The 56,233-nt window shown below is 71.1% G+C and carries 53 protein-coding genes, 5 tRNA genes and 1 other RNA gene (1 of these 59 running past the window's edge); 29 read left to right on the top strand and 30 right to left on the bottom strand.

The window, feature by feature from the left end:
• Positions 1-141 precede the first annotated feature (141 nt).
• Together IF78_RS0123960 and IF78_RS0123955 are read left to right on the top strand one after the other, a co-directional pair.
• The gene (locus IF78_RS0123960; RefSeq protein WP_031484402.1) at positions 142-1,230 is read left to right on the top strand and encodes a Leu/Phe/Val dehydrogenase; all 1,089 of its coding nucleotides are present in this window, start codon (positions 142-144) and stop codon (positions 1,228-1,230) included.
• Positions 1,231-1,545: 315 nt separating this feature from the next.
• Entirely contained in the window at positions 1,546-1,794 is a 249-nt protein-coding gene (locus IF78_RS0123955; protein ID WP_031484400.1) for a DUF3073 domain-containing protein, read from the top strand.
• An 85-nt stretch (positions 1,795-1,879) separates the two neighbouring features.
• Here the strand turns inward: IF78_RS0123955 and purM are convergent, their stop codons facing one another.
• The 9 genes from purM to purS all read right to left on the bottom strand — a co-directional run bounded on the left by purM (position 1,880) and on the right by purS (position 12,083).
• Positions 1,880-2,956 carry a phosphoribosylformylglycinamidine cyclo-ligase gene (gene purM, locus IF78_RS0123950; protein WP_031484398.1) on the bottom strand — a complete coding sequence of 359 codons (1,077 nt, stop codon included), beginning with the start codon at positions 2,954-2,956 and terminating at the stop codon, positions 1,880-1,882.
• A gap of 31 nt (positions 2,957-2,987) precedes the next feature.
• Positions 2,988-4,517 carry an amidophosphoribosyltransferase gene (gene purF, locus IF78_RS0123945; protein ID WP_031484397.1) on the bottom strand — a complete coding sequence of 510 codons (1,530 nt, stop codon included), beginning with the start codon at positions 4,515-4,517 and terminating at the stop codon, positions 2,988-2,990.
• 61 nt (positions 4,518-4,578) lie between these two features.
• A complete protein-coding gene (locus IF78_RS0123940) occupies positions 4,579-5,352 on the bottom strand; it encodes an META domain-containing protein (RefSeq protein WP_031484395.1) in 774 nt (257 codons plus the stop codon).
• A gap of 71 nt (positions 5,353-5,423) precedes the next feature.
• A complete protein-coding gene (locus tag IF78_RS0123935; RefSeq protein ID WP_031484393.1) occupies positions 5,424-6,221 on the bottom strand; it encodes a maleylpyruvate isomerase family mycothiol-dependent enzyme in 798 nt (265 codons plus the stop codon).
• A 71-nt stretch (positions 6,222-6,292) separates the two neighbouring features.
• Positions 6,293-8,314 (bottom strand): caspase, EACC1-associated type, encoded by a 2,022-nt coding sequence (locus IF78_RS0123930; RefSeq protein WP_234439875.1) that lies wholly within the window; start codon positions 8,312-8,314, stop codon positions 6,293-6,295.
• Positions 8,311-8,709, bottom strand: a complete 399-nt coding sequence (locus IF78_RS0123925) for an effector-associated constant component EACC1 (RefSeq protein WP_234439874.1) — start codon at positions 8,707-8,709, stop codon at positions 8,311-8,313. Before IF78_RS0123925 ends, IF78_RS0123930 begins: the two co-directional genes overlap by 4 nt.
• Positions 8,710-8,863: 154 nt before the next feature.
• Complete coding sequence (purL, locus tag IF78_RS0123920) at positions 8,864-11,122, bottom strand: phosphoribosylformylglycinamidine synthase subunit PurL (protein WP_031484388.1); 2,259 nt, start codon at positions 11,120-11,122, stop codon at positions 8,864-8,866.
• Positions 11,119-11,823, bottom strand: a complete 705-nt coding sequence (gene purQ, locus IF78_RS0123915) for a phosphoribosylformylglycinamidine synthase subunit PurQ (RefSeq protein WP_031484386.1) — start codon at positions 11,821-11,823, stop codon at positions 11,119-11,121. The genes purL and purQ overlap by 4 nt, the downstream gene beginning before the upstream one ends.
• On the bottom strand, positions 11,820-12,083 hold the full coding sequence (gene purS, locus IF78_RS0123910; protein WP_031484384.1) for a phosphoribosylformylglycinamidine synthase subunit PurS: 264 nt from the start codon (positions 12,081-12,083) through the stop codon (positions 11,820-11,822). Before purS ends, purQ begins: the two co-directional genes overlap by 4 nt.
• Positions 12,084-12,363: 280 nt before the next feature.
• Between purS and IF78_RS0123905 the strand changes: the two genes are divergently transcribed.
• The 8 genes from IF78_RS0123905 (at position 12,364) to IF78_RS0123870 (ending at position 16,869) form a co-directional block, all read left to right on the top strand.
• Positions 12,364-12,681, top strand: a complete 318-nt coding sequence (locus IF78_RS0123905) for a histone-like nucleoid-structuring protein Lsr2 (protein WP_031484382.1) — start codon at positions 12,364-12,366, stop codon at positions 12,679-12,681.
• Between the two features lie 132 nt (positions 12,682-12,813).
• Positions 12,814-12,885, top strand: a tRNA-Gly gene (locus IF78_RS0123900).
• Between the two features lie 80 nt (positions 12,886-12,965).
• Positions 12,966-13,038: transfer RNA gene (locus IF78_RS0123895), tRNA-Gly, on the top strand.
• 127 nt (positions 13,039-13,165) lie between these two features.
• Entirely contained in the window at positions 13,166-14,125 is a 960-nt protein-coding gene (locus IF78_RS0123890) for an ABC transporter ATP-binding protein (RefSeq protein WP_031484379.1), read from the top strand.
• Positions 14,122-14,898 carry an ABC transporter permease gene (locus IF78_RS0123885; protein WP_031484376.1) on the top strand — a complete coding sequence of 259 codons (777 nt, stop codon included), beginning with the start codon at positions 14,122-14,124 and terminating at the stop codon, positions 14,896-14,898. The genes IF78_RS0123890 and IF78_RS0123885 overlap by 4 nt, the downstream gene beginning before the upstream one ends.
• A 16-nt stretch (positions 14,899-14,914) precedes the next feature.
• The gene (locus IF78_RS0123880) at positions 14,915-16,147 is read left to right on the top strand and encodes a sensor histidine kinase (RefSeq protein WP_031484375.1); all 1,233 of its coding nucleotides are present in this window, start codon (positions 14,915-14,917) and stop codon (positions 16,145-16,147) included.
• Entirely contained in the window at positions 16,144-16,770 is a 627-nt protein-coding gene (locus IF78_RS0123875; RefSeq protein WP_031484373.1) for a response regulator transcription factor, read from the top strand. Before IF78_RS0123880 ends, IF78_RS0123875 begins: the two co-directional genes overlap by 4 nt.
• Before the next feature lie 23 nt (positions 16,771-16,793).
• Positions 16,794-16,869, top strand: a tRNA-Gly gene (locus IF78_RS0123870).
• Positions 16,870-16,943: 74 nt separating this feature from the next.
• Here the strand turns inward: IF78_RS0123870 and IF78_RS0123865 are convergent.
• The 6 genes from IF78_RS0123865 to ffs form a co-directional block, all read right to left on the bottom strand.
• Positions 16,944-17,843, bottom strand: a complete 900-nt coding sequence (locus IF78_RS0123865) for a phosphoribosylaminoimidazolesuccinocarboxamide synthase (RefSeq protein WP_031484372.1) — start codon at positions 17,841-17,843, stop codon at positions 16,944-16,946.
• Between the two features lie 85 nt (positions 17,844-17,928).
• The gene (locus IF78_RS0123860) at positions 17,929-19,422 is read right to left on the bottom strand and encodes a N,N-dimethylformamidase beta subunit family domain-containing protein (RefSeq protein ID WP_031484370.1); all 1,494 of its coding nucleotides are present in this window, start codon (positions 19,420-19,422) and stop codon (positions 17,929-17,931) included.
• A gap of 236 nt (positions 19,423-19,658) precedes the next feature.
• Positions 19,659-21,572 (bottom strand): M48 family metalloprotease, encoded by a 1,914-nt coding sequence (locus IF78_RS0123855; protein ID WP_031484368.1) that lies wholly within the window; start codon positions 21,570-21,572, stop codon positions 19,659-19,661.
• Positions 21,573-21,981: 409 nt separating this feature from the next.
• The gene (gene purD, locus IF78_RS0123850; RefSeq protein ID WP_031484366.1) at positions 21,982-23,235 is read right to left on the bottom strand and encodes a phosphoribosylamine--glycine ligase; all 1,254 of its coding nucleotides are present in this window, start codon (positions 23,233-23,235) and stop codon (positions 21,982-21,984) included.
• Between the two features lie 249 nt (positions 23,236-23,484).
• Positions 23,485-25,953, bottom strand: coding sequence for a DNA polymerase III subunit gamma and tau (locus IF78_RS0123845; RefSeq protein WP_031484364.1), 2,469 nt, complete (start codon positions 25,951-25,953; stop codon positions 23,485-23,487).
• 225 nt (positions 25,954-26,178) lie between these two features.
• Positions 26,179-26,275: signal recognition particle sRNA small type (gene ffs / locus IF78_RS45425), an RNA gene on the bottom strand.
• A 73-nt stretch (positions 26,276-26,348) separates the two neighbouring features.
• On the opposite strand from ffs, the gene IF78_RS0123840 reads away from it, so the two are divergent.
• Positions 26,349-26,433, top strand: a tRNA-Ser gene (locus IF78_RS0123840).
• Between the two features lie 191 nt (positions 26,434-26,624).
• Here the strand turns inward: IF78_RS0123840 and gap are convergent.
• The 3 genes from gap to IF78_RS0123825 all read right to left on the bottom strand — a co-directional run bounded on the left by gap (position 26,625) and on the right by IF78_RS0123825 (position 29,166).
• Positions 26,625-27,623: a type I glyceraldehyde-3-phosphate dehydrogenase gene (gene gap / locus IF78_RS0123835; RefSeq protein WP_031484362.1), complete on the bottom strand. Its 999-nt coding sequence runs from the start codon at positions 27,621-27,623 to the stop codon at positions 26,625-26,627.
• A gap of 121 nt (positions 27,624-27,744) precedes the next feature.
• Entirely contained in the window at positions 27,745-28,701 is a 957-nt protein-coding gene (locus IF78_RS0123830) for a GlxA family transcriptional regulator (protein ID WP_031484360.1), read from the bottom strand.
• A gap of 84 nt (positions 28,702-28,785) precedes the next feature.
• Positions 28,786-29,166, bottom strand: coding sequence for an antibiotic biosynthesis monooxygenase family protein (locus IF78_RS0123825; protein WP_031484359.1), 381 nt, complete (start codon positions 29,164-29,166; stop codon positions 28,786-28,788).
• A gap of 299 nt (positions 29,167-29,465) precedes the next feature.
• Here IF78_RS0123825 and IF78_RS0123820 point away from each other — a divergent pair, with 299 nt between their 5' ends.
• The 4 genes from IF78_RS0123820 to IF78_RS0123805 all read left to right on the top strand — a co-directional run bounded on the left by IF78_RS0123820 (position 29,466) and on the right by IF78_RS0123805 (position 33,039).
• On the top strand, positions 29,466-30,260 hold the full coding sequence (locus IF78_RS0123820) for a polysaccharide deacetylase family protein (protein WP_031484357.1): 795 nt from the start codon (positions 29,466-29,468) through the stop codon (positions 30,258-30,260).
• A gap of 312 nt (positions 30,261-30,572) precedes the next feature.
• The gene (locus IF78_RS0123815) at positions 30,573-32,192 is read left to right on the top strand and encodes an alpha/beta hydrolase (RefSeq protein ID WP_078662556.1); all 1,620 of its coding nucleotides are present in this window, start codon (positions 30,573-30,575) and stop codon (positions 32,190-32,192) included.
• 12 nt (positions 32,193-32,204) lie between these two features.
• On the top strand, positions 32,205-32,423 hold the full coding sequence (locus IF78_RS0123810; RefSeq protein WP_234439873.1) for a hypothetical protein: 219 nt from the start codon (positions 32,205-32,207) through the stop codon (positions 32,421-32,423).
• A 13-nt stretch (positions 32,424-32,436) separates the two neighbouring features.
• The gene (locus IF78_RS0123805; RefSeq protein WP_031484350.1) at positions 32,437-33,039 is read left to right on the top strand and encodes a hypothetical protein; all 603 of its coding nucleotides are present in this window, start codon (positions 32,437-32,439) and stop codon (positions 33,037-33,039) included.
• 24 nt (positions 33,040-33,063) lie between these two features.
• On the opposite strand, the gene IF78_RS0123800 is transcribed toward IF78_RS0123805, so the two are convergent.
• From IF78_RS0123800 to IF78_RS0123755, 10 genes are all read right to left on the bottom strand, one after another.
• Positions 33,064-35,070 carry a beta-galactosidase gene (locus tag IF78_RS0123800; RefSeq protein ID WP_031484349.1) on the bottom strand — a complete coding sequence of 669 codons (2,007 nt, stop codon included), beginning with the start codon at positions 35,068-35,070 and terminating at the stop codon, positions 33,064-33,066.
• Positions 35,067-36,395 (bottom strand): glycoside hydrolase family 36 protein, encoded by a 1,329-nt coding sequence (locus tag IF78_RS0123795; RefSeq protein ID WP_031484347.1) that lies wholly within the window; start codon positions 36,393-36,395, stop codon positions 35,067-35,069. Before IF78_RS0123795 ends, IF78_RS0123800 begins: the two co-directional genes overlap by 4 nt.
• 28 nt (positions 36,396-36,423) lie before the next feature.
• A complete protein-coding gene (locus IF78_RS0123790) occupies positions 36,424-37,293 on the bottom strand; it encodes a carbohydrate ABC transporter permease (protein ID WP_031484345.1) in 870 nt (289 codons plus the stop codon).
• Between the two features lie 62 nt (positions 37,294-37,355).
• A complete protein-coding gene (locus IF78_RS0123785; protein ID WP_031484344.1) occupies positions 37,356-38,333 on the bottom strand; it encodes a carbohydrate ABC transporter permease in 978 nt (325 codons plus the stop codon).
• A 19-nt stretch (positions 38,334-38,352) separates the two neighbouring features.
• Positions 38,353-39,666 (bottom strand): ABC transporter substrate-binding protein, encoded by a 1,314-nt coding sequence (locus IF78_RS0123780; protein ID WP_031484342.1) that lies wholly within the window; start codon positions 39,664-39,666, stop codon positions 38,353-38,355.
• 290 nt (positions 39,667-39,956) lie between these two features.
• The gene (locus IF78_RS0123775) at positions 39,957-41,720 is read right to left on the bottom strand and encodes a copper resistance CopC/CopD family protein (protein ID WP_031484340.1); all 1,764 of its coding nucleotides are present in this window, start codon (positions 41,718-41,720) and stop codon (positions 39,957-39,959) included.
• A 434-nt stretch (positions 41,721-42,154) separates the two neighbouring features.
• On the bottom strand, positions 42,155-42,922 hold the full coding sequence (locus tag IF78_RS0123770; RefSeq protein ID WP_107050001.1) for an SDR family NAD(P)-dependent oxidoreductase: 768 nt from the start codon (positions 42,920-42,922) through the stop codon (positions 42,155-42,157).
• A complete protein-coding gene (locus tag IF78_RS0123765; RefSeq protein ID WP_031484336.1) occupies positions 42,919-43,392 on the bottom strand; it encodes a cupin domain-containing protein in 474 nt (157 codons plus the stop codon). The genes IF78_RS0123770 and IF78_RS0123765 overlap by 4 nt, the downstream gene beginning before the upstream one ends.
• A complete protein-coding gene (locus IF78_RS0123760) occupies positions 43,389-44,012 on the bottom strand; it encodes a GNAT family N-acetyltransferase (RefSeq protein WP_031484335.1) in 624 nt (207 codons plus the stop codon). Before IF78_RS0123760 ends, IF78_RS0123765 begins: the two co-directional genes overlap by 4 nt.
• Positions 44,005-46,179 (bottom strand): penicillin acylase family protein, encoded by a 2,175-nt coding sequence (locus IF78_RS0123755; RefSeq protein WP_031484333.1) that lies wholly within the window; start codon positions 46,177-46,179, stop codon positions 44,005-44,007. The genes IF78_RS0123760 and IF78_RS0123755 overlap by 8 nt, the downstream gene beginning before the upstream one ends.
• Positions 46,180-46,257: 78 nt before the next feature.
• Between IF78_RS0123755 and IF78_RS0123750 the strand changes: the two genes are divergently transcribed.
• From IF78_RS0123750 to IF78_RS50465, 5 genes are all read left to right on the top strand, one after another.
• A complete protein-coding gene (locus IF78_RS0123750) occupies positions 46,258-46,977 on the top strand; it encodes a siderophore-interacting protein (protein WP_031484331.1) in 720 nt (239 codons plus the stop codon).
• A 77-nt stretch (positions 46,978-47,054) separates the two neighbouring features.
• Positions 47,055-47,639 (top strand): HhH-GPD-type base excision DNA repair protein, encoded by a 585-nt coding sequence (locus tag IF78_RS0123745; protein WP_031484328.1) that lies wholly within the window; start codon positions 47,055-47,057, stop codon positions 47,637-47,639.
• Between the two features lie 444 nt (positions 47,640-48,083).
• On the top strand, positions 48,084-48,755 hold the full coding sequence (locus IF78_RS0123740; protein ID WP_031484326.1) for an HdeD family acid-resistance protein: 672 nt from the start codon (positions 48,084-48,086) through the stop codon (positions 48,753-48,755).
• 86 nt (positions 48,756-48,841) lie between these two features.
• Positions 48,842-49,186, top strand: coding sequence for a hypothetical protein (locus tag IF78_RS0123735; protein ID WP_031484323.1), 345 nt, complete (start codon positions 48,842-48,844; stop codon positions 49,184-49,186).
• 54 nt (positions 49,187-49,240) lie between these two features.
• Positions 49,241-49,366, top strand: a complete 126-nt coding sequence (locus IF78_RS50465) for a hypothetical protein (RefSeq protein WP_267882967.1) — start codon at positions 49,241-49,243, stop codon at positions 49,364-49,366.
• A gap of 120 nt (positions 49,367-49,486) precedes the next feature.
• On the opposite strand, the gene IF78_RS0123725 is transcribed toward IF78_RS50465, so the two are convergent.
• On the bottom strand, positions 49,487-51,118 hold the full coding sequence (locus tag IF78_RS0123725) for a helicase HerA-like domain-containing protein (RefSeq protein ID WP_031484321.1): 1,632 nt from the start codon (positions 51,116-51,118) through the stop codon (positions 49,487-49,489).
• Positions 51,119-51,634: 516 nt separating this feature from the next.
• Here IF78_RS0123725 and IF78_RS0123720 point away from each other — a divergent pair.
• Both IF78_RS0123720 and IF78_RS0123715 read left to right on the top strand, forming a co-directional pair.
• Positions 51,635-51,931: a type II toxin-antitoxin system VapB family antitoxin gene (locus IF78_RS0123720; protein ID WP_003999914.1), complete on the top strand. Its 297-nt coding sequence runs from the start codon at positions 51,635-51,637 to the stop codon at positions 51,929-51,931.
• Between the two features lie 180 nt (positions 51,932-52,111).
• Positions 52,112-52,729: a LytR C-terminal domain-containing protein gene (locus tag IF78_RS0123715; RefSeq protein WP_031484317.1), complete on the top strand. Its 618-nt coding sequence runs from the start codon at positions 52,112-52,114 to the stop codon at positions 52,727-52,729.
• A 123-nt stretch (positions 52,730-52,852) separates the two neighbouring features.
• Here the strand turns inward: IF78_RS0123715 and upp are convergent, their stop codons facing one another.
• A complete protein-coding gene (gene upp / locus IF78_RS0123710) occupies positions 52,853-53,488 on the bottom strand; it encodes a uracil phosphoribosyltransferase (RefSeq protein WP_031484316.1) in 636 nt (211 codons plus the stop codon).
• Between the two features lie 138 nt (positions 53,489-53,626).
• On the opposite strand from upp, the gene IF78_RS0123705 reads away from it, so the two are divergent.
• The 7 genes from IF78_RS0123705 to IF78_RS0123675 form a co-directional block, all read left to right on the top strand.
• Complete coding sequence (locus IF78_RS0123705; RefSeq protein WP_031484314.1) at positions 53,627-53,821, top strand: hypothetical protein; 195 nt, start codon at positions 53,627-53,629, stop codon at positions 53,819-53,821.
• 314 nt (positions 53,822-54,135) lie between these two features.
• Positions 54,136-54,669, top strand: a complete 534-nt coding sequence (locus IF78_RS0123700) for a tRNA adenosine deaminase-associated protein (RefSeq protein WP_031484311.1) — start codon at positions 54,136-54,138, stop codon at positions 54,667-54,669.
• 83 nt (positions 54,670-54,752) lie between these two features.
• Positions 54,753-55,184, top strand: a complete 432-nt coding sequence (tadA, locus tag IF78_RS0123695) for a tRNA adenosine(34) deaminase TadA (protein ID WP_031484310.1) — start codon at positions 54,753-54,755, stop codon at positions 55,182-55,184.
• A 72-nt stretch (positions 55,185-55,256) separates the two neighbouring features.
• Positions 55,257-55,341 (top strand) — tRNA-Ser (locus IF78_RS0123690).
• A gap of 161 nt (positions 55,342-55,502) precedes the next feature.
• Positions 55,503-55,682, top strand: a complete 180-nt coding sequence (locus IF78_RS0123685; RefSeq protein WP_031484308.1) for a hypothetical protein — start codon at positions 55,503-55,505, stop codon at positions 55,680-55,682.
• Positions 55,679-55,972 carry a Dabb family protein gene (locus IF78_RS0123680; protein WP_031484306.1) on the top strand — a complete coding sequence of 98 codons (294 nt, stop codon included), beginning with the start codon at positions 55,679-55,681 and terminating at the stop codon, positions 55,970-55,972. The genes IF78_RS0123685 and IF78_RS0123680 overlap by 4 nt, the downstream gene beginning before the upstream one ends.
• A 177-nt stretch (positions 55,973-56,149) precedes the next feature.
• On the top strand, positions 56,150-56,233 hold the 5' portion of the coding sequence (locus tag IF78_RS0123675; protein ID WP_199921421.1) for an RNA polymerase sigma factor SigF. The gene runs 801 nt beyond the window's last position; only the first 84 of its 885 coding nucleotides appear in the window; the start codon lies at positions 56,150-56,152; the stop codon falls past the right edge of the window.

Genomic DNA, 56,233 nt, shown 5'->3' with positions numbered 1-56,233 from the left:
GCACGGCCTTACTCCGGGAGTAGGTGATCCTGAGCTCTGCGGGTCGGCGGGCCGCTCACGGGTCTAATCTCATGCTCACAGCCCCCGCCACCCGTACGGGAGCTCGCTCCAATCGCCGCAACGTACTCAGGAGTCACCACAGTGACCGACGTAACACACGGCGTCCTGCACACCCTGTTCCACTCGGATCAGGGGGGTCATGAGCAAGTAGTGCTCTGCCAGGACCGCGCCAGCGGCCTCAAGGCCGTCATCGCCATCCACTCCACCGCTCTGGGCCCGGCCCTCGGCGGTACGCGCTTCTACCCGTACGCGACCGAGGAAGAGGCCGTCGCCGACGCCCTGAACCTCGCGCGCGGGATGTCGTACAAGAACGCCATGGCCGGTCTCGACCACGGCGGCGGCAAGGCCGTGATCATCGGCGACCCGGACCGGATCAAGAGCGAGGAGCTGCTGCTCGCGTACGGCCGGTTCGTGGCCTCGCTCGGTGGCCGGTACGTCACCGCCTGCGACGTCGGTACGTACGTCGCCGACATGGACGTCGTGGCCCGCGAGTGCCGCTGGACGACCGGCCGCTCCCCGGAGAACGGCGGCGCGGGCGACTCCTCCGTGCTCACCGCCTTCGGCGTCTACCAGGGCATGCGCGCCTCCGCCCAGCACCTGTGGGGCGATCCGTCGCTGCGCGGCCGCAAGGTCGGCATCGCGGGCGTCGGCAAGGTCGGCCACCACCTGGCGGAGCACCTGCGCGCGGAGGGTGCCGAGGTCGTCATCACGGACGTGCGCGAGGAGGCCGTCGGCCGGATCCTCGCCGCCCACCCGACGGGCGTCACGGCCGTCGCCGACACCGCGACCCTGATCCGCGTCGAGGGCCTCGACATCTACGCCCCCTGCGCGCTCGGCGGCGCCCTGAACGACGACACCGTGCCGGTGCTGACCGCCAAGGTGGTGTGCGGCGCGGCCAACAACCAGCTCGCCCACCCGGGCGTCGAGAAGGACATCGCCGACCGCGGGATCCTCTACGCGCCCGACTACGTGGTGAACGCCGGCGGTGTCATCCAGGTCGCCGACGAGCTGCACGGGTTCGACTTCGAGCGGTGCAAGGCGAAGGCCGCGAAGATCTACGACACCACGCTGGCCATATTCGCACGTGCGAAGGCAGATGGGATTCCGCCGGCCGCCGCGGCCGACCGGATCGCCGAGCAGCGGATGGCGGAGGCGCGCAGGGCGATCTGAGCCGGGGAACCGAGCCGGCCGCAACCCATAACACGGGTTTGGCCGGTACCCGCCGGTGGGCAGTTGGAGAGAACTCTCACTTCTACCGGCGGGTCGACCGCCGGTAAGTGGTTAAAATCGCCGTTGACCAGCGAGGACAGGGCACCTCGAAGGTCCTGGGCACACGCCTGTGCTGCGGGCGACGTACCGTATGGGCGCGGGCTCAGGTACCGTGGAAGCCCTACGGACCGGCCTCTCCATCGAGAGTCCGTTCCGGAACATGAACGCGTGTCAGACTCTGGGGCCGTCGAGCCCCGTCGTTGAGGGGGTCGAGCCATGGGGCGCGGCCGGGCCAAGGCCAAGCAGACGAAGGTCGCCCGCCAGCTGAAGTACAACAGCGGTGGGACGGACCTGTCACGCCTGGCTGAAGAGCTGGGCGCATCGACATCGAACCAGTCGCCGAACGGCGATCGCTTCGAGGACGATGAGCAGGACGACGACCTGTACTCCAAGTACGCCGACCTCTATGAGGACGACGACGAGGATCAGGACGAGGACCCCTCGGAGCAGCGTCGCGGCGCTTGACTTTGCATTGAGCACTCACCCGGTCGGTGACCTCGGTCACCGGCCGGGTTCTGTGCTGCCCGCAGGTCTTCAGCCGGCGGCGCGTTTAATTTGAATACGTGCCGACGAGGGCGGCGCCCGTCTCCTGGTCGCCCCTGTCCGTGATCTCGCCCGCGACCCAGGCGTCCACGCCTCGGTCGGCCAGCGTCGCCAGCGCCGCGTCCGTGGACTCCTCCGGCACGATCGCGATCATGCCGACGCCCATGTTCAGGGTCTTCTCCAGCTCCAGGAGCTCGACAGAGCCGGTCTTCCCGACGAGGTCGAAGATCGGGGCCGGGGTCCAGGTGGAGCGGTCGACGATCGCATGGAGGTCGTCCGGGATCACGCGGGCCAGGTTCGCGGCCAGACCGCCACCCGTGACGTGGCTGAACGCGTGCACGTCCGTCGTCCGGGTGAGGGCCAGGCAGTCCAGCGAGTAGATCTTGGTCGGCTCCAGCAGCTCCTCGCCGAGGGTGCGGCCGAGGTCGTCGATCTGCGCGTCCAGGGCGAGACCGGCCTGGTTCAGCAGGACGTGCCGGACCAGCGAGTACCCGTTCGAGTGAAGGCCGGACGCCGCCATGGCGATCACCGTGTCACCCGTACGGATGCGATCGGCGCCCAGCAGCCGGTCGGCCTCCACGACGCCCGTTCCGGCGCCCGCCACGTCGAAGTCGTCCTCGCCGAGCAGACCCGGGTGCTCGGCCGTCTCGCCGCCCACCAGGGCGCAGCCGGCCAGCACACAGCCTTCCGCGATGCCCTTGACGATGGCGGCGACCCGCTCGGGGTGAACCTTGCCGACGCAGATGTAGTCGGTCATGAACAGCGGCTCGGCGCCGCACACCACGATGTCGTCCATGACCATGGCGACCAGGTCGTGGCCGATGGTGTCGTAGACGCCCATCTGGCGGGCGACGTCGACCTTGGTGCCGACGCCGTCGGTGGCGGAGGCGAGCAGCGGGCGCTCGTAGCGCTTGAGGGCGGAGGCGTCGAAGAGGCCGGCGAAACCGCCGAGGCCGCCGAGGACCTCGGGGCGCTGCGTCTTCTTGACCCACTCCTTCATCAGCTCGACCGCGCGGTCGCCCGCCTCGATGTCGACGCCTGCGGCCGCGTAGGAAGCGCCGCCGGGCACAACAGTCTCAGACATTGCCTGGGATCTTTCGGGTTGGTTACGGGGCTTACGGGCGACGGATCGCGTCGACGGCAGCCGGGGCGGCCGTACCGGCCGCGAGCTCGGTCTCCAGGAGCTGCTTGCCGAGCAGCTCGGGGTCCGGGAGCTCCATCGGGTACTCGCCGTCGAAGCAGGCGCGGCACAGGTTCGGCTTGGCGATGGTGGTCGCCTCGATCATGCCGTCGATGGAGATGTACGACAGGGAGTCGGCGCCGAGCGAGGTGCCGATCTCCTCGATGGTCATGCCGTTGGCGATGAGCTCGGCGCGGGTGGCGAAGTCGATGCCGAAGAAGCACGGCCACTTCACGGGCGGGGACGAGATCCGGATGTGGACCTCGGCCGCTCCTGCCTCGCGGAGCATGCGGACCAGGGCGCGCTGGGTGTTGCCGCGCACGATCGAGTCGTCGACGACGACCAGCCGCTTGCCCTTGATGACTTCCTTCAGCGGGTTCAGCTTCAGGCGGATGCCGAGCTGGCGGATGGTCTGCGAGGGCTGGATGAACGTACGGCCGACGTACGCGTTCTTCACCAGACCCGCACCGAACGGGATGCCGCTCGCCTCCGCGTAGCCGATGGCGGCCGGGGTGCCGGACTCCGGGGTCGCTATGACCAGATCGGCCTCGACCGGGGCTTCCTTCGCGAGGCGGCGGCCCATCTCCACGCGGGAGAGGTACACGTTCCGGCCGGCGATGTCGGTGTCCGGGCGGGCCAGGTAGACGTACTCGAAGACACAGCCCTTGGGCTTCGCTTCCGCGAATCGCGAGGTGCGCAGGCCGTTCTCGTCGATGGCGACGAACTCACCCGGCTCGATCTCGCGGACGTAGCTGGCGCCGACGATGTCGAGGGCGGCGGACTCGGACGCGGCGACCCAGCCGCGCTCCAGGCGGCCGAGGACCAGCGGGCGGATGCCCTGCGGGTCGCGGGCGGCGTAGAGGGTGTGCTCGTCCATGAAGACGAGGCTGAAGGCGCCCTTGACCTGCGGGAGGACCTGGTGGGCGGCCTCCTCGATGGTCAGCGGCTTGCCGTCCTCGTCGACCTGGGCCGCGAGCAGCGCGGTCAGCAGGTCGGTGTCGTTGGTGGCCGCGACGCGCGGGGTACGGCCGCCCTCCTGCTTGGGCAGGTCGGCGACCATCTCGGCGAGCTGGGCCGTGTTGACCAGGTTGCCGTTGTGGCCGAGCGCGATGGAGCCGTGCGCGGTGGCGCGGAACGTCGGCTGGGCGTTCTCCCACACGGAGGCGCCGGTGGTCGAGTAGCGGGCGTGGCCCACCGCGATGTGACCCTGGAGCGAACCGAGCGAGGTCTCGTCGAAGACCTGGGAGACCAGGCCCATGTCCTTGAAGACGAGGATCTGGGAGCCGTTGCTGACCGCGATTCCCGCGGATTCCTGGCCCCGATGCTGGAGGGCGTAGAGCCCGAAGTACGTGAGCTTTGCGACCTCTTCGCCCGGAGCCCAGACACCGAAGACGCCGCAAGCGTCCTGGGGGCCTTTCTCGCCGGGAAGCAGATCGTGATTGAGTCGACCGTCACCACGTGGCACGCCATCGAGTGTAGGCGAGATCGACCACTGGTCCGAATTGGGGATACGCGCCCGTAAAGGATCACTCGGCGGCGGCCGCGCTCACGCGCTCGCCGTTTTCGCTGGTCAGAGTGAGATTGCGGTGATCGAGTGCGTACTTCACCGTGCCGTCGAAGAGCTTCAGGAGGCTCTTCTCCGTATCCATGAGTGAGGTGTCGCACATCATTCGGGTGGTGGACGCGGTGCCGAGCGTGATACTGCCGTCGCTCACCGTCGCGGTGGCCCTCACCTTGTTGCAGCCGAGACTGCCGCTGACCATTCCGGTCTTCTCGTCGAAGGTGAGGTGGGCCTTGCCGTCGGTGTCGGGGCTGGTGATGGTCCACTTCGTGCCCTTGAGCAGGGCGGCCTCCTGCTTGGTGAGGGCGACGCGGTCGCCGTCCGCGGTGGTGAGGGTGAGCTTGTCGCCCTTGACCTCGGCGGTGAGGTCGCCGGCGGAGAGGGTGCGGGCGAGGGTCGTCTCGAAGTCCGTGGGGACGCCGTCGCAGGCCATCTCGGTCGCCTGCATCTTGTCGAAGGTGACGTGGCTGTCGGCGAAGGCGGCGTCGGCGCCGAAGTTGTTGCAGCCGAGGTTGCCCTTGACCTCGCCGCCGTCGGCGATGCGCAGCCAGGCGCTGTTCGGAGCGGCGCTCTTCTTCCCGTCCACGGTGATGTCGTCGACAGCCCAGTGGACGCCGGTGACGGAGGCCGCCGCCCCCGTGCCGACGGTGTCGCTGCCCGCTTTTTCGTTGCCGCAGGCCACGGCGAGCGGGAGGAGGGTGAGTGCGGCGAGAGCGGCCAGTCGCTGCGGTTTGTCCATGCCGAGTGTGTCCATGCCGGTGGGACGGGAGGGACACCGGACCGGTTCCGCTCGGTTCCGCTTGTCGCCCGTCAGCCCATGAGCGGCAGCAGCCCGCCCAGGTCCGCCCGCTCCCCGCTCGCGCTCACCCTGGCCTCCGCCACGGCGTCCTGCCACGCCACCCGCCCGGTCGCGAGCCGGATCCAGGTCAGCGGGTCGGTCTCGACGACGTTGGGCGGGGTGCCCCGGGTGTGCCTCGGCCCTTCGACGCACTGCACGACGGCGTACGGCGGGATCCGCACCTCGGTCGAGCCGCCGGGCGCCTTCGCGGCGAGGGCGTCGGCGAGGAGGCGGGTGCAGGCGGCGAGGGCCTGGCGGTCGTGGGGGATGTCGAGGCCGGGGACGGCGGCGTTCAGGTCGTCGGTGTGGACGACGAGTTCGACGGTACGGGTGACCAGGTAGTCGGCGAGGGTCATGGCGCCGGTGCGGGCGGCGAGGAGGCGGTCGCCGGGGGCGTCCGCCAGCTTCTGCGTGAGGCGTTCCTCGACGCGGGCGTAGAGGGCCGGGAGGTCGGGGTTGTCCGCGGCGAGTCCCCGGGTGTGGTCGGCGATGTCGCCGGCGCGGGCGGCGGTGGCGAAGGGCCAGTCGAGGAGGGTGAGCTCGGCCTTCGCCGGTTCGTCGCGGTCGAGATTGCGGCTGACGGTCTCCACGGCCATGGTCACGTGCGCGGCCAGGTCCCGTACGGTCCAGCCCTCCAGGCGGGTGGGGAGGGCGAGTTGCTCGTCGGTGAGGGTGCGTACGCCCTGGCGTAGGTTCCCGAACTGGGCGAGCACCGCGGTGCGGATCCTGGCGGGGTCGTAGGTGCGGGCGCGTTTCTTGGCCGGGGACATGGGGCGAGACTAGTCGGCGTGGGAGGCGGGGTCGGCGGAGCGTGCCCAGGGGTACAGGCGCACGGCGATGCCTATGGGTACAGGCGCACGGCGATCGAGTAGAAGCGGGTGATCTGGTCGCCGCTGCCGTTGTCGTCGGAGACCAGATACAGGGGGCGCCAGCCGGTGTAGCGCCCGTCGGTCCACTGCTCGCCCAGGGCCATGCCCTCCACGTTGTCGACCAGCGGGTTGAGCTGCGCCGATCCCGGAGTGGCGACCATTCCGGGACCGCCGGCCGGGCAGTTCGCGAGATCGAACAGGACCGTTTCTCTGGCGTAGACGTCCGCGGGGAGGCCGTAGAGGGAGTCATCGCCGGTCACGTCGCGTGCCCGTGCGAGAGACAGCTGGACGACGCGGACGGACGTGCCCATGCCGGCCGTGTACTGGCGCTCCAGGGCGAGCAGCCGCCCGTGGTCGTCGACGGCGACCAGTTCCACCAGGTTCATTCCGTCGCCGGCCAGGTAGGCGTACTGCCGGTCGGGGGTGTAGGTGCCCCCGGGCGTGCCCGTGTAGTGCTGGATGCGGATGATGCCCCGGCCGCGTTGGTCGCCGTCCTTGGCCAGGGGTGCCTCCCATCCCGCATAGAGGTGGCGGCCGTCCGGCGAGAGGGCGAGGGATTCGATGCTGCGTCCGATCTGGGCCCCGCCCGCGGGCCAGTACCGCAGGTCCTTCGGGATGGGGAGGTCCGCACCGATCTGTCTGCCGTCGGCGATGTCGAAGCGCCGGATGGCCGGGCCGGTCTCGGAGCCGACCAGTGCCGTCCGGCCCCCTTTCTCGACCGCCAGGGCCTCCCCGTCGTACCACTCGGGGAACCCCTCGCCGTTCGCGCGTCGCAAGGTGTGCCCCGTGTCGGCGGAGGGGCGCAGGTCGAAGGGGCTGCCGAGGGCGAGCGGGAAGATCAGGCCCGGGGAGTTGTCGGCGAGCGCGAGGGCCTGGACGCCGGGGCCGCCGGACACGAGGGCGAGGGAGGAGAGACCCTCGATCGCCTCGTAGTCGACGTTCTTCTTGTCCAGGGCGTCGGAATGGTCGAGCAGCACCGCCCGGGGCTGGGTGCCGCCGTCCGCCGGCGTGCCGCATGCCCCGGTCGCCGGCGAGGGATGGGTGCGGTGCCACCAGTCGGCGGCGGGGGCCGCACCGAGGCCGACTGCGAGCCCCACGGCCCCGGCGACCAACGACCACGCGAGGGTCCGCAACCGCCCTCGGCGCACCCCGTCGACGGGCGGGACCGGCGGGGTCAGCGGCGGGAGCACGGCGACGTTGCGGATGAAGTCCAGCCGGCCGACCCCGTTGCGGTCCTCGTCCTGGGGCTCCTGCGGCACCTCGGGTCTGCGGGCCGTGATGCGCTCCTTGACCGCCTGGAAGAGGGCGTGCAGGCCCAGCATCTTCGGTCCGTCCGGCAACCCGTCGCGCATGACGTCCACGAGGGCGCCGGTGAAGACGGTGCAGCGTTTGGCGTCGGGGGCGTGGGAGGGGCGGTCTCCCGGGGCGGAGGTCATGACGTAGGAACCGGCGACATCGCGCAGTGTCCCCACGGCCATCTGGCTGCCCTGCCTGGCGCGGTCCCCGGACATCTCGGTCAGCACGCGGCCGCTGAAGCAGCAGTCGAGGATCAGGACACGGCGCAGCGCGGCGCCGGTGTCACGGATGGCGCGCCGCATGTCACCGGCGCGGACGCAGGATTCCGGCTGGTCCTCCACCGAGCCGGGCAGCGTGAGCAGAAGCTGTCTCTCGTGACGGTCGATGAGTCCGTGGCCCGCGTAGTAGACCAGCAGGGTGTCCTCCGCGAGGAGTCCTGCTTCCCGGATCGGTCCGACCAGTTCGGCGGCGGACGTCGGGTTGGCGACCGTGACGATCCGGTCCGCCGGGATCCCCCAGATCTCGGGGTCCGTGAGCACGTCCCGCAGTTCGGCGAGATTGCGGCGGACGCTGCGCAGCGGCTCGAGATCCGTGTAGTCGTCCACGCCGATCAGCACACAGGCGGAACGGTGCGGATCGATACGGGAGGAGGTGTCGCCAACCGGTCGCTCCCCCGCACTTCCGGTCGTCACCGTCACTGCCCGCCTCCTCCGGCCCCGCCGTCCTCCGCGGCCTCTCCCCGAAGCCTGCGCAGGATGTCCTGCACCTCGGCGGAGTCCGCGCCGACGACGTTGACGGTGACCGGGGGACTGGGTCTGCGGCTCTGGCGCCAGGCCAGGTACGACAGCGGGAGCTGAACCAGGGCGGCCGCGGTGGACAGCACCGCGAGCACCGCTTCGAAGCCCGGCCCCATCCGCCCCGGGTCGTCGGCCCCGACCCGCTCCACACGGACGTGCCCCCGCAGCGACCGGTCGTCCATGAACCAGGAGAACAGGGACCGCAGTTCCTCCTCCTGGTCCGGCCCGGCCGCCTCGAACCTGATCTCCATCCGCCCCCGCTCCTCGGTGACCGCCCGGCGCAGTGATCCCGGCACACTCTCAGAATCACACACAACTACCTTGCCGCACCAAGAAGTTCGGGCACTGTCCCGTCGGCGCCGGAGTGCGCCCGCCACAGCCGCACACCCCCCGGACACGAACGGAGGTCCCGCCCTGTGCCGGGCGGGACCTCCGTTGTCGTACGACCACTTACGCCAGCAGCGCCGGAATCGTCGCCTCGTGCGCCTCGCGCAGCTCATCCAGGGAGAGCGTGAACTCGCCCTGCAGCTCCACCGAGTCTCCGTCGACGACACCGATGCGGGTGACCGGCAGGCCCCGCGCACCGCACATGTCGTTGAAGCGGACCTCCTCGGAGCGCGGCACGGCGACGACCGCGCGGCCCGCCGACTCGGAGAAGAGGAAGGTGAAGGCGTCGAGCCCGTCCGGTACGACCAGACGCGCGCCCTTGCCGCCGAGCAGCGCCGACTCCACGACCGCCTGGATCAGGCCGCCGTCGGACAGGTCGTGCGCGGAGTCGATCATGCCGTCGCGGGAGGCGGAGATCAGGATCTCGGCGAGCAGGCGCTCGCGCTCCAGGTCCACGGCCGGGGGCAGGCCGCCCAGGTGGTCGTGGACCACCTGCGACCAGGCCGAACCGCCGAACTCCGCACGCGTGTCGCCGAGGAGGTAGAGCAGCTGGCCCTCCTCCTGGAAGGCGACCGGGGTGCGCCGGGCCACGTCGTCGATGACACCGAGGACCGCGACCACCGGGGTCGGGTGGATGGCCACCTCGCCCGTCTGGTTGTAGAGCGAGACGTTGCCGCCGGTCACCGGGGTGCCCAGCTGCTGGCAGGCGTCCGCCAGTCCGCGGATGGCCTCCGCGAACTGCCACATCACCGCCGGGTCCTCGGGCGAGCCGAAGTTCAGGCAGTCGGACACGGCGAGCGGCTTGGCGCCGGTCGTCGCCACGTTGCGGTAGGCCTCGGCGAGGGCCAGCTGGGCGCCCGCGTACGGGTCCAGCTTGGCGTACCGGCCGTTGCCGTCCGTCGCGATGGCGACGCCGAGGCCGGTCTCCTCGTCGATGCGGATCATGCCGGAGTCCTCCGGCTGGGCGAGGACGGTGTTGCCCTGCACGAAGTGGTCGTACTGAGAGGTGATCCACTTCTTGGAGGCCTGGTTCGGGGATGCCACCAGCTTCAGGACCTGGTCCTTGAGCTCCTCGCTCGTCTCCGGCCGGGGCAGCTTGTTCGCGTCGTCGGCCTGGAGCTCGTCCTGCCAGGACGGGCGGGCGTACGGGCGCTCGTAGACCGGGCCCTCGTGCGCCACGGTCCGCGGGTCGACGTCGACGATCTTGCCGCCGTGCCAGTAGATCTCGAGGCGGTCGCCGTCGGTGACCTCACCGATGACGGTGGCGATGACGTCCCACTTCTCGCAGATCTCCAGGAAGCGGTCGACCTTCTCCGGCTCGACGACCGCGCACATCCGTTCCTGCGACTCGCTCATGAGGATTTCCTCGGGAGAGAGCGTCGAGTCGCGCAGGGGTACGTCGTCGAGGGTCACGCGCATGCCGCCGGAGCCGTTGGAGGCGAGCTCCGAGGTGGCGCAGGACAGGCCCGCCGCGCCGAGGTCCTGGATGCCGACGACCAGCTTCTCCTCGAACGCCTCCAGGGTGCACTCGATGAGGAGCTTCTCCTGGAAGGGGTCACCGACCTGGACGGCCGGGCGCTTGGAGGGCTTGGCGTCGTCGAAGGTCTCGGAGGCCAGGATGGAGGCGCCGCCGATGCCGTCGCCGCCCGTGCGGGCCCCGTACAGGACGACCTTGTTGCCCGCACCGGACGCCTTCGCGAGGTGGATGTCCTCGTGCCGCATCACACCGATGGCACCGGCGTTGACCAGCGGGTTTCCCTGGTAGCAGGCGTCGAAGACGACCTCGCCGCCGATGTTCGGCAGGCCCAGGCAGTTGCCGTAGCCGCCGATGCCGGCGACCACGCCGGGCAGGACGCGCTTGGTGTCCGGGTGGTCCGGCGCGCCGAAACGCAGCGGGTCCACGACGGCGACCGGGCGCGCACCCATCGCGATGATGTCGCGCACGATGCCACCGACGCCGGTCGCGGCGCCCTGGTAGGGCTCGACGTAGGAGGGGTGGTTGTGCGACTCGACCTTGAAGGTGACCGCGTAACCCTGGCCCACGTCGACCACGCCCGCGTTCTCACCGATGCCCACCAGCAGCGCGTCGCTCTGCGGGGCCTTCTCGCCGAACTGGCGGAGGTGGACCTTGGAGGACTTGTACGAGCAGTGCTCGGACCACATGACCGAGTACATGGCGAGCTCGGCGCCGGTCGGGCGGCGGCCCAGGATCTCGACGATCCGCTCGTACTCGTCCTTCTTCAGGCCGAGTTCGGCCCAGGGCAGCTCGACGTCGGGGGTCGCGGCCGCGTGCTCGACCGTGTCCAGAGGCGTCCGGCTCATGCGTTGACCAGCTTCTTGAGGATCGAGGTGAAGAACGGGAGGCCGTCGGTGCGGCCCGACCCGATGAGGGGCTCGACGGCGTGCTCCGGGTGCGGCATGAGGCCTACGACGTTGCCGGCCTCGTTGGTGATGCCGGCGATGTCGTTGAGCGAGCCGTTCGGGTTGCCGTATCCATCAGCGGCGTCGCCGCGGGCGAGATACCGGAACGCGACCAGGCCCTCGGCCTCCAGCTTGTCCAGCGTGTACTGGTCGGCGACGTAACGGCCGTCCATGTTCTTGAGCGGGATGTGGATCTCCTGCCCGCTCTCGTAGTCGCTGGTCCAGGCGGTTTCGGCGTTCTCCACCCGCAGCTTCTGGTCGCGGCAGATGAAGTGCAGATGGTCGTTGCCGAGCATCCCGCCCGGGAGGAGGTGGGCCTCGGTCAGGATCTGGAAGCCGTTGCAGATGCCGAGGACCGGCAGGCCGGCCTTCGCCTGCTCGATGACCGTGTCCATCACCGGCGAGAAGCGGGCGATGGCCCCGGCACGCAGATAGTCGCCGTACGAGAAACCGCCGCACAGCACCACGGCGTCGACCTGCTTGAGGTCCTTGTCCTTGTGCCACAGGGCAACCGGTTCGGCACCCGCGAGGCGCACCGCACGCTGCGTGTCCCGGTCGTCGAGAGAACCCGGGAAAGTGACGACGCCAATACGAGCGGTCACTTCGCGGCCTCCGCGACTTCCTCGATCCGGACGGTGAAGTCCTCGATCACGGTGTTGGCGAGGAAGGATTCCGCAAGCTCGTGGATGCGGGCGAGCATGGCCTCGTCGACCGGCCCGTCAACTTCCAGTTCGAATCGCTTTCCCTGACGTACGTCCGAGATGCCTTCGAAACCCAGCCGCGGCAGTGCGCGCTGCACCGCCTGGCCCTGGGGGTCGAGGATCTCCGGCTTGAGCATGACGTCGACTACGACGCGTGCCACGTGCACTCCCGGTGGTGTGGTGCTGAGCAGGTTCCTGCAGGTGGTTTCAGACTACCTGCACAAAATTTCTACGCGCGTCGACTTGTAGGAATCTACGTGACGGCCATCACGGCCCGACCGAAGACAGCCGGTCGGTGAAAAGTTCCGGAAAAGATCCCGGATCGACACCCGGTACCTATTGCGCTCGGACACGCGGAAGGGATTTAGTCGAACTTCACATCGCATTGTCTGGCACTGTACAAATGAATTGTCACCGTGCCGTACGAAGGGACCGATATTCGTGGCGCAGAAGGTCGTGGTCACGCTCTTTGACGACATCGACGGCTCGGAAGCGGCGGAAACGATCGCCTTCGGACTCGACGGCAAGTCGTACGAGATCGACCTGAATGAAGCCAATGCCGAGAAACTGCGTAAGGCGCTCGCGCCGTACGTGGAGGCCGGTCGCAAGCGGTCGAAGTCAGGCAAGGCGTACAAGCAGACCGAGGTCGCCCCGGACCCGGCGGCCGTGCGCGCCTGGGCGCAGGCCAACAAGATGGAGGTGCCGGCCCGCGGCCGGATCCCCAAGAAGGTCTACGAGGCGTTCAGCGCGGCGCAGTGACGCCGGCCGACGGTGTGGCTCAGGGCCTGTCAGCGGGCCCTGGCGTCAACCGACTTGCGCTACCCCCCTGCCGATCAGCTAATGTCTGGGACACGCCGCCGGGCGGGGCAGAAAAGCCCAGCTCGGGAGCTTGCGGGTGTAGTTCAGTAGCAGAACATCCCCCTTCCAGGGGGAAGGCGCAGTGTGCAATTCCTGTCACCCGCTCTGTACCGCCGTACCAACCGCTGTTGTGGATCAGGTAGGCTGGTGCTCGCGCCGATCGGTGAGAGCCGATCGGAGGCAATGCGGACGTAGCTCAGTTGGTAGAGCGCAACCTTGCCAAGGTTGAGGTCGCGAGTTCGAGCCTCGTCGTCCGCTCTTGATAGAAACCCCGGTCCAGTGGACCGGGGTTTTTCATGTGCCCGCGCGTCCGTCTGACATTTGTCATGCCGAGCCGTGACAGCGCGCACTGCTGCGGACGTCGGATCGCCGGGACGCTGGTGTCATGAACACCAACGAACACGAACACGTGATTGAGGTCACCGACCTGCGGCGTGTGTACGGGGGCGGGTTCGAGGCGGTGCGCGGAATCTCGTTCTCCGTGGACCGCGGCGAGGTCTTCGCGCTGCTCGGCACCAACGGCGCGGGCAAGACGTCCACCGTCGAGCTGCTGGAGGGGCTCGCCCGGCCCGCCGGGGGAAACGTGCGGGTGCTCGGGCACGACCCCTACGCCGAGCGGGACGTCGTACGGCCCCGGACCGGGGTGATGCTGCAGGAGGGCGGGTTTCCCTCCGAGCTGACCGTCGCCGAGACCGCGCGGATGTGGGCGGGGTGCGTGAGCGGGGCCATGCCCGAGGCGGAGGCGCTGGAGCTGGTCGGGCTCGGGCGGCGGGCCAAGGTGCGGGTGAAGCAGCTGTCCGGCGGTGAACGGCGGCGGCTGGACCTGGCGCTCGCGCTGCTCGGCAGGCCCGAGGTGCTGTTCCTGGACGAGCCGACGACCGGCCTCGACGCCGAAGGGCGCCGGGACACCTGGGAGTTGGTGCGGGAGCTGCGGGACGCCGGTACGACCGTGCTGCTGACCACGCACTACCTGGAAGAGGCCGAGAATCTCGCCGACCGGCTCGCGATCCTGCACGAGGGGCGCATCGCGGCGGCCGGCACACCGGCCGAGGTGACGGCGGCCCAGCCCTCGCGGATCACCTTCGAGCTGCCCGACGGCTGGTTCATGGGAGATCTGCCGCCCCTCGACGCCATGGGCGTGTGCGAGCACGAGGTCGACGGACGTGTCGTACGGCTGCGGACCCGCGAGCTGCAGCGGACCGCGACCCGGCTGCTGGTGTGGGCCGACGCGGCCGGGGTGGAACTGCGCCGGCTGGATGTGCGGTCGGCGTCGTTGGAGGAGGCGTTCCTGGGGATCGCGCGGGAGGCGGCGGAAGCCGCCGAGACGAAGGAGTACGCGGCATGAGTACGGCGACGACCACCCCCGTGGGGCGCATGACGGCCTTGGCCCGGGCCGAGCTGACCTTGCTCGGACGCAGCAAGGGCACGCTGTTCGCGGCGCTGTTCGTGCCGCTGTTGCTGCCCTTCAGTGTCCAGCAGGCGGCGAAGGGGATGGATCTGGCCGAGGCGGGCCTCACGCTCGGCACGGTCGTCCTGCCCGCCTCGATCGGCTTCTCGCTGCTCTTCGCGGTGTACTCGACGCTCGTCGCCGTCTACACCGGCCGGCGCGAAGAGCTCGTCCTCAAACGGCTGCGCACCGGCGAGCTGCGGGACAGGGAGATCCTCGCCGGGGCCGCGCTGCCGGCCGTGGCCACGGGCCTCGCGCAGTGCCTGGTGCTGGCGGTCGGCTGCGCCGTCCTGCTCGACGTCGGCGCGCCCCGCGCTCCCCATCTCGCCGTGCTCGGCCTGGTGTTGGGTCTGGTGCTGTGCGCGGCGCTCGCCGCGGTGACGGCCTCCTTCACCCGCACCGTCGAGAGCGCGCAGGTCACGACACTGCCCGTGACCTTCCTCTCCATGATCTCCTCCGGGATGTTCGTCCCCCTGGAGATGCTGCCGGACCGGGTGGCGTCGGTGTGCGAACTGCTGCCGCTGACCCCGGTGATCACCCTGCTGCGGGGTGGCTGGACCGGCGAGCTGTCGGCGTACGAGGTGATCGGGCCCGTGGTGACCGGGCTGGCCTGGACGGTCCTGGGCGTGTTGGCTGTACGACGGTGGTTCCGTTGGGAGCCGCGGCACTGAGGCAGGGGGACGGGGTATGCGCGGGCCGGGCACGTGGTGGCGGGGGAAGAGCACTCCGGCGAAGGTGGAGACGTATACGCGGGGGTCGTTCCACTTCTTCGCGGTGTCGGAGGTCGTGGGGGCCGTGATGCCGGTCGCCGCCGAGATCAGGAGTGGGCTGGGTGCCTGGCTGATGCTCCTGATGGCGGCCCACGCGGCGATCTGCGCCCTGACCGTGTCGCGGTCGGTGGACTGGGTGTGCGGTCGGCGTGAGCAGCCCGTACGGCTGCTGTGGACGCTCGGCGCCGCCACCGCGGTCGTCGTCGCCACCGCCTCCGCGGTCGCCGAGTACGGCCCGAAGGGTGACGGCGTCGACTCCGCGGCGGGCAGCGTCTTCGGCGTCGCCGCGGTCTTCGGCGTGGGCATCATGGCGCTCGGTGTGCGGGGGCGCAGGCGGGTGTACGGCCTCGTGGCGGGTTCCGCAGCGGGTGCGGGGCTCATCGTGCTCGCGATGACCGGGTCCCCCCTCGCCGCGCTGGTCGTCACGCCGATCCTGCTGCTCGGCTGTGGGTTCCTCGCCTTCACGGCCGTCTTCTCGGTCTGGCTGCTCAGGGCCGTCTACGAACTCCACGAGGCCCGCGAGACCCGCGCCCGGCTCGCCGTCGCCGAGGAGCGGCTGCGGTTCGGGCGGGATCTGCACGACGTGATGGGGCGGAACCTGGCGGTCATCGCCCTCAAGAGCGAGCTCGCCGTGCAGCTCGCTCGGCGCGGGCGGCCCGAGGCCGTGGAGCAGATGATCGAGGTGCAGCGGATCGCGCAGGAGTCGCAGCGCGAGGTGCGGGACGTCGTACGGGGGTATCGGGAGGCCGAACTTGGGGTCGAACTCGCCGGTGCGCAGGGGGTGTTGACGGCCGCCGGGATCGACTGCGAGGTGACCGGGGAGGCGGCCGGGCTGCCTGCCGAGGTGCAGTCGGCGCTGGCGTGGGTGGTGCGGGAGGCGGCCACCAATGTGCTGCGGCACGGGGATGCCGGGCGGTGCGCGGTGGGAGTGCGGGTGTCAGAGGGGCGTGTGGTGTTGACGGTGGAGAACGACGGGGCCGCGGGAGCCTCCGACGGAGGTGGCGGCTCCGGGCTCGCCGGGCTGCGGGAGCGGCTGGCCGCGGTGGACGGCACGCTGGAGGCCGGTCGCGTCGGGGAAGGGGTGTTCCGGCTGGTGGCGGAGGTGCCACTGACGGGGGCCGCATCGGACGTGCGGGAGGTCGCCGTATGACCGACCGGACCACCGGGGCCGTACGGCTGCTGCTCGCCGACGACGAGCATCTGATCCGGGGTGCGCTCGCCACACTGCTCTCCCTGGAGGACGACCTCTTGATCGTCGCCGAAGCGGCGAGCGGACCGGAGGCGCTGGCGATGGCGCGGGCGCACGAACCGGACGTCGCCGTACTGGATCTTCAGATGCCAGGGGCGGACGGTGTGAAGGTCGCCACATCCCTGCGCGCCGAACTGCCCGGCTGCAAGGTGTTGATCGTGACCAGTCACGGACGGCCCGGTCATCTGAAGCGGGCCCTTGCGGCGGGTGTGCGCGGGTTCGTCCCGAAGACCGTCAGCGCGCAGCGGCTCGCGGAGATCATCCGTACCGTGCACGCCGGAAACCGTTATGTCGACCCGGAGTTGGCCGCCGACGCCATCGCCGCCGGGGACTCGCCGCTGACCGCGCGGGAGGCCGAGGTGCTGGAGCTGGCCGCCGACGGGGCGCCCGTCGCGGAGATCGCGGAGCGGGCCGCGCTGTCGCAGGGGACCGTGCGGAACTATCTGTCGTCCGCCGTCTCGAAACTCGGGGCGGAGAACCGGCACGCGGCGGTGCGTCTCGCACGCGAGCGAGGTTGGGTATAGTTGCTCTCGCGCCACGGCGCAGTGCGGACGTAGCTCAGTTGGTAGAGCGCAACCTTGCCAAGGTTGAGGTCGCGAGTTCGAGCCTCGTCGTCCGCTCCAGTGCAAAGCCCCCGGTTCCGGCCGGGGGCTTTCGCGTTGCCCCCGGCCCTTCGTCGTCGCCGGGGGCTTTCGCGCTACGACCAGCTGGTGCCGGTCAGGCGCTGGTACGCCTCCACGTACTTCGCCCGCGTCGCCTCCACGACCTCCTGCGGCAACGGCGGCGGGGGCTGCTCGCTCTTCCTGTCCCAGCCGGACTCCGGCGAGGTCAGCCAGTCGCGGACGAACTGCTTGTCGTACGACGGCTGCGCGCGGCCCGGCTGCCACTGGTCGGCCGGCCAGAAGCGGGAGGAGTCCGGGGTGAGGACCTCGTCGGCGATGACCAGGCTCTCCCCCTCGAAGCCGAACTCGAACTTGGTGTCGGCGAGGATGATGCCGCGGTCGCGGGCGATCTCCCGGCCGCGGGAGTAGACGGCGAGGGTGGCCTGGCGCAGCCGGGCCGCGGTGTCGGCGCCGACCTGGCGGGCGACCTCCTCGTAGGAGACGTTCTCGTCGTGCTCGCCGACGGCCGCCTTGGTGGCTGGCGTGAAGATCGGGGCGGGGAGTTCGCTGCCGTCGACCAGGCCCTCGGGGAGGGCGAGGCCGCAGACGGTGCGGGACTCGTTGTACTCGATCAGGCCGGAGCCGGTGAGGTAGCCGCGGGCCACGGCCTCGACCGGGACCATCTGCAGCGACTTGCAGACGAGGGTGCGTCCCGCCCAGTCGGCGGGGGCGCCGGCGGGCACCTCGGTGCTCAGCACGTGGTTGGGGACCAGGTCGGCGAGCTGGTCGAACCACCACAGGGAGAGCTGGGTGAGGATGCGGCCCTTGTCCGGGATCTCGGTGGGGAGCACCCAGTCGTAGGCGGACATGCGGTCGCTGGCGACCATCACGAGGTCGCCCGCCTCGTTCTGGTACAGCTCGCGCACCTTGCCGGTGTGCAGGTGTACCAAGCCCGGAACCTGGATCGGCTCGGGCTTTTCTACGAATCCGGACACGGTTCCTCCCCATGGTTATGTCCAAGTGGCTCGATTCTCCCGTATGACGGAGATCGGTCCTGGACGGGGGTGGTTTCAGCAGGGCTCAGTCACGTTTGCAGATGCGGTCCAGCAGGTTGGCGGTGGCGCGCTGGACACGGGCGTCGACGTGGCCCGGGCGGTCCAGCGCCGGGGACCAGGCGAACGTTCCGGATGCGAAGACCAGGGCGCCGGAGGGGGCGCGGTAGAGGGACGTCTCCTGGTGGCGGAGGATGCCCTCCTTGTCGGTGTACGGGGAGTGCGCGAGCAGGATGCGCTCCTCGTGCTCGGGCAGCGGGGTGCGCGGGAAGTAGCGGTCGGCCTCACCCGCGACCAGGCCCGCGATCTCGTCGCCCTCGTGGGCGCCGGTCGCCTCCCACAGCCAGTGGTCGGCGTTGCGGACGATCAGGGGGTGGGGCTCGGGGACCTGGCCCGCGTACTGGATGCCGATCACCTCCTGCTCGGGGCGGTCGATCTCCCGCCAGAGCACCGGGCGGCCGGGGCCCTGGCGCTTGCGGCAGGTCATCAGGCGGTCGGGGACGCCGGACGGGGAGGGCCCCAACTCGACCTGCCAGTACATGGAGTTGGCGGAGAGGAAGACCAGGGACGTGCCGTTCTCGCGGGCGAGCTCGATCGTGCGGCGCATGTTGGCCGACCAGTACTCGTCGTGGCCGGGGAAGACCAGGCCGCGGTAGCGGGTGGGGTCGACGTGGCCGCCGTGCAGGTCGCGGGCGTCGGCGTAGGCGATGTCGTAGCCGTAGCGCTCGGCCCAGCGGATGAAGTCGTAGGCGTGGCCGACGTGCAGGGGCAGGCCCGCGCCCGCGTACGGGCGGTCGAAGGAGACGGTCGTGGCGGCGTCGGCCTCGCCGAGCAGCCGGCCGTCCTCGTCCCAGGCGTGGTAGAGGCTGGCGCCGGTGCGGCCGTCCTCCGGGTAGAGGTTGTAGGCCTGCCAGGTGACGTCGGGGAGGAGCAGGAGCAGGTCGGCGGGGTGCTTGTCGCGGACGGTGAAGGGGATGTGGGAGCGGTAGCCGTCGGCGGTGGTGAGGACGGCCACGTACGCGCCGATGCTCCAGAAGCTCGGGACCTGCAGGCGCCAGGACAGCCACCAGTGGTGGCAGGAGACCGTGCGGTCGGCGGTGAGCGGCGGGGGCTGGACGATGCCCGACAGGCGGGGGCTGGTGGTGATCTTGGCGGCGCCGTCACCGCCGTAGTGGCCGATGCGGTAGATGTCGACGCTGAACTCCTGCGGCGGGTCGACGGTGATGTGGAAGTCGACGGCCTCGCCGGGGGCGACCGCGCCGGTGGAGGTGAAGCCCTTGATCTGGCGGTGCACGTCGTCGGCGGAGCGGGGGCCTCCGGCGGTGCGCGGGCCGGGGACCCTGGGGGTGCCCGCCGTCGGGGGGTGGGCCTGGCCGTCGACGTACCAGGGGACGACCTGACCGGTGTCGTCGAAGTACGTCACATTGCCGCGCAGCCAGGGGACGGGGCCCTGTCCGAAGGGGTCCGTCACGGCGTGCGCGAGGGCTCCCGACTCCCAGCGGCGGATCTGCTCGGATCCCATGGCCGAACCCCTCCCTCGTGCCCCCGTGGTGCCGCCCTGAGTGTTGTGTGTGATGCGGGCGGTTCTGCGCTTGCGGTTCCTGTCGCCTGGCGTGGGCGTTTCTGTGCCTGTCGTATGTCGTAAGCCCTTGCCATATGCGCTATCGATCCCAGCACATCACATTACGCACGCATCCTGTCACTATTCGTTGCGAATTGGCCGAAAGTGGAACCGGGGGCTCCGACCTGGTACGAGCGTCAGACCAGGCGGACCGGCTTCTCCGGTCGTATCCCCGACTCCACCAGCCAGGCGCGCAGGGGCGCCGGGTCGCCGTCCTCGATGAGGCTGAGGACCCTCGGGGTCAGGTCGGCCGCTCGCTCGCCGTCGATGAGGAGCGTGGGGCCGTCGAGCCAGTCCAGGCCGGGGGTCGCACCGGCGGTGTCCATCGCGGCGCAGCACACCATCGCCGTCACGTGGTCGGTGAGCAACTCACGGGCGGTGCGGGGTGGTTGGAGCGGGAACACGGGGAGCGCGCCGGTGTCCAGGAGAGTCGTGCCGGAGGCGGGGGACGTCTGCTGCTCCGCCGGGGTCGCGGCCTCCTCGCGGGCCAGTTCGGCGGTCAGGCCGGCGGCGAGGGCGGAGCTTCGTTCGGTCTCCTGGTCCTCGTCCTCGGGGGAGAGATCTTCGGCCATGGACTCGTAGGGGGCCTTTGGGGGCTTTGGCGCCTTTGGGGGCCGGGGGGAGTTGGGGGCCTCGACGGATTCTGAGAGCTGGACGGGTTCTGACGGCTGTAGGGGTTCTGAGGGCTGGGCGAGTTCTGATGGCTGGATGGGGGCGCCGGCGGCGGAGGGACCGGGGCCTGTGGCCGGTGGGGATGAGAGGTGGTCCAGGACTCGGGACAGGGTCGGACCGTCCGTCTCCGGGGGTGGGCCGTCAGGGGTACGGCGAACGCCGAGGGCGTCGAGGACACGGTGGAGGCGGGCCGCGTCGGTTCGCCATTTGCGGTCCACGACCTCCTCCGGGTACTCGTGCCAGTCCACCGGGGACCAGTCCGGGCCGGGCTCGGCGGGGCCGCCGTGGAAGAGGCGGGCGGCCAGGAGGGAGGCTGCCTCGTCGACCACGCCGGGCTCTTCGAGCAGGTCACAGGCGGGTCGCTCGCCCAGCCGGGAGGCGAAGCCCTCGGCCAGACGGTCCCGGCGGGACAGCTCGGTGAGCGCCGCGACGACGCCCGCGTCCAGCCGGGACGGCCAGCGGCCCATGCGCCAGGCGGGCAGCGCGACCCGGGTGAGCAGCCGGTCCCAGCCCGCGTACGCCAGCCCGACCTGTTCCTGGGCGACGATCCGCAGTCCGTAATCCACAGCCTGTGCACGCTCGGCGGCCGCGGTGGCCACCCCCCGCTCCATCTCCGCCGCATGGTCCCGGCAACTGCGCAGCAGCAGTCGCGCGACCCAGCCGATGCCCGCGCACACCGCCCGCGACCCGGGGCAGCGGCCGCGTGTCGAGGCGACGGCGACGGCGGCGTCCAGGCCCTGGACGAAGCGCCGGGCCTGGGCTATGTCCGGGTGGGCCGAGGGCCCCGTACCGGCGACGACCGGGGCGAGGACCGCACGCAGTTCGCCGACGCGCATCCACCACAGGAACGGGGAGCCGATGACGAGGACGGGGGCGGCGGGCGTACGGCGGTGGGTGCCGCGCGGGCTTCCACCGTGCAGGCCGTTCAGCCCGTCGTCGTGGCGTCCCTCGGTCGGCGGCGGGCCGTGGGACGGGTGGGTGCGGTCCTCCAGCCAGCTGTCGCAGTCCGGGGTGAGCGCTATCGCGGACGGGGCGGGGACGTCGAGGCGGTCGGCGAGGTCGCGGACCATCCGGTACAGGTCCGGGGCGTGTTCCTCGGCTATCGGGACCGTCGGGCTGACGGCGGGGCGGGCGCGGGCGACGACCAGGGCGATGCCGGCGGCGGCGAGCAGGACGAGGACGGCGACGGGGGTCACCACCCAGCGGAAGGCGTGCCAGCCCGGGCCGACGAAGTGGCCGGTGGAGGCGCCGACGAGCAGCACCACGGCGACCGCCGCGGGCAGCAGGGCCACGGCGAGCGCACGGCTGCGGATGCGCAGCACGGCGAGGGCACGGGCACGCGCTGCCTGCGCACCCACCTCCACACCCATACCGGTCACGGCCGGACCTCACCCCCTCCGCGCTGCCCTGGCTGTCCGAACTGTCCTGGCTTTGCTCACTCCCCCACTGTGGCACCCGCCACTGACATCGCAATGCCGGTGGGCCAAGTGCCGGAACGCTTGCGCCGCACCCTAGTTGGGGCTTCGACCCACGTCAGCCGGATGGGGCATCGGTCACTCGATGGAATGGCTTTGGGGAGAGGTGGATGACGGACAGCGAGGATCAGGCCCCTGATCTCCGGAGGAATCCCGGCCGGTTGCCCGGCCGGTTGCCCGGCTGGGAGCCCGGCATGGATCAGGCCCCGAATCCTGAGACGGATTCAGGGCCTGCGGGGTTTATCGAGGGCGGGATTTCCGGGGAGCGCCCGGGGCATGGAAGGGAGCGCGAGCGGCGGCAGTACGCCGTCGGTTATGCGCCTTCCGCCGCCTTCGCCGCGATGTCCGTGCGGTACTGGGAGCCGTCGAGCTTGATGCGGGCCACGGCGGTGTAGGCGCGGTCGCGGGCCTTGCCGAGGTCCTTGCCGGTCGCCGTGACGGACAGGACGCGGCCGCCGGCGCTCACGATCGCGTCGCCGTCGCGCTTGGTGCCCGCGTGCAGGACGTAGGCGTGCGGGGCGTCCTCGGCGGCAACCTCGTCGAGGCCGGTGATCGGGTCGCCGGTGCGCGGGGTGCCGGGGTAGTTGTGCGAGGCGACGACCACGGTGACCGCGGCGTCGTCGCTCCAGCGCAGGGGCGGCAGGTCGGCGAGGTCGCCCTTGGCGGCGGCCAGCAGGACGCCGGCCAGCGGGGTCTTCAGGCGGGCCAGGACGACCTGCGTCTCGGGGTCGCCGAAGCGGGCGTTGAACTCGATGACCCGGACGCCGCGCGAAGTGATCGCGAGACCGGCGTACAGCAGGCCGGAGAAGGGGGTGCCGCGGCGGCGCATCTCGTCGACGGTCGGCTGGAGGACCGTCTCCATGACTTCCGCGACCAGCTTCGGGTCCGCCCACGGCAGCGGGGAGTACGCGCCCATGCCGCCGGTGTTCGGGCCCTCGTCGCCGTCGAGTGCGCGCTTGAAGTCCTGGGCGGGCTGGAGCGGGACGACCGTCTCGCCGTCGGTGATGGCGAAGAGGGAGACCTCGGGGCCGTCGAGGTACTCCTCGATGACGACGCGCTCGCAGGAGTTGGCGTGCGCCCGGGCCGCCTCGAGGTCGGCGGTCACGACGACGCCCTTGCCGGCGGCGAGGCCGTCGTCCTTGACGACGTACGGGGCGCCGAAGGCGTCGAGGGCCTCGTCGACCTCTTCGGGGGTCGTGCAGACGTAGGAGCGGGCCGTCGGGACGCCGGCCGCCGCCATCACGTCCTTCGCGAACGCCTTGGAGCCCTCGATCTGCGCGGCCTCCCCGGAGGGCCCGAAGACCGGGATGCCCGCCTCGCGCACGGCATCGGCGACCCCGGCGACGAGGGGCGCCTCCGGCCCTACGACCACGAGGTCGGCGCCGAGCTCCGTGGCCAGCGCGGATACGGCCGTGCCGTCCAGGGCGTCGACCTGGTGCAGCTCGGCGACCTCTGCGATGCCGGCGTTGCCGGGGGCGCAGTGCAGCGCGGTGACGTCAGGGTCGAGGGACAGGGAGCGGCACAGGGCGTGTTCGCGGGCGCCGTTACCGATGACGAGGACCTTCACGGGGGTCAGCCTAACGGGGTTTTTGTGCGGGCTGCTCAGAGCCGGGGGGTAGGTGACCTGTACGTTCCTCCAAAGTGCCCGGCGTTGTCGTTGCCGTCGCCTGGGGCTGCCGCCCCAGACCCCCGCTTCGGCCCTTAAGGGGCCTCGTCCTCAAACGCCCGACGGGCTGGGATGGCTGGACCGGCGCTGAGATGTGGTCCTCGGTTCCCAGAGCATCGGCACCGGCACCCAGGGCGTCTCCCGGTCCCCCTACTCGTTCATGAACTCCTCGACCACCGTCGCGCCCAGCTCCCGCACGATCAGCTCGTGGCCGGAGAGGGCCGATTCGTTGAGGTCGGGGTCGTCGTCCTCGGGGACGTCGTCCTCGGGGGCGACGTGGGTCGGCGGCTCGGGGGCGGCGGACGGCTGGGTTGCCGGGGCGGGGGCAGCGGGCGGTGCCGGGGTCGCCGAGGCCGTCGGGGGTGGGGTGGGTGCCGTGGGCGTCGACTGCTGGGGAGGGGCCGGGCGCTGCGCGGTCGTACCGCCACCGCCGTAGCCACTGTTGGCGCCCGCGCCGTAACCGCCGGCGCCGCCTCCGTCGTAGCCACCGCCTCCGCCCCCGCCGAAGCCGGAGGAGCCACTCGGTGGGGGAGCCGCGCCTCCGCCCGACGGGTCGATGATCGCCTCGATCTTCCACTGGACGTTGAACTGCTCGGCCAGCGCCTGCCTCAGGACGTCCTCGCTGCCGCTGCTCGCGAAGTTGTCGCGCGCTCCGGCGTTGACGAAGCCGAGCTGGAGGGTGGTGCCGTCGAAGCCGGCCACCTGGGCGTTCTGGCTGAGCAGGATCCAGGTGAAGCGGCGGCGGTTCTTGACCGCCTCCAGGATGTTCGGCCAGAGCATGCGGGGGTCCAGGCCGCCGCTCGGAGGGGCGTAGGCGGGTGCCGCGCCGGTGGGGAGAGCGGGCGTGGGTGCCTGCTGGGGTGCGGGCGCGGGCGTGGGGGTCCCGCTCTGGGGGGCCGGGGGCTGGGCACCGCCGCCCGCCGGGGTGGGAGTGGGCCAGCCGCCGGGGCGTCGGCCGCTGCCCACGGGGGCGGCGGTGGGCCAGGCGCCGGGGGCGGAGGCCGAGGGCGGCGAGGTGTCCGCGGCGGCGGGAGCGGGGGTGGGAGTGGCGGTGGGAGTGGCGGTGGGTGCGGGTGCCGGGGTGGGCTGGGTCTGGGGCGGCTGAGGCTGGTGGCCGCTCTGTGGCGTGCCGGCCGGAGCCGCGGGTGCGGAAGGCTGAGTGGGCGGGGAGGCGGGCCGGCCCATGGGCGCGCCCTGGCCTGCCGGGCCTGCCGGAGCCGCACCGGCGGCAGGGGCGGCAGGGGCGGCAGGGGTCGTACTGCCACCGCCCGGACCGCCCGTGCCGGCGGCGGTCGGAGCACCGGCACCCGGCCCCGCTCCGGGCGCCCCCGAAGCCCGTACGGCCGCCCGGGCCGCGGCGGCCCCGCCACCCGGCGGAACGGGCACGGCGGCCGCACCGCCATGGGCGTCCGGACCGGGCACGTACCCCATCGCGGGCATGCCGGCGCCGGCGGAGAAGTTGCCCCCCCGCTCCAGCCGGTCGAGCCGGGCCATTACGGAACGCTCGTCCCCGTAGGCCGCCGGCAGCAGCACGCGCGCGCAGATCAGCTCCAGCTGGAGCCGGGGCGAGGTGGCGCCCCGCATCTCGGTCAGCCCCTCGTTGACGAGGTCGGCGGCGCGGCTCAGTTCGGCCGCGCCGAAGGTGCCGGCCTGGGCCTGCATGCGCTCCAGGACGTCGGCCGGGGCATCGATGAGCCCCTTGTCGACGGCGTCCGGCACGGCGGCCAGGATCACCAGGTCCCGCAGCCGCTCCAGCAGGTCGGCGACGAACCGCCGCGGATCGTTGCCCCCCTCGATGACGCGGTCCACGACCTCGAAGGCGGCGGTTCCGTCACCGGTCGCGAAGGCCTCCACGACGGAGTCGAGCAGCGAACCGTCGGTGTACCCGAGCAGGGAGGTGGCCATGGCATACGTCACACCCTCCTCCCTCGCTCCGGCGAGCAGCTGGTCCATGACGGACATGGAGTCACGCACGGACCCCTGGCCCGCGCGCACGACGAGCGGCAGAACGCCCTCCTCGACCGGGATGTTCTCGCGGCCGCAGACGTCGGCGAGGTAGTCGCGCAGGGTGCCCGGCGGGACGAGCCGGAAGGGGTAATGATGGGTCCGCGACCGGATGGTCCCGATGACCTTCTCGGGCTCGGTGGTGGCGAAGATGAACTTCAGGTGCTCGGGCGGCTCCTCGACGACCTTCAGCAGCGCGTTGAAGCCGGCCGACGTGACCATGTGGGCCTCGTCGATGATGTAGATCTTGTAGCGGCTGCTCGCGGGTCCGAAGAAGGCCTTCTCGCGCAGCTCACGGGCGTCGTCCACACCACCGTGCGAGGCCGCGTCGATCTCGATGACGTCGATGGAACCCGGGCCGTTGCGGGCGAGGTCCCGGCACGACTGGCACTCCCCGCAGGGCGTCGGCGTGGGCCCCTGCTCGCAGTTCAGGCACCGCGCGAGGATCCGTGCGCTGGTCGTCTTGCCGCACCCGCGCGGACCGCTGAACAGGTACGCGTGATTGACCCGGTTGTTCCGCAGCGCCTGCTGCAGCGGGTCGGTTACATGCTCCTGCCCGATGACCTCGGCGAACGACTCCGGGCGATAGCGGCGGTACAGCGCGAGAGACGACACGCATACGAGGTTATAGGCGCCCACTGACAACGCGGACCGTCCGGAGCGGGGAGGGCCGGGAGGCCAGGAAGCCGGGAAGCCGGGAGCGCAGGACAAAACCATGCCGGGGTTCGGCGGCTCCGGGAGCTCCAGTGGCTCGGCAGCTCCAGCGGTCTCATGTGGCCCGGGGGACTCGGCAGCTCCGGCAGTCTCGGGAGACACGGAGGCCTCGGCGGCGTCCGGGAAACACAAGACCCCTCACGCACCCGCCAGAGCCAACCTACCCTTGCTGCCTTCCGGCCCTGGGGGAGTTCAGTCAGATAGCGCCGCGTGAGGGGCTGAGCCCCAGCCTACCCGATCGCCGGGCGCCCGAACGAGTTCGCTAGCACCCTCCAGCGTCATGTAATGTTTCCGGCGGAGGATTCGCCTAGAGGCCTAGGGCGCACGCTTGGAAAGCGTGTTGGGGGCAACCCCTCACGAGTTCGAATCTCGTATCCTCCGCAGCCGCCTTAACAGGCGAAACGAAGAGTCGGGTCGCGATCGCGGCCCGACTCTTCGGCTTGGCCGGCTGCATTCTTGGGTGGGTTTGAAGGCGGCATTCGTGGCATCCCGGCAAACGGGCAGGCGTACGCGTCCGTAACTCCTCCCGGCGAGCAGTCGGCGCCGGGGCGGGCCATCCGCCCTCGCTGCCCTCAGCGGGTGGCGAGGAGCTCGAGTGTGTCGATCACTCGGTTGGAGAAGCCCCACTCGTTGTCGTACCAGGCGACCACCTTGACGTGGCGGCCGTCGACGCGGGTGAGGGCCGAGTCGAAGATGGACGAGGCCGGGTTGCCCGTGATGTCGGACGAGACGAGCGGGTCGTCCGAGTACTCGAGGATGCCGGCGAGCGGGCCCTCCGCCGCGGCGCGGTACGCCGCCAGTACGTCGTCGCGGGTCACGTCGCGGCCGACGGTCGTGTTGAGTTCGACGATCGAGCCGACCGGAACCGGCACGCGGATCGAGTCGCCCGAGAGCTTGCCGTCGAGGTTCGGCAGCACGAGGCCGATCGCCTTGGCGGCGCCCGTCGTGGTCGGCACGATGTTGACGGCGGCGGCGCGGGCGCGGCGGGCGTCGCGGTGCGGACCGTCCTGCAGGTTCTGCTCCTGCGTGTAGGCGTGCACCGTCGTCATGAAGCCGTGCTCGATGCCGGCGAGTTCGTCGAGGACCACGGCCAGCGGCGCGAGCGCGTTCGTCGTGCAGGAGGCGTTCGAGACGATCGTGTGCACGGCCGGGTCGTACGCGTCGGTGTTGACCCCGTACGCGAGTGTGACGTCGGCGCCGTCCGACGGGGCGCTGACGAGCACCTTCCTCGCGCCGGCGTCGAGGTGGGCGCGGGCGGCCTTGGCCGAGGTGAAGCGGCCGGTGGCTTCCAGGACGATGTCGACGCCGAGGTCGGCCCACGGCAGTTGCGCCGGGTCGCGCTCGGCCAGCACCGTGATCCGATGGCCGTCGACGACGAGGGCGTCACCGTCGGCGGTCACCGGGCGACCGAGCCGGCCGGCCGTCGTGTCGTAGGCGAGCAGCCGGGCGAGGGTGGCGGGCTCCGTCAGATCGTTTACGGCGACGATCTCGAGGGCGCTGTCGCGTTCGAGCAGTGCGCGCAGCACATTGCGTCCGATGCGGCCGAATCCGTTGATCGCGATGCGCGTCATGTGTGGTGTCCCTTCGGTCCCTTTATGCCTTCAGGTTCGCCACCAGCGTCGCGTGCGGCATCCGCTCGTGACAGCGGCGTGATCGCCACGGTTCACAAGGATCGCGCCAGGTGGCGGCGGGCTACTCGCCCTGGGCGAAGGTGCGCCGGTATTCGCTCGGCGTGGTGCCGAGGATCCGCTGGAAGTGCAGCCGCAGATTCGCACCGGTGCCCAGACCGACCTCGGCGGCGATCTGCTCGACGCTCCGCTGCGAACGCTCGAGCAGCTCCCGGGCCACGTCGATGCGGGCGCGCATGACCCACTGCATCGGCGTGTACCCGGTGTCTTCGACGAAGCGCCGCGAGAACGTACGCGGCGAGACCGCCGCATGCCGGGCGAGCACCTCAAGGGTGAGCGGCTCGCCGAGCCGGCGCAGCGCCCACTCGCGGGTGGCGGCGAACCGCTCGCCGAGCGGCTCGGGCACGCTGCGCGGCACGTACTGCGCCTGACCGCCGCTGCGGTAGGGGGCCGCGACCAGGCGCCGGGCCGCGTGGTTCGACGCGGCCACCCCGAGGTCGCCGCGCAGAATGTGCAGGCACAGGTCGATGCCCGAGGCGGCGCCCGCCGACGTCAGCACGCTGCCCTCGTCGACGAACAGAACGTTCTCGTCGACCTGGACGAGCGGATGCTTCGCCGCGAGCGCCCGTGAGTAATGCCAGTGCGTCGTGGCGCGTCTGCCGTCCAGCAGGCCCGTGGCGGCGAGCGCGAAGGCGCCCGTCGAGATGGCGGCGAGCCGCGTGCCCCGAGCGTGGGCGGCGATCAGCGCGTCGACGACGGCCTGCGGGGGGTCGTCGCGGTCCGGGAACCGGTAGCCGGGGATGAAGACGATGTCGGCCCACGCAAGCGCGTCGAGGCCGTGGGCGACGTAGTACGACAGGCCGTCGGCGCCGGTCACCGGACCGGGTGCCGCCCCGCACACCCGCACCTCGTACGGCATGCTCGCGCGGGTCGTGAACACCTGCGCGGGGATGCCGACATCGAGCGGCTTCGCACCCTCGAGCACAAGGACGGCGACGCGATGCAGGCGGGAGGACGGCACGGGGACAGGGTACGAGGGGGTGCGGGGCCGGCCCGTTCGTCCCAACCGCCGGCCGGACCGAGTCGCCGAGGTGGCTTCGGCTGCTCAGTCTGCTGTCGGGCTCTGCGGGTCCTCCGCTCGCGTGAACCCGTGGCTCCGCTCAACTTTCGCCACGTGCAGCGTGTAGCTCTGGTACCACTCGGCTCGCCCGCGCTGTTGCGCCGCGCGGTGTTCTGCGTCGGTCCGCCACCGCGTGAGGGCGTCGGCGTCGCGGAAGTAGCCGACGGTGATGCCCAGCCCGCCAGGAGTCTGCGCGTGGTCCATCCCCAGGAACCCCGGGATGTCCTTCACCAGGTCTTCCATGCGTGCGTTGGTCTCGCTGTAGCCGCTCTGGTCCTGGGTTCGCACCGTGGTGAAGACAGCTACGTAGTAGGGGGGTTCATAGGCCTCGACGGGCGCGACAGGCGCTTCCGCGTGATCGCTCATGGCGCCACCGTATTGAGTGAGGCACGGCACGCGCGAAGGTAGGGCCGTCCCGGATGGGAGGCCAGGTGGGGCCGTAGCGGCAAGGGCTGGTACCGATTCGTTGCCACCAGCTCGGCGAAGCCCGGACCCGTGACCTCTGCGCAGCCGTTCTCGCAGACCCTCCCAACGAGCGCCGCGGAACACCCGGTCGTGGCATCCCTGCGGAATTGTCCGTGATCGGTAACAGACGGATCCCTCGGCCGCTTTCCCCCCTCTTGCCGGACGCACAGGCCTCACAGCGACGGCAAGGAACGGAAGACATGGTGCGAAGCGGCGGACGGGGATGGTACGGCAAGGTGCTCGCGGCGGCGCTCGGGGTGACCGCGGTGGCCGCTCTGACCTCGCTCTGGGGTACGCAGCTGGGTGCCGGAGAGGGACGGCCCGGCCAAGCCGGCGTCTCGGCGGCTCCGTCCGAGCCGAACCCCCAGGCGCAGGGCCGGAAGGCGGCGCCGGTGGCGGCGGAGATCGCGCACGCTTCCGATGGCGGTCCCCGCAGCGTCAACATCACCATCGACGACGGGCCGGACCCTGTCTACACACCGCAGGTGCTGCAGGTGCTGCGGGACAACGGCGTGAAGGCCACCTTCTGCATGGTGGGCACGCAGGCCGAAGCCCACCCCGACCTGGTCAAGGACGTCGTAGCCGCCGGGCACCGGCTCTGCGACCACACGGTTTCGCACGACGTCACCATGGACCGCCAGTCGGAGGCCTACCAGTCACAGCAGATACTGGACGCCGAGCGCATGATCACCAAGGCGTCCGGGGGTGTCCGCCCGCAGTACTACCGGGCCCCGGGAGGTGCCTTCACCCCCTACAGCCGCAACCTCGCCGCGTCCCGTGGGATGCGCCCGCTCGGCTGGAACATCGACTCCAAGGACTTCGAGCGCGCCGGCACGGCGGCCATCGTCGCCACCGTCAAGGGCGAGATATCCAACGGCCCGACGCTCCTCTTCCACGACGGCGGCGGCGACCGTTCCCAGACCGTGGCCGCCCTGCGCGAAGTCCTGCCGTGGCTGAAGGAGCAGGGCTACACCTTCGGCTTCCCCGTGCGCTGACCGCACCGCCGGAGCCTCGGCGGGCCGGACGCACCGGGCAGCGATCACCGACGAGCCCGTACCGCTCGTCGCGGTCTCCCGTAACGGCGTCAGCTGCTCAGGGCTCCAGGCGGCGTACGGCCCCGAGGAACTGCTCAGCGCCTGGCGCCAAGCGTGAGCGAGGCCGAAAAAGGGAGCACTTGAGCAAGACGGCGCGGAGCCGGTCCTGGTTGTGCGACTTCGGGACCGTCCGGCACGCCTGCCGTCCGTCCACGGTCGGAGAAATCCTGTCTCCCTGGTGGATTCGCTCAACTGCTGTGCGCGAAAGGGTTGATGCGTCTCATACGCACCAACCACAAGGACCTCCCCCACGTGCGCAGTAGTCGAATAGCCCTTTTTCTGGCGGCCGGTACGGTCGCCACGCTTGTCCCCGCGCTCGCACCGGCCACGGCATCCGCCGCGGGGAACCCCCTGAACCAGTACCTCCAGCAGCGGCCGGCCTGGCACCGCTGTGACAGTTCGACCCCGGCGGCCTTCCAGTGCGCCACGATCAAGGTGCCGCTCGACTACAGCCGCCCGGGCGGCAAGAAGCTCGACCTCGCGATATCGAGGCTGAGGACGAGCGTCCCGAACGAGCGCCGCGGTGTGCTCCTGCTCAACCCGGGTGGCCCGGGCGCTGGGGGCGTCGACCTGCCGCAGCAACTGGCGAGCGAGCTGCCGAAGTCCGTGAAGAACAAGTACGACCTCATCGGCTTCGACCCGCGAGGCATCGGCCAGAGCTCTCCCGTCGGCTGCGGCCTGACGGACGGCGAGCAGAACTGGGAACGGGCGTACAAGGACGGGACGTTCGCCAAGGACGTGAAGTGGGCGCGGACCGTCGCCGAGAAGTGCGACGCGAGGCAGGGCGACAAGCTGCGCCACATCACGACCCGCAACACCGCCCGGGACATGGACGTGATCCGTGCCGTGCTCGGCGAGAAGAAGCTCTCCTACCTGGGGTACTCGTACGGCACCTACCTCGGCGCGGTCTACACGCAGATGTTCCCCCGGCGCACCGACCGCTTCGTGCTGGACAGCGCTGTCGACCCGGCCCGGGTCTGGCGCGGAATGATCCAGGTCTGGGCGGAGGGCAGCGAGCCCGCCTTCACCCGGTGGACCGAGTGGACCGCCCGGCGCAACTCCACGTACAAGCTGGGCGAGACGCCCGAGGCGGTCCGCAAGACCTTCTACGACCTGGTCGCCCAGGCCGACCGCAAGCCGATCGACCTCGACGGCACGAAGCTGACCGGCGACGACATCCGCGCCGGCCTGCGTGCCACGTTCTTCAGCGTGCGCGAGGCCGCCGAGTCGGTCGTCGAGCTGAAGAAGGCCGCCGCGGGACGCACCCGGTCCGCCGCCCCGGAGTCCGGGACGCACACGCCGGTGCCGCCGTCGTTCGGCCGCGCCGTGCCCGCGGACAACGGCACCGCCGGCTTCTGGTCCGTCGTCTGCGCCGACACGCGCAACTGGCCGCGCGATCCCGAGCAGTACCGCGCCGACGCGATCCGGGACAAGGGCAGGTATCCGCTGTACGGCGACTTCGTCTCCAACATCACGCCGTGTGCGTTCTGGAAGAGGAACGGCGGAGAGGCCGCCACGAAGGTCGACAACAAGGTCGGCGCGCTGATCCTGCAGAACGAGTGGGACTCCCAGACGCCGCTGACCAGTGGCCAGGGCCTGCACCGGGTCATGAAGGGCTCGAAGATGGTCACCGTCGCCGGGGGCGTCGGACACGGCATCTACGGCTCCAAGTCGTGCGCGGACAAGACGGCCACTGCCTACCTGACCACCGGCAGGCTGCCGGCGACGGACATCACCTGCCAGGCCGCCCCGGCGGCGGGCGAGCGCGAGAGCGCCGACCCGCTGCCCCTGCCGACGCCGCCCGGGATCCCGGGCATGGTCGGCGGTTTCTGAACCGGGTGAGGAATGGAACTCTGGGTGCGTCGGCTGACCGGCCTGGCGGTGGTGGCCGCGGCGATGGGTCTCGCTTCCTGGTTGGCTCTCGGGCCTCCGGCCGAGTGGGAAGGCGCTGCGCGGGTTGCGCGCCTCGCCCTCGTGTTGAGCTGTTTCGCGGTGATCGGTGGTGGCGTGCGGCTGGTCTACCCCGACACGTCGAAGGACGAGCCGACCGAGGCGGCCGGGTGACAGACTCCTGCCCATGACCGCCTCAACGTCCGTCCGTCGCACGCACGTTGCCCGCGCCGGTCTCGTCCTGGCCGCCGGCCTGGCACTCGCCGCCTGCGGCCGGGTGCCGGCACCGGATCCGACGGGCGGGACCGGGAGCACGCCCAGCGCCTCGGCGAGTGCCGCGCCGGGAGCCTCCCCGTATGTGGAGCCGGGTGCCGGTGACGGTGCTCCGCACTACAACGAGAACAACGCCTACAAGCAGACCCGCGAGATGTCCCCCGCGCACGCGAAGGACGCCGAGCGGGAGGCCGAGCGCATCAGACCGGTGATCGAGCGGCTCTGGGAGCAGCGCACGTGGGACCCCACGACGGTGCGCGCGGCGCTGCTCCGCCTCGGGTACGAGGAGGAACGCTTCACCCGGGACGGCAGGCGCCTCGGTGGGAAGCTCACCGTCCGTGCGATGGACCGGCGCTTCCGCGACGGCGCCTACGTCACGCCCGAGGGCGCGTTGATCGGCCTGCGGGTCCATCCGGATGCCTGCGTCATGGCGTTCGTACAGAAGTCGAACTTCGAGGTACGGGCCGACGGCCCGTACCTCGAGACCGGGTGCTTCCCGCCGCCGTTCAGCCACTGAACGGCGGCCGCGGCATCCGGTTCCTCACTCCCCGCGCGGCTCCCGCACCACCGCCGTCTCCCCCGCCGGCACGCTGACCGACCCCGGCAGTGACTTGCCCGTCAGCAGTTCCGTGGCGTCCGCCGCGACCGCGACATGCGCGGGCCGGTCGGTGTGGTTGATCAGGAAGAGGTAGTCGGCGTCCGGGCCCCGCCGCAGGGCCGCCTCGACGCCCTGTGGGGTGCTGCGCACCGGCTCGACGCCCGCCTCGGTGCGGATGCGGTCCAGCAGCCCTGCGAGGCTCGCCGCATCCGGATGCGTTGCGACGTACCAAGTGGCGCCCTCCCCGAGCGGGTTGCGCGTCACCGCGGGCACCCCCGCCAGCGGGCCGGTGGTGTACGACGCGATCGACTCGGCGCCGGCCAGGCGTACCCGCTCCGACCACAGCGTCCCCGTACCGCCACCGCTGAGGCCGACCGTCTCGCCGGGCAGCAGCGGGAACAGCTCGTCGGTCCGTACCCCCAGCGCCTCCCGGAACGCGCCCGGGTAACCGCCCAGCCGGACATGGCAGTTCTCGTCCACCGCCCCGCTGTGGAAGCCGACGGCCAGCGTGCCGCCCCGCTCCGCGAAGGCGGTGAGGTTCGCCGCGCCCTCGTCGTCCACCAGGTACAGGCTCGGGGCCAGGACCAGGCGGTACGCCGACAGGTCCGCGCCCGGGCGTACGAAGTCCACCGCGACGCCCGCGCGCCACAGCGGCTCGTACCAGGCGCGGACCAGGTCCAGGAAGCGCAGTTCGGCGCTCGGCTGGGACGGGAGCTCCATGGCCCAGCGGGCGTTCCAGTCCCAAACGACGGCCACCTCGGCCGTACCGACGCTGCCCCGCACCTCGGCCAACGCCCTCAGGTCCGCGCCGAGCCGGACGACGTCCCGCCAGATCTGGCTGTCCGTGCCCGCGTGCGGCAGCATCGCCGAGTGCCACTGCTCGGCGCCCGCCTTCGCGGCCCGCCACTGGAAGTAGGCGATGCCGTCCGCGCCGCGGGCGACATGGGCCAGCGCGTTGCGCCGGAGCTCGCCCGGGCCCTTGGCCCGGTTCACCGGCTGCCAGTTCACCGCGCCCGTCGAGTGCTCCATCAGCAGCCAAGGACCGCCCGCCAGCGAGCGGACCAGGTCGCCGCTGAGCGCGATGTCGATCTCGGACTCGGGGTCGGCCGACTGGAGGTAGTGGTCGTTGGAGACGATGTCCAGCTTCGGGGCCCAGCGCCAGTAGTCCAGCGCGTCGAAGTTGTACATCACCATGAAGTTGGTGGTGGCGGGCGTCCCGGGGGCCGCCGCCAGCAGCACCTCGCGCTCCGCCTCGCACAGGGACAGCAGGGCGTCGCTGCAGAAGCGGCGCCAGTCCAGCTGGTGGGTGGGGTTCGGTACGGCGCCGGTGGGGCGAGGCGGGATGATCTCGTCCCAGTCGTAGTACCACTGGCTCCAGAAGGTGGTGCCCCAGGCGTCGTTGAGGGCGGCCAGGTCGTCGTCGTACTTCTCCCGCAGCCAGCGCCTGAAGGCCGCCGCGCTCTCGTCGCAGTGGCACTCGGCGTTGTGGCAGCCGTACTCGTTGTGCACGTGCCACATCACCACCGCCGGGTGGTCGGCGTAGCGCCGGGCGAGCTCGCCCGCGATGCGCAGGGCCGCCTCGCGGTAGGCGGGGCTCGACGGGCAGAACGTCTGGCGGCTGCCGTACGACAGCCTGCGGCCGTCCCGGTCCACCGGCAGCGCCTCGGGGTGGGCCCTGAAGAACCAGGCCGGGGGTGCCGCCGTCGGGGTGGCCAGGTCGGCGGCGATGCCGTTCTCGTGGAGCAGGGCGAGGATCCGGTCGAGGCGGGAGAAGTCGTACTCGCCTTCGCGCGGCTCCAGCAGCGCCCACGAGAAGATGTTGACGCTGACCATGTTCACGCCCGCCTCGCGCATGAGGCGTACGTCCTCGGCCCACACCTCCTCGGGCCACTGCTCGGGGTTGTAGTCACCGCCGTAGGCGATGCCCTCCAGTGCGAGCTCGCGCTTCATCGGGCGCCTCCCGACAGCAGCCGGCGCGTGGTCTGCACGCCCCACTCGTCCAGCGACAGCAGCCGGTCGCTGGACGCCATCAGGCCGCCCGTCGCCTCGACGTGCGCCGCCCACCGCTCCCGGGTCTCCACCGCCGGGCGGGCCATCAGGCAGTCGGGGTCGTTGATCCAGAGGCGGCCGTGCTGCCACTGGCGGCCGGCACCGGTGAACTCGGCCGGGTCCTGGCCGGGTTGGCTGTAGTCGTCGGCCTCGGGACGGCGGTGCGGGGCCGTGTCGGGGCTGACCCGCATCGCGTCGAAGAGGCCGACGGAGGCCAGCAGGGGCGCCCCGCAGCCCAGCAGGTAGGCGTCCTCGCCGATCGCCTCGCGGATCAGCCGGATCCCGGAGCGGTACGCCGTCAGTGCGGCTGCGCCTTCATCGTCTCCGTCGTGCCGTACGCCGTCCAGCGCGCCCGCGTAGAGGAAGTCCACCTTGAAGTAGTCGTAGCCCTCGGCGCGCAGCGTCCGGAAGACCTCCGTCAGATACGCCGCCGCCTCGGGGTGCGTGGTGTCCAGGACGCGCAGGTCGTGGCCCCAGTTGCGGCCGGCGTGCGTGAAGTCGCCGTCGGCGGTGCGCACCAGCCACTCGGGGTGCTCGGCGGCCAGGTCGCTCGCCGGGTCGACCAGGAACGGGGCCGTCCAGATGCCCGCGCGGCGGCCCCGCGCGCGGATGGCGTCCGCGATCCCGGCGCGGGAGCGGAAGCGGCCGGAGAGGGTGAGCCAGTCGCCGAGGGCCTTCTGGTAGCCGTCGTCGATCTGGACGACGTCGATGGGCAGGTCGAGGGTGTCCATCGCACGGAGGTTCTCGTGGATGTCGTCCTCGGTGACGGCGGTGAAGTACTCGTACCAGGAGCACCAGACCGTCGGGGCCGGGCGGGGAGCGGACAGCTGGAGGCTGTCGGCCCAGTCGCCCAGCACCGACTGGACGGTGGCGCCCGTCCACTCCTTCACCGGGCCGTCGGCGCTGACCTCGGCGACGGCGTCGTCCGTCACGACCAGCCGGATCGACGGCACCTCACGGGTGGGGTCGGCCGCCGCCCACAGACGGACCGGTGAGCCGTCGCCGGGGTCGAGCGCCAGCAGGCCCTCGCCCTGGAAGGCGCCCTCGGGGACCGTCACGCCGGGCCGGTAACAGACCGTGGCCCAGTTGTCGTTGGTCGGGCGGTACGGCTTGTCGCCGAGGGCGTAGGCGCCGCTGGGGCTCCAGGACTGCCAGCCCTCCTCGTGGACGCGGGCTGTGCGCACGTCCACGGGCACGGCGGCGACGGGGGTGAAGGGGTGGTGCACGGGTCTTTCTCTTTCGAAAGGGGGCTGGTCAGCCCTTGTTGGCACCGAGCGTCAGTCCGCTCACGAACTGCCGCTGCAGCACGAAGTAGACGATCAGCGTCGGGATCGCGGTCAGCAACGCACCGGCGGCGACCAGGTTCGGGTCCGTGAAGTACGCGCCGGAGAGGTTGTTCAGCGCCGAGGTGATCGGCATGTTCTCGCCGGTCGAGATCAGCACGAGGGCCCAGAAGAAGTCGTTGTAGATCCAGATGGACAGCAGCGTCGCCAGGGCCGCCATCGCCGGACGGCACAGCGGCAGCACGATCTGCCAGTACTGCCGCCACACCGAGGCGCCGTCCACCAGCGCGGCCTCGGTCAGCTCGTGCGGCAGCGTGCGCATGTAGTTGCTGAGCACGAAGGCGCAGAAGCCGGACTGGAACGCGATGTGGATGAGGACCAGGCCGAGAGCGGAGTCGTAGAGCTTGCCGCTCATCGTGATGCCGGGCAGGTCGATCAGCAGGTACAGCCGGTACAGCGGGGTGATGATGACCTGCTGCGGGAGCAGGTTGCCCGCCGTGAAGACCAGCAGCAGCGCGAGGTTGACGCGGAAGTCGAAGCGGCTGACGTAGAACGCGACCATCGAGGACAGGAACAGCGTCAACAGCACCGCCGGGACAGCGATGATCATCGTGTTGACGAAGTAGTGGCTCATGTCCGACTGCGTGAACGCGTTCGTGAAGTTGTCGAAGTTCAACGTGTCCGGCCAGGACACGTATCCCTTCTCGCTCGTCTCCGCGTACGGCCGCATCGCCGAGTACAGCGCCCACAGCAGCGGCGCGAGCCAGGCCAGCGCCGCGCCCGCGAGGAAGAGGTGCAGCAGGATCCGGGCGGGGCGGATGGGCGTGCGGGGCTTGGTCATGACATTCGGAGGGGCGGCGCGAAGCGCCTCGTTCAGGGTGGCGGTGGGCGACGGGTGGGAGCTCATGCGCGCCGCTCCTTCCGGAAGGTGGCCACCAGGTAGGGGATGATCACGACGAGGGAGATCAGCAGCAGGACGACCGCGATGGCGGAGCCGTATCCGATGCGGCTGGACTCGCCGATGATGTTGTTGGTGACCAGGATCGAGAGCAGCTCGGTGCCCTCGGCGCCCTTGTTGAAGACGAAGACCAGGTCGAAGGCGCGCAGGGCCTCGATGATGGTGACGACCAGGACGACGGTGTTGGTGGGGCGCAGGGTCGGGAAGATGACGTTCTTGAACGTCTGCCACTCGTTCGCGCCGTCGAGCGCGGAGGCCTCCCGCAGCGAGGGGTCGACGCCCTTCAGGCCGGCCAGGTACAGGATCATCATGTAGCCGGTGTGGCGCCAGGAGGCGGCGACGAGGACCGCCCAGAGGTTGAGGTCCGGGTCGCCGATCCAGTCGATGTACTTGCCGGGCTCGTTGGCCCCGATGAGGCTGTTGATCAGGCCGGTGTCGGGGTTGTAGATCAGCTGCCAGACGAAGCCGATGACCGCCATCGACATGACGACCGGCAGGAAGAACGCGGTCTGGTAGACGCGGCTGAACCGGATCTTCTTGTCCAACTGCACGGCCAGGAACAGGCCGAGCGGGGTCGGGATCACGATCAGGACGACGAACCAGACGACGTTGTGCTCGACGGCCGGCCAGAACTGCGGGTTGTTGGTGAACAGTTCCTTGAAGTTCTCGAGCCCGACCCACTTGATCGAGTCGAAGCCGATGCCGTCCCAGGTGGTGAAGGCCAGCGCGACGGACGCGAGGGCGGTCACCCAGACGAGGGCGATGTGCAGGACGGTCGGCAGACCCGCCATCAGACCGAGGGTGAGCCGGTCACGGCGGGTCAGCAGACGGCGGTGCCCCTGGGGCACCTTCTTGGCGGGGGCAGCGCCCGAAGGCGGCACAGTGGCCGCCTCTCGGGTCTCCTTGGTGGTTTCCGTAGTCATGGGGATCAGTCGCCGTGGCTCAGCCGGACGCGAAGATCGTCTTCTTCTGGCGCTCGATCGAGGACAGCAGGCTGTCGACGCCCTTGGGGTCGCGGATGAACTTCTGCAGTGCGGGCTGCATCACCGTGGAGGTGAAGTCCGGCCGGCTGTCGCGGTCCATGAACTGGGTCAGGGACTTGGCGCCGGCGATCATGTCGTACGCCTTCTTCTGCAGGGCGCTGTACGACGAGGTGTCGGCGCCGGTGGCGGCGTGGACGACGCTCGGGTCGGACTTGAGGTAGATGTCCTCGGCCTCGGTGGTGCCGAGGAACTCCAGGAGATTGACGGCCTCGGTCTTGTTCTTCGGGCTCTTGCTCATCATGAAGCCGTCGGTCGGCGCCTCGACGGTGTCCTGGCCGTACGCCGGGTCGATCTCCGGGAAGGCGAAGAAGTCGAGGTCCTCGAGGGCGGCCTTGTCGGTGAACTGCTGGGCCACGAAGGTGCCGAGGAGGTACATGCCGGCCTTCTTGGAGGCCAGCGTCTGGGCCGCGTCCTGCCAGGTGCGGCCGGTGGCGCCCTCCTGGTGGTACGGGAGGATCTCGGTCCACAGGTCGAAGACCTTGCGCACCTTGGCGTCGGTCCAGGAGGCCTTGCCCGCCATCAGCTCGACGTGGAAGTCGTAGCCGTTCTGGCGGAAGTTGATCTGGTCGAAGGTGCCGAGCGCGGGCCAGGCGTCCTTGTCACCGAAGGCGATCGGGACGATGCCGTCCTTCTGCATCTGCTTGCACAGGGCGACGAAGTCGTCCCACGTGGTGGGGACTTCGTAGCCCTTCTCCTGGAAGACGCTCTTCCGGTAGAAGATCGCCCAGGGGTACGTGTAGAGCGGCACGAAGTAGTACTTGCCGTCCTCGCCCTTGCTGAGCTTGTGCATCGCCTCGGGGAAGTTGCCCCCGATGGTCTTCCACACGTCGTCGATCGGCGTGGCCAGTCCCTTGGCCGCGAAGAACTGCATCCGGTAGCCGGCGAACCAGGTGAACACGTCGTCCGGCGTGCCCTGGAGGTAGGAGTTGATCTGCTCCTGGAAGGTGTTGGAGTCCTTGGTGTTCACGTCGACCGTGATGCCGGACTTCTTCTTGTAGGCCGCGTAGATGTCCGCGAACGCCTTCTTCGGCACGGCGTCGGACGCCTTGGAGCCGAGGGTGACGGTCTTCGGGTCGCTCGCGGTCCCGCTGCCGCCGCACGCGCTGAGGAGCGGGATGCCCGCGCCGAGTACGGCGGCGCCGCCTATGCCGCGCAGCAGGGTGCGGCGGCTGGGCGAGGGGATGGAGAGACCGGAGGGGGTGAGGTCGAACATCTACGGCTCCTGAGGGCAGGGTTCGATCATGAGGGTTGGCTCGTCGAAGTCCGTCTTAACCGATCAGAAATCAACTTGACCGAACACGATGGCGCAATAACAGCCGTATGTCAGGTCATGCGTCAAGAGATGTCGATCGCCGTTTCGGAAACGTGACCGATATCTCGAACCGATCTTGAACCCTCGTACATCTTCTTCCGTGGCCCGTCAGGGTCGGACAGGGAAGGTACGCGTGCCGACGAGGCCGAGTCCGCGGGCACGGAGGGTCGGCCTCGCCGCCGCGGTGAGGGTCAGCGCACGACCACCGTGCTGGTCTCGCTCACCTGGTCGACCTCCGACGTCCGGACGGTCACCTTCATCTCCCACTTCCCGGCGATGGGCAGGTTGAGGAAGCTGTTGCCCCAGTAGCCGCCCTTGTCGGTGAGTTCGGCGTCGAGGGGGCCGATGTCCTTGGCGGGGAGGGTGAAGGAGACGCGCAGCTCGGGGACGATCGAGACGCCTCCGTCCGGGCCGTAGACGAGGGCCTCGATGGAGTTGTCGCCGACCCGGCCCGGGTCGAGGGTGATCTGGACCTTGCCCCGGCCGCCGGGGGTGCCCACGTCGAACGGGACGGTGGTGACCGACGCGCCGACCACGGCGGGCGCCTGTGCCGCCGCCTCGGCCTGCGCCCGGCCGGGCAGGGTGCTGGTGAGGATCGTGGTGACCGCCAGCACGACGGCACCGACCGCGACCTCGGCGAGGACGGAGCGGCGCAGGGCACGGCGGTGGGCGGAACCGGAACCCGCCTGCGCGGAGGGCTCGAGCCCGTCGGGCGAGTCGGGCGACTCCGGCAACGGCGGACCGCCGACCGGCTCCGGCACCGGAACCGGCTCGGAGACCTTCTCCCGTACGACCGCCTCCGCGTCCACCGTCGTCGCCAGGCGGGCCGTCCAGCGGCGGGACACGGCCGCCGCCCCGAGGAGCAGGGCCACCGCGGCCAGCTTGAGCATCAGGAGCCTGCCGTACGCCGTGCCGGTGAGCGCGTCCCAGGAGCCGAGGCCGCGCCAGGACTGGTAGACGCCGGTGACGACCAGGACCGTCACGGAAGCGAACGCGAGGCCCGAGAAGCGGGCGACGGAGGCCGGGGTCAGACGCGCCCGGTACAGGGTGACGAGCAGGGCCGTGAGGCCGCCCAGCCAGACCGCGGTGGCGAGCAGGTGCAGCGCGGCGGACGTCATCGCCACCGGCACCTGGATGCCCGCCGAGGCGTGCTCGCCGGCGGCCCAGGTCACGGCGAGGCCCGCGGCGAGGACGGCGCCGTACCAGCCGTAGGGCCGGCGGCGCCTGGACAGCCGTAGGAGATAGCCGGCGGCCACCAGCAGGAGGGCGAGGCGGGCCACCAGGACGATGCCCGGGCGGCTGGTCAGGGTGCGGGTGAGGGAGTCGGCGCTCAGCGCCCCCAGCGGGGCCTCACCCGCCTCGTACGGGCCGCGCAGCACCAGCAGGGCCAGGGTGGCGGCGAGGAGGGTCCACCAGCCGGTCTTCAGCAGCCGGGCGAGCACGGGCGCGTCCGGCGGGCGGCAGACCGCCGTGAACGTCGCCGTGCCGATGAGCAGGGCCGCGGCGAGGTAGGCCAGGTAGCGGGCGATGTTGTAGAGGCTCTTGGTCGCCGGGTCCTCGGTGGGGCCGGTGTCGACCGTGGCCATGGTGAGGGACCGTTTGCCGACGGAGAAGGTGAACGCGCCGGACACGGGGTGGCTGTCGGCCGACACCACCCGCCAGGCGACGGTGTACGTCCCCTGCGCCAGCTTCGCGGGCAGCGTGACCCGGGCGGTGTCGGCACCGTTCGCGGCGTGCTGCGGCTCGCCGGTGCGCAGGCGGCGGCCGTCCGGGTCCAGGACGCGGAAGGAGTCCTCGAGCAGGCCGACGGACTCCGTGAAGCTCAGGGTGAGGTGGCGGGGGGCCGACTTCAGGAGGCTTCCGTCCTCGGGGTCGGTGGAGCGGAGGGCGGCGTGGGCCGACGCGGATCCCGTGCCGCCGAGGAGGAACAGGACCAGCAGGGGGCCCAGCAGCACCAGCCGCTGAAGTCGCCGCCGGCCGCCGTGCTGGGTCCGACGGCAGCTTGGCTGCGGGCGGATTCGGTGCCGCGGCTGTGGTCGGTCATCGCACCCCACGTCTGTCACATCTCCGTCGTCGGACTCGAGGCCTCGCGGATACATACGGACGCGGGGCGCGGCACGCTCAGCGGGGTGGGCCGACGAGTTTTCTCGCCCCCGCCGCCCCTACCCGTCCCGTCCTGAAGGGGCTGCCGCCCCTTCGACCCCGCTCCCAGGGAGCTCTGCCCCCTGGACCCCCGCTCCTCAAACGCCGGAGGGGCTGACTTAGCACGTGCGGCGTTTGAGGACGAGGCCCCTTCAGGGCCGAAGCGGGGGTCTGGGGGCGGCAGCCCCCAGGGGACGGTGGGGCCCCCTCTGGGGGAGGGTAGGGGCGGCGGGGGCGAAAAACCCGCTCACCACCCCGACCCCGCCGACACCCCACCATCCACCACCAGCTCATGCCCAGTGACCCAGGACGCCAGCCCCGACGCCAGGAACACACACGCGTCCCCCACGTCCTCCGGCCGCCCCAACCTCCCAAGCGGCGCCGCCCCTTCCCACCGCCGCACCCCCTCCGGCCACGCCTCCTCCAGCCCTTCCCGGTGGATCAGCCCGGGCGAGACGGAGTTCACGCGGATGCCGAAAGGGCCATACTCCAACGCGGCCGAGCGGGCGTGCATCACCACCGCCGCCTTGGACGCGGAGTAGTGCGCGTGCAGCGGAGCCGGCCGGCTCGCCTCGATGGACGCGATGTGGGTCACCGAACCACCCCCGCTCTGCCCCCGCATGATCTCGGCCGCGGCCTGCGTGCACGCGAAGACGCTCGACAGGTTGGTGTCCACGACCGCCCGCCACTGCGCCACGGTCATGCCCGCCAGTTCCCGCGTCGGCTGTACCCCCGCGTTGTTCACCAGCGCCGTCAGCCGCCCGCCACCCCACTCGGCGGCCTCGGCCACCACCCGCCGGCACTCCCCCTCATCCGTCAGATCGGCCCGCATCACCACGGCCCGCCCACCCGACTCCCGGATACGGGACGCCACTTCACCGGCCGACTCCACCCGCGTACGGCAATGAAGCACGACCGCGGCCCCCTCCTCCGCGAACCGCGCGGCGATCCCCCGCCCGATGCCCCCGCCCGCACCCGTGACCAGCGCGACCTGTCCTGCCAGCAGTCCGCTCATGGACGGCACAGTGTCGCGATCCGGGCGGCCTCGGCGGGATACCGGGCCGTCAGCTCCGCCAACTCGCCGTGCTCGTAGCCCTCGTAGGTGAAACCCGGCGCCATCGTGCAGCCGAAGAAGGCCCAGGACCCGCCGGTCGCCACCCGCGCGCCCATCCAGGTACCGGCGGGCACGGTGAGCTGGATGTGCTGGCCGTGCGGCAGGTCGGGGCCGAGGACGGCGGTGCGTGATGTGCCGTCGGGGGCGAGGAGCAGGAGTTCCAGGGGGTCGCCCAGATAGAAGTGCCAGACCTCGTCGGACGGCAGGCGGTGCAGGGCCGAGAAGTCGTCCGCGGTGAGCAGAACGACTATCGCGGTGCCCTGTGGCCGCCCGTCGGCCAGCTCCGGTCCCGCCCAGGTGCGCCGGAACAGCCCGCCCTCGCGCGGGATCGGCTCCAGTGAGTAGTGCGCGACAAGGTCTTCAGGAGTCACGCCGGGAAGGCTACCTGCCGCTCCAGGAAGGCGAGTTGGGCGTCCTTGCGCGGTATGTACACCTCCGGGAGGTCGACCTCCGGCAGCACGACCGCCGGGCCCGCCGTGAAGCCCTGCTTGAGGAAACGGGCGATGGCCTTCTCGTTGCGTACATCCGGGTCCACCACGACCCGCTGCCGGTCCAGGGTGAAGAAGACGTACGACGTGATGACCGTCAGGAGCGCCGAGGTCCAACCCGGCCGCCCGCCCCCGGCACCGGCGGGCGCCAGCAGCAGATGGACGCCGATGTCGCCGGGGCGGACGTCGTAGCACTCGCTGACGCGGTCGGCCTCCGGCTCGTACGTCTGGAGGAGCGCGACCGGGTCGGAGTCCCGCAGGACCAGGAAGGCGTGGTGGGTGGCGAGGGTGTCCATGTGGGCGTAGATCTCGGTCACCTGCTCCCGGGTCAGGCCGTTCATGCCCCAGAAGGAGGCCCGTTCCTGGCTGACCCACCCGTGGACGACCTCGGCGTCCGCCCGCGGGTCGAGGGGCCGGACACGGACGGTTCCGAAGCCGTCGACGACCTGTTCGTAAACCGTCTCGCGGACGGCGGCGCGGACGGCCGAGGGCTGCTCAGACATCTGACTCCTTCTCGAGCTTGGTGAAATCCGTGACGACCGGGACGAGGTCTCCCGCCAGCCACAAGGGGAGTTGGTCGCGGTGATGGGGGGAACCGGGGATTCCGCAGGCGCCGAGCGGGACCACCCAACGGCTGGCCTCCCGGTCGGCCAGATCCCAGACGTAGCGGGCGGCCGGACCGCGAGCGCTCAGGTCGGTGAGGCCGGGGACGGCCGAGGTGCACAGGACGCAGTCGTGGTCGCCGCCGAGGCCGGGTGCGTCGTACGACGGGTCGGGGAGCGCCCGCCAAGGGACGAGGCGGTGCGAGTCGCCCCAGGTTCGGCCCCCGTTCCTCCCGGTTCCGGTGGGCCGCTCGGCGGCCACGTCCTCGACCGCCGCGCGGACGGTCTCGGCGCGGTCGACGCCGTACAACTCCTCGGCCCGCAGGAGGTGTTCGAGGGCGAAGCCGACGCGGGGGAGCAGGGCCAGCCAGGGGAGGAGGACCTCCGGGTAGGCGGGCGGGGCGGACAGCGCGGCGAAGGCGGGGTGGGCGGCGAGTCGCCGTACGACGGCACCGCGCACCGCCGCGTACACGGCCGCGGCCTCGCTGCCCGCGTCCATGCGGCGGTCCCAGGCCAGGAGGGTCTGCCGGATGCGGGCGGCCTCGGGGGTGAGGCTGTCGAGGGAGCCCAGGAGGTCCAGGAGCGGTTCGGCGGACGCCAGCCGGGTGTCCATGTGGATCGCCGGCATGTCGGCGGCGGACCAGCGGGCCTTCTCACCCAGCAGCTCCGTGATGCGGTCGGCGCGATGGGGCGGGGCGAACTCGACGCCCAGAGGTGTGGCGAGCCCCCGCTGGTTGGCCATGGCGGCGACGCCGTCGGTGAGCCCGCCACGGGGCGTCTCGTGCCAGCCCTGCCAGTCGTGTCCGGGCTCCCAGGCGGGCACGAGCCGGGTGCGGTTGGCCGCGGAGCGCACCGGCACCTTGCCGGCGACCCGGTGCAGCAGACCGCCCTCGGTGTCGGCGGCCTGGACGACGTTGACGGGCTCGGCCCACAGGTCGACGGCACGGTCGACGTCGGCGACCCGGCGGGCGCGCAGGAGGGGGAGGAGAGCGCTGAAGCCGAGGTCGGCGGTGACGCGGGGTGGGTAGCGGAGGGCGACGGCGAGGTCTTCACCAAAGAAACCTTCCTGCAGCTCTTCGCGACCCTCCTCAGGCAGCCCTTCGCGCACCCCTGCCCGCTGCCCTTCCTGCAGCGCGTCGGGAACCCCCTCCGGCCCCCCGATGATCACCGGCCCCCGCTCCGTCTCGATCACCTCGACCTCGACCGGCTCCTCCCCCGCGACCTCCACCACCTCGGTGTGCCGCGTGGCGCGCCGCCAGACCCCGTCCGGACCCAGGGCCTCCACGCCCGCCCCGGTGCGCCGCAGCCGCTCCCGGTACAGGTCCTGGTAGTCGGCCATGGCGTTGGTGATGGCCCAGGCGACCGTGCCGGTGTGGCCGAAGTGGGCGATGCCCGGGACGCCGGGGACGGCGAGGCCGACGACGTCGAACTCGGGGCAGGACAGATGGATCTGCTGGTAGACGCCGGGCTCCTCGATGAACCGATGGGGATCCCCCGCGATGATCGCCTGCCCGCTGACGGTCCGCTCCCCGCTCACCAGCCAGCCGTTGCTGCCGGAGGTGCCGGGCCCGTCGGTGGCGAACAGCCCGACCGCGTCCGCGCCGAGGTGCCGGACGACCTGCTCGCGCCAGAACTTGGCCGGGAAGCCGGCGAAGAGGATGTGGATGCCGAGCCAGACACCGAGAGGGGTCCAGGGCTCCCAGCGGCCGGGCGCGAGACCGACCCGCGCGAACTCCGGCGTACGGCGGGCACCCTCGGCCAGCGCCTCGTTTACCCCCTCGACGTACGCCCGCACCCACCCCGCCGTCTCCGGGTCCCGTCTCTCCAGGTCGGCGAAGCAGCGTCTCGCGGTGTCATCGAGGCGGGCCCGTCTGACGAACCGGTCCCAGGGCAGGGCCTCGGCGCCGAGGAAGGACGCGGACGTGCCCTGCGCCCGGTGCCGTTCGACCTCCAGCTGCCAGGCCCGGTCGAGGGCGGTGACCCGGCCCTGGGCGCGGGCGAGTTCGGTCACGTCGTCCGCGCGGAGATGCGGAATGCCCCAGGCGTCGCGGTAGATCTCACCCGTCACCCTGTGTCCCTCCAATGCTTTAGGTTAGCCTTCCCTAAGTAATCCGGGCAGGAATCGTACGCGAAGGGTGAAGAAGCCATGGGGCAGGGGCACGGCTGGGAGGGCGCGGTCCTGAAGCTGCTGCGCGCGAAGGACTTCGTGTTCACGGTGACGGGCGCCGAGGACGTGACCCCGCACTACCGCCGGGTCCACCTCACGGACGGCGGCATGCTGGCGGCGACCGGCGTCCACCCCACCATGTGGGTCCGCCTGTGGTTCGACAACGCGGGCAAGCCCCACCAGCGGGCCTACACCCTGGTCGACTCGGACCCGGCGGCCGGCACCTTCGGCCTGGAGTTCGCCCTGCACGAGGGTGTCGCCAGCGACTGGGCACGCACGGTCAAGCCCGGCGACACGATCGAGGCGACCGTCCACGGCACGGGGTTCACCGACCCCGACCCGGCCCCCTCCCACGTCTTCGCCATCGCCGACGCGGCCTCCCTCCCCGCCCTCAACTCCCTGCTCACCACCCTGGACTCGGCCCCGGCGACGGTGTGGTTCGAGGGCGACCAAGCCGGCCTCCCCTTCCGCACCGACCCCTCCCGCCACGACGTCCACACCCTCCCGAGGCGCGACGCCGGCGCCCACCTGGTCGCCCAGGTGAAGGAAGCCCTGCCCGACCTCCTCACGGGCACCCCGGACCCGTACGTCTGGATCGCCTGCGACACGACGACGACCCGGGCCCTCATCTCGTACGTCCGCAAGGAGCTGGGCCTGCCGAAGCAGCGGGTGAACGCGCTGGGTTACTGGCGCCCCTGACCGGCAGGGGCGCGAACCCCTTGCGCGCCCCTGCCCCCCGCGCGCGTCCGGACGGCGCACGCGGCATGATCGGGGTCATGGACGTCACCCTTCACCTCGCCCAGGACGCCGAGGCGGACGAACTCCTCGGCCGCAGCCCGCTCGCCGCGCTGGTCGGCATGCTGCTGGACCAGCAGGTTCCGATGGAGTGGGCGTTCAAGGGTCCCCGTACGATCGCGGACCGGCTCGGCGCGGACGACCTGGACGCGCACGACATCGCCGCCCAGGACCCGGAGGCGTTCTCGGCCCTGCTGTCGGAGAAGCCGGCCGTGCACCGCTACCCGGGGTCCATGGCCAAGCGGATCCAGCAGCTGTGCCAGTACCTCGTCGAGCACTACGACGGTGACGCCGAGCTCGTCTGGAAGGGCGTCGACGACGGCCGCGAACTGCTGCGCCGGCTCCAGGAACTGCCCGGGTTCGGCAAGCAGAAGGCACAGATCTTCCTCGCGCTGCTGGGCAAGCAGCTGGGCGTGACACCCCCGGGCTGGCAGGAGGCCGCGGGCTCCTACGGCGAACCGAAGTCCTTCCGCTCCGTCGCCGACATCACCGGACCGGAGTCGCTGGCCAAGGTGCGGGCCCACAAGCAGGAGATGAAGGCGGCAGCCAAGGCGGCACGCAAGTAGCAGGAAGCAACCGGCGCCGCCACTGGGTGCCGTCGCCTTGGGGGTTGCCCGGCGTCGGGTCCGGCCGGGGGTGGGACGCGCAGCCCGGCGCGACGGGGTGCCGCTGCGCCCACCCGTGCCGCCCCAGCGGCACGACTGCCCGCAGCTGGGCGGGCGTGGAAGGACGTGTACCCCCACGGGCCTGCAGTCGCGTACGGCGGGAAGGGGACGGGTCGGGGGGTGTCCGCCCGCAGTGGCCGGCGTCAACACGCGGCACCTCCCGGCCTAAGTCCAGCCGCCGGTCCGAGGACGGACACCCCCCGGCCCGGCCCCGACCCACAACACGACCGCAGGCGCTACGCGAACCCCCACCACACCCGCACAGGCGCCGCAGGCATCAACGCGCACCCCCCGACTGGCCCGCCCCGAATGGCGGCGCGGGCGCCCTCGTTCCCAGCATGGAGCATGACCGAGCCACCGACCGGCCCTGCCGGGGGCCGGGACTACGACGACCGCCGAGTGCACGCCGGCCGCCCACCCGGTCCGGGAACGACCCACGAGCCCGAGCCGCCCTTCGAAGGCCCCCTGCACGCCGTCTCCCGCGCCGCCTGGCAGGTCGTCCTGTTCACCGGCGTCGCCTCCCTGATCCTGGGCATCCTGATCCTGGTCTGGCCCGACGCCTCGCTCTTCGTCTCCGGTGTCCTCTTCGGCCTCTACCTCCTGATCAGCGGCGTTCTCCAACTGATCGCCGCCTTCGGCACGCACAAGACGACCTCGCTGCGGGTGCTGGCATTCATCAGCGGCGCCCTGTCGGTCCTCCTCGGACTGTTCTGCTTCCGCCGCCCGATGCAGTCGATCCTGCTGCTCGCCCTGTGGATCGGCATCGGCTGGCTCATCCGCGGCATCACCCAGACCCTGGCCGCCGCCTCCGACAGGTCCGTGCCGGCCCGCGGCTGGCAGATCGTCCTCGGCGTCGTCACGATCCTCGGCGGCATCGTGCTCATCGACTCCCCGATCGAGTCGGTCACCGTGCTCACGCTGCTCGGCGGGTGGTGGCTGGTGGCGGTCGGCGTCGTCGAGATCGTCACCGGGTTCCGGATGCGGGAGCGGGCCCGCCAGGTCCCGCACGAGCTGTGATACGCGCCGCGCACCGGTACGCCGAGCGGGCGGATCTCGTGTCCGACGCGATGAACGCCGTACGGCCACCGGGGAGATGAGCTCCCATGAGCACCGCGCGCAACCTCCCGCGCAGCCGCACCTGGCTGCGGGCCCTCGTGCTGCTGCTCGCCCTGCTGGTGCCGGGCGCACACGCCCAGGCGCACGCCGTGCCCGCGGTGCTCGGAGTCTCCGGTGAGGCCGCGGAGCACGACGTCCTCGACACGGCCCTACGGCCACCGGCCCGCGCCGACCGGCGCAGCACCGCACGACGACGTGGTCCCGCGCCCACGCCGACGCCGATGCCGGTGCCGGTGCCGGCGCCCGGCGTCCCGGCACGCCTCTCCGCCGCTGCGCCCCCGCGTCCGCCGTACGTCCCGCACATCCTGCGCACCGTGGTCCTGCGCTGCTGACAGGCCCCGCGACGAGGTCAGTCAGTACGACACGAGGAGCACAGGAGCACAGTCATGCCCACGGATCACTACGCGGTCCTGCGCGCCCTGCTGCGCGCCGAAGCCGTACGCAACACCCCGAAACCGCAAGCGAAGCAGCAGAAGCCTCAGCAGCCCCCGAAGACCCGGGAACGCGGCTGACACAGGCGCGGCGGAGGACCGGACTCCCCCCGGAGCCGCCCCTCCGCCGCGCCACCGAAGCCCGGCCGCCAGGGCACCGCCCCCAAGACCGCCCACCCAAACGAACACCACCCCCAAGCCCTACCGCCTCCGCCGCGCCGTCCCGAAGATCGACCGGGTGATCTCGCGCCCGATCTGCGTGCCGATCGACCGAGCCAGGGACTTGAACATGCCGCTCCCGACGACCTGCTCGACGACCGAGGTCTGCTCCTTCTGCTCGGCCCTCTCCCCAGCCCTGCGCTCCCCGGCGGTCGCAGCCTCGCGCATCTCGTCGGGCCCCTTCGCCCCACCCGACCCCCGCAGCCGCTCGTACGCCGACTCCCTGTCCACAGCCTGTGCATACCGCCCGTACAGCCCGGACGACGTCACCGCCCGCTCCAGCGCACCCGCTTCGATCGGCCCCATCAGCGACTCCGGCGCCCGCAACCGGGTCGCGGCGACCGGCGTCGGCGCGCCCTTCTCGCTCAGCACGGTCACCACCGCCTCGCCGGTGCCGAGGCCGGTGAGGAGTTCCTCAAGGTCGTACGCCGAGTTGGGGAAGGTCCTCACCGTCGCCCTGAGCGCCTTCTGATCGTCCGGGGTGAACGCGCGCAGGGCGTGCTGGACGCGGTTGCCGAGCTGGCCCAGCACCTCTGCGGGTACGTCCCTCGGGGTCTGCGTCACGAAGAAGACGCCGACCCCTTTCGAGCGAATGAGGCGCACGGTCTGGCTGATCGCGTCCAGGAACGCCTTGGACGCGTCGTCGAACAGCAGATGCGCCTCGTCGAAGAAGAAGACCAGCTTCGGCTTGTCGGCGTCCCCGACCTCGGGCAGATCGTGGAAGAGGTCGGCGAGCAGCCACATCAGGAAGGTCGAGAACAGCCGCGGCCGGTCCTGTACGGCGGCCAGTTCGAGTACGGACACCACGCCCCGCCCGTCCGGCGCCGTCCGCAGGAACTCGGCTGTGTCGAACTCCGGCTCCCCGAAGAAGTCCGCCATGCCCTGCGCCTCGAACGCGGTGAGGGACCGCAGGATCACCCCGGCCGTGGCGGTGGACAGCCCGCCGATGTTCTTCAGTTCCGCCTTGCCCTCGTCGGAGGTGAGGAAGGCGACGACGGCCCTGAGGTCCTTGAGGTCGACCAACTCCAGGCCCTTCGTGTCGGCGTAGTGGAAGATCAGGCCGAGGGACTGCTCCTGGGTCTGGTTGAGCTGGAGGACCTTCGACAGCAGCACGGGGCCGAAGCTGGTGATCGTCGCGCGTACGGGGATGCCGTGACCGATGCCGCCGAGCGCGTGGAACTCGGCGGGGAAGCCGGTCCCGGCCCACTGCTGGTGGACCTCGGCGGTACGGGACCGCACCTTGTCGTTGGGCTGCCCCGGCGCCGAGATCCCGGAGAGGTCGCCCTTGATGTCCGCCAGGAACACGGGCACGCCCTGCGCCGACAGCTGCTCGGCGATCAGCTGGAGCGTCTTGGTCTTGCCGGTGCCGGTGGCGCCCGCGACCAGTCCGTGCCGGTTCAGCACGCTCAGCGGGACACGCACCTGCGCGTCGGGCAGGCAACGCCCGTCCCAGAGCAGGGCTCCGAGGTCGAGGGCGGGACCGGAGAAGGCGTACCCGGCGGCGATCTCCAGCGCCTCTTGCGGCAGGGCGGGAGCGCCGCCGCGCACCTCCGGGGCGACGGCCGGCGGCACGGTCCCGGAACCGGCCTTGGGCGCACGCTCTCGATCACTCATGTCAGGCCTCCGCCCGTGTCCGCTCCGAAGTGTCTCCGTATGTCCGCCCTGCTACCGCCCGCCGAACCTGCCACGCGTCACCGAAACCGACCTCACCACCGACCGGCCGCCGCTGCGACCACCACCCGGATGGCCAAAGACCAACCGACCACCACCCGGACGGCCGACCACTCACCGACCACCACCCGGACGGCCGACCACTCACCGACCACCACCCGGACCGCCAACCACCAACCGAGCCCACCACCCGGTCGGCCGACCACCAACCGCCGACCAACCGCCACTCCGACGACCGCTCGGACCACCTCTCGGACCAGCGATCCGCCATCCAGCCCCACGCGCGATCCATTCGGCCGCCGGCCGCCACCCGGCTTCCGTTCAGGCCCGTTCCGGCTTCCGATCCGGCCACGGTTCCCTCACACCTCGCCGCTTCGTCCGGCTTTGCCCCGGCTTTTCCAGCGTCGCACTCCGTCGCCATGGCTGCGCCCGGAACGTCTTGACCGGTAGGCTTTCCGTGTGATCTTCAAGCGCATCGGAAACGGCCGGCCGTACCCCGACCACGGCCGGGAAAGCACCCGGCAGTGGGCGGACGTCGCGCCGCGCCCGGTCCGCCTCGATCAGCTCGTGACGACCAAGGGCCAGCTCGATCTGGAAACCCTGCTCGCCGAGGACTCGACGTTCTACGGCGACCTCTTCGCGCACGTCGTGAAGTGGCAGGGCGACCTGTATCTGGAGGACGGCCTGCACCGCGCCGTACGCGCGGCGCTCCAGCAGCGTCAGGTGCTGCACGCGAGAGTCCTGGAACTGGACTGACGAACCGGCTCGATCCCGGACGACGCCCGGATAGCACCGGGTCGACGCCGGGTCGACGCCCCCGCGCGTCGACTTGTTGCCCCTTTCGGGTTGGACTGAGCCGTATCGAATGATCATCCGGTAGGCATCGCCGCCCGGGCGCACTACGCTGCGCCCATGAGCATGCTGACTCCCCCGGGCATGGGCGGCCAGTACCGGATCAGGGGGAACAAGTACCCGCGGATGCGCCGTCCCCGGCGGCGCGGCAGGCTCGTGGTCCTCGCCGTCGCCTCGGTCGCCGTACTCGGCATGCTCGGCTGGGGGACGCTGCAGCTCATCGATGTCTTCACCGGCAACGGCAGAAAGGCTTCAGCAGCCGGTCCGAAGGCCGACTGCGACACCACGGTGACGCCCTCGGCCGACGCGACGGCGCCCCTGCCCGAGCCGGGCGGGATCACCGTCAACGTCTTCAACGCCACCACCCGCAGCGGGCTCGCCAAGCAGACGGCGGACGAGCTGAAGAAGCGCGGTTTCAAGATCGGCGACGTGGGCAACGCGTCCAAGGAGTTCGACAAGAAGGTCAAGGGCGCGGGGCTGCTGCTCGGCCCGGCATCGTCGGAGAGCACCTCGCTGCCCGTCCTGGCCACCCAGCTCACGTCCGCCGAACGGCGCACCGACGCCGCCCGCAAGGGCAAGACCGTCGACCTGATCATCGGCGACGCCTTCAAGGCGCTGACGAAGAAGACGGACGCCGACAAGGCGCTGGCGGCGCTGGCCAGCCCCGAGCCGACGCCGTCCGCTTCACAGCAGAGCTGCTGAGCAACGCCCTACAGGGGGGCTGAGTCGATATGCGGCTCCGCCGCGCGGGCGCGACCCGGCCACAACGGATCCGCGGCCGCCACACAACCGCACCCCTACACCGAAACGGCGTTCAGACCCGCCCTACTCGGCCGCACCGTAAAGACGATCCCCCGCGTCCCCCAGCCCGGGAACGATGTACCCGTGCTCATTCAGGTGGTCGTCCACCGCGGCCGTCACCACCGTCACCGGCGTCCCCGCCAGTTCCCGCTCCATCAGCTCGACGCCCTCGGGCGCGGCGAGCAGCACCACGGCCGTGACATCGTCGGCGCCCCGCTTGATCAGCTCCTGGATCGCCGCCACCAGCGTGCCGCCCGTCGCGAGCATCGGGTCCAGGACGTACACCTGGCGCCCGGAGAGGTCCTCCGGCATGCGCGTGGCGTACGTGGAGGCCTCGAGCGTCTCCTCGTTGCGGATCATGCCGAGGAAGCCCACCTCGGCGGTCGGCAGCAGCCGGACCATGCCGTCCAGCATGCCGAGCCCGGCCCGCAGGATCGGCACGACCAGGGGGCGCGGGTGGGAGAGCTTGACGCCGGTGGTGCCGGTGACCGGGGTCGTGATGTCGACCGCCTCGGTGCGCACGTCCCGCGTGGCCTCGTAGGCGAGCAGGGTGACCAGTTCGTCGGCGAGCCGGCGGAAGGTCGCGGAGTCGGTGCGCTGGTCGCGCAGGGTGGTGAGCTTGTGGGCGACCAGGGGGTGGTCGACGACGTGGAGACGCATGTCCACAACAGTAACCGGGCCCGGTGGGCCCAGCGTCCTCACGCGCGGCAAGCCTTGGGCCAAGACATCCCTCGTGCGCTGGCATCAAACCGCCCATCGGAGGGAAAGTGGGAGGGACGTACCGGGGGTGGTGAGCCTATGCCTGAACCTGAGTCCCCAGCGGGCCCCACGCAGGACACGCAGGCGGAGAGCGACGCCGCGCGCCGCCGGCGCCGGGCCCAGTTCCTGCGGGAACTCGCCGAGGCCCGCGAACTGCGGGACCGCGTCCAGCCGCGCCGCGCCAAGACGGCCCGCCTGCGGCACGCGATGCGCATGCGAACGTTCCGCTGGTAGGGCGAGCCGCAGGGGAAGATCCGCGGCTCTCGGGGGCGTTGCAGCCGTGGGCGCGCGTGGACACCTGGAAAGCCGCGTACGATCCGCACGTGGCGGCAACGAGTGTGCTGGTGAGTCCTTTACGGACGTGCTCGCGGCACCCCTCGGGCCCACGCGATCAAAACTGCCGGACACAGGGAACCGAAGACGTCCCCTTAACGCCTTGTTTCTGCCACGATTCCGAGTGGGTGGGGCTCGGACCCAAGCCTCCCCGCCCGCAACCTCCGCCGGGGGGACCCCCAACCGGCACGCCTATGACCAGTGGGAGAGTCACGGTGTACTTCGCCGCACTGCTCGCGCGCACCGAAGACGGGTGGGAAGCGAGCGACACAGAGCTCCTCGACAATGTGGAGACCCTGTCGGATCTGGCCGACCTGGCCCGTGAAGCCTCGCCCGAGGACGACACGGTGCTCGTGCTCATCGAGCAGGAGGACGCCTGGTTCGGCGTCGTCCGGATCGACGGCGAGGAGGACCCTCGTATCTACGTCTCGGACGCCGCCGCCGCTGCCCGCAGCAGTTACGGCGAGATCCTGCTCACCGACGAACTGCTCGGCAGGGAGCCCGGCGACGACGACGCCGACCTGGACTCCCTGGATCTCGACGGCACCGAGGAGCCGGACGGCGACTCGGACGACGACGAGGACGGCGGCGCCGCCGAGGCGGTCCCGCACAGCCCCGTCGGCGACAGCGAGATCCTCGACGACCTCGGCGTCAGCGAGAAGGAGCTGAAGGCCCTGGACGCCGACGACGCGCTCAACGCGATCGCCGAGGCGCTGGGCGCCTCGGAGGTGCTGGAGACCGTCCGCTGACCTCGTACGACCAGGGGTCGACGCCAGAGGTGCCCTCGGCACCCGCGGTGCGGGACCCCGTACGCGACCGCTGGCGGGCCACGATGCGGCTCGCCCTGGACGAGGCCGAACTGGCCGTCCGGGGCGGGGACGTCCCCGTCGGCGCCGTCGTGCTGTCCGCCGACGGGTCGACCGTGCTCGGCGTCGGACACAACGAGCGCGAAGCGACCGGCGATCCGACCGCGCACGCCGAGGTACTGGCGATCCGGCGGGCCGCGGCGGAGATCGGCGAGTGGCGGCTGTCCGGCTGCACGCTCGTCGTCACGCTGGAGCCCTGCACGATGTGCGCGGGCGCGATCGTGCAGTCCCGGGTGGACCGGGTCGTCTACGGCGCCCGGGACGACAAGGCCGGCGCGGCGGGCTCCCTCTGGGACGTCGTACGCGACCGGCGGCTGAACCACCGGCCCGAGGTGATCGAGGGCGTCCTCGCCGAGGAGTGCGCCCGTCTCCTCACTGACTTCTTCCGCGCTCGGTGACCCGACTCGCTGATGCGAGCTCGGCGAATACCGATTTCAAAGCAGGGCCCACCGTGCTGTAAGGTCTCCCTCGGTAGCGTGTCCGAGCGGCCGAAGGAGCTCGCCTCGAAAGCGAGTGTGGCGCAAGTCACCGAGGGTTCAAATCCCTCCGCTACCGCTGAAGAAGGGCCCCGTCGACAGACGGGGCCCTTCGTGCTGTTGATCTCCCGAGAGGCGCGAAGGTTACACTCACCGCCGGTAACACGGGGCTCTTTCGGCCCTTTCGACTCATTCGGCACAGCAGGCATGGCAGGCACAGCAGCCACAGGGGAGGCCGCGATGGCGGTGAATTCCAAGAAGGTCGCCGTCTACGTACTCGCGGTCTTCGTGCTCTATGTGATCATCACGGACCCGGCCAAGGCCGCGGACTACGTCCAGATAGGGTTCGAGGGCATTTCGGACGCAGCCAAGGCCATCGGCGACTTCATGACCTGGATCGCCAACGGAGGAGACTCATGATCCGCCACCTCGTCCTCTTCAAGCTCAACGAGGGCGTCGAGCGCGACGACCCCCGGGTCGTGGAGGGCGTGGCGGCCTTCCGCTCGCTGGAGGGCAGGATCCCCGAGATCCGGCACTGGGAGCTCGGCTGGAACATCAGCGACCGCGCCATCGCCTACGACTTCGCCATCAACTCCGCCTTCGAGGACACGGCCGCCCTGCGGGCGTACGTGGAGCACCCCGAGCACCAGGCGGGAGTCACCCTGTGGCGGGAGTTCGCCACCTGGGTGATCGCCGACTACGAATACTGAGCCGCGCCGCCCCGGATCCACCCTGGTCCGCCCGGATCACCCCTGAGCCCTCCGCCGGAACGGCGGGGGGCTTTCGCGTGTCTTACGCGGCTCCCCACCCCCCAACACGGGATTATGCGGTGCTTGAACACAATGAACTGTCTTGTGATGCTATGACCGCTTTTGACCGATGAGTTGATGGATCACGAGGTGGAGTTGACCGTGCCGGCCAGTACTGCGCCTCAAGCCCCGAGCCCCCAGGCCCCAGGCCCGCAGGCGCCC

It is taken from the genome of Streptomyces bicolor, assembly GCF_000719285.1.
GTDB classification, from domain to species: Bacteria; Actinomycetota; Actinomycetes; order Streptomycetales; family Streptomycetaceae; genus Streptomyces; species Streptomyces bicolor.
Note: the sequence above shows the minus strand (reverse complement) of the source record. Positions and strands in the feature narration are given on the sequence as shown.

Bases quoted from the DNA above. Each gene is read 5' to 3' on its own strand.
- upp (WP_031484316.1), bottom strand. From the start codon at position 53,488: ATGCGTCTCCACGTCGTCGACCACCCCCTGGTCGCCCACAAGCTCACC.
- IF78_RS0123940 (WP_031484395.1), bottom strand. From the start codon at position 5,352: ATGGACAAACCGCAGCGACTGGCCGCTCTCGCCGCACTCACCCTCCTC.
- tadA (WP_031484310.1), top strand. From the start codon at position 54,753: ATGCGGCTCGCCCTGGACGAGGCCGAACTGGCCGTCCGGGGCGGGGAC.
- IF78_RS0123825 (WP_031484359.1), bottom strand. From the start codon at position 29,166: ATGAGCGATCACGCGGAAGCGCCTGTCGCGCCCGTCGAGGCCTATGAA.
- IF78_RS0123685 (WP_031484308.1), top strand. From the start codon at position 55,503: ATGGCGGTGAATTCCAAGAAGGTCGCCGTCTACGTACTCGCGGTCTTC.
- IF78_RS0123890 (WP_031484379.1), top strand. From the start codon at position 13,166: ATGAACACCAACGAACACGAACACGTGATTGAGGTCACCGACCTGCGG.
- IF78_RS0123745 (WP_031484328.1), top strand. From the start codon at position 47,055: ATGGACGTCACCCTTCACCTCGCCCAGGACGCCGAGGCGGACGAACTC.
- IF78_RS0123715 (WP_031484317.1), top strand. From the start codon at position 52,112: ATGGGCGGCCAGTACCGGATCAGGGGGAACAAGTACCCGCGGATGCGC.
- IF78_RS0123725 (WP_031484321.1), bottom strand. From the start codon at position 51,118: ATGAGTGATCGAGAGCGTGCGCCCAAGGCCGGTTCCGGGACCGTGCCG.
- IF78_RS0123875 (WP_031484373.1), top strand. From the start codon at position 16,144: ATGACCGACCGGACCACCGGGGCCGTACGGCTGCTGCTCGCCGACGAC.
- IF78_RS0123705 (WP_031484314.1), top strand. From the start codon at position 53,627: ATGCCTGAACCTGAGTCCCCAGCGGGCCCCACGCAGGACACGCAGGCG.
- IF78_RS50465 (WP_267882967.1), top strand. From the start codon at position 49,241: ATGCCCACGGATCACTACGCGGTCCTGCGCGCCCTGCTGCGCGCCGAA.
- IF78_RS0123790 (WP_031484345.1), bottom strand. From the start codon at position 37,293: ATGACCAAGCCCCGCACGCCCATCCGCCCCGCCCGGATCCTGCTGCAC.
- IF78_RS0123770 (WP_107050001.1), bottom strand. From the start codon at position 42,922: ATGAGCGGACTGCTGGCAGGACAGGTCGCGCTGGTCACGGGTGCGGGC.
- IF78_RS0123740 (WP_031484326.1), top strand. From the start codon at position 48,084: ATGACCGAGCCACCGACCGGCCCTGCCGGGGGCCGGGACTACGACGAC.
- IF78_RS0123760 (WP_031484335.1), bottom strand. From the start codon at position 44,012: ATGTCTGAGCAGCCCTCGGCCGTCCGCGCCGCCGTCCGCGAGACGGTT.
- IF78_RS0123780 (WP_031484342.1), bottom strand. From the start codon at position 39,666: ATGTTCGACCTCACCCCCTCCGGTCTCTCCATCCCCTCGCCCAGCCGC.
- IF78_RS0123785 (WP_031484344.1), bottom strand. From the start codon at position 38,333: ATGACTACGGAAACCACCAAGGAGACCCGAGAGGCGGCCACTGTGCCG.
- purL (WP_031484388.1), bottom strand. From the start codon at position 11,122: ATGAGCCGGACGCCTCTGGACACGGTCGAGCACGCGGCCGCGACCCCC.
- IF78_RS0123885 (WP_031484376.1), top strand. From the start codon at position 14,122: ATGAGTACGGCGACGACCACCCCCGTGGGGCGCATGACGGCCTTGGCC.
- purM (WP_031484398.1), bottom strand. From the start codon at position 2,956: ATGTCTGAGACTGTTGTGCCCGGCGGCGCTTCCTACGCGGCCGCAGGC.
- IF78_RS0123750 (WP_031484331.1), top strand. From the start codon at position 46,258: ATGGGGCAGGGGCACGGCTGGGAGGGCGCGGTCCTGAAGCTGCTGCGC.
- IF78_RS0123815 (WP_078662556.1), top strand. From the start codon at position 30,573: ATGCGTCTCATACGCACCAACCACAAGGACCTCCCCCACGTGCGCAGT.
- IF78_RS0123810 (WP_234439873.1), top strand. From the start codon at position 32,205: ATGGAACTCTGGGTGCGTCGGCTGACCGGCCTGGCGGTGGTGGCCGCG.
- IF78_RS0123860 (WP_031484370.1), bottom strand. From the start codon at position 19,422: ATGGGATCCGAGCAGATCCGCCGCTGGGAGTCGGGAGCCCTCGCGCAC.
- gap (WP_031484362.1), bottom strand. From the start codon at position 27,623: ATGACGCGCATCGCGATCAACGGATTCGGCCGCATCGGACGCAATGTG.
- IF78_RS0123820 (WP_031484357.1), top strand. From the start codon at position 29,466: ATGGTGCGAAGCGGCGGACGGGGATGGTACGGCAAGGTGCTCGCGGCG.
- IF78_RS0123680 (WP_031484306.1), top strand. From the start codon at position 55,679: ATGATCCGCCACCTCGTCCTCTTCAAGCTCAACGAGGGCGTCGAGCGC.
- IF78_RS0123735 (WP_031484323.1), top strand. From the start codon at position 48,842: ATGAGCACCGCGCGCAACCTCCCGCGCAGCCGCACCTGGCTGCGGGCC.
- IF78_RS0123955 (WP_031484400.1), top strand. From the start codon at position 1,546: ATGGGGCGCGGCCGGGCCAAGGCCAAGCAGACGAAGGTCGCCCGCCAG.
- IF78_RS0123805 (WP_031484350.1), top strand. From the start codon at position 32,437: ATGACCGCCTCAACGTCCGTCCGTCGCACGCACGTTGCCCGCGCCGGT.
- IF78_RS0123800 (WP_031484349.1), bottom strand. From the start codon at position 35,070: ATGAAGCGCGAGCTCGCACTGGAGGGCATCGCCTACGGCGGTGACTAC.
- IF78_RS0123880 (WP_031484375.1), top strand. From the start codon at position 14,915: ATGCGCGGGCCGGGCACGTGGTGGCGGGGGAAGAGCACTCCGGCGAAG.
- IF78_RS0123935 (WP_031484393.1), bottom strand. From the start codon at position 6,221: ATGTCCCCGGCCAAGAAACGCGCCCGCACCTACGACCCCGCCAGGATC.